Consider the following 56,268-nt stretch of genomic DNA (forward strand, 5'->3'; position numbering starts at 1 on the left):
CCGCGTGATACCGCTGCTCGACCACGCTCAGCTCCACCAGCACGGCCCCGGCCCTCCCTGCACGCGGATCAGACGCGCACAGCCAAGCCGAGGCAAGCGGTGTCAAGCATCAAGTGAAGCCACAACGTCAAGCATCAACCGAGACAAGACAAGAGCCCAGCGCAGCAGAGCTGTTCAGAGTTTCTTTACTGGATCAAGGCGGCCCGCCTACGGCGGGCCGCGCGCGCTGGCGGCCAAGGGCCGCCGCCGCTCCATGTCTTCGCCACCGCTCCGGCAGCCCCCACCCGCTCAGCGCGCAACACCGCCAGGCGGACAGCCAGACGAGGAAGCAACCCGACCACTCCGAGCACAAGGACCAGGCCGACACTGACCACGTGTGATCACGCCCCCAACCACGCGCCGTTTCAAGGCCGCATGGCCCTCAGAGCCGCAGTCCGAGCCCAGTTGGCATGGCGCGTCGGCAACGCCCAGGCCGGATCGAGGTGCGGCCCGTGACGCACTGAAGAAGCGTGGCTGAGACCGGTGCGGGGTTGCTGGAAACACACGTGACGGGTGCTCGTTCGACGCTCCCGCCGTCGTGGCTGACTTTCGGGGGCTCACGTCAGAACTGGGCTTCTGCCGACCGAACCGCAACAGTGATCCTCTCCAACTCGACAACAGGAAGCCGGGGTTGCAGCCGAACCCACATTCGGGCACGCCGACCGCCCCGGTACCATCGGCACCGGGGTCCTGATCAGGGCTTCCACGACCGGACCACCCGGAATGCTGTCCAGGCTGAGGGGTGGTCCGGTCTCTAGTTGTTGGCCGTAGCCGTGCGTCTGCCGCCCCGTGAACCGGGGCCTCGGGATCAGCTCAGGGCCTTGCCCACCTCGTAGATCGTCGGCCGATCCTCGGGAGCGGCGCTGAGCATCGCGTCGATCAGTTCGCCCAGCTCACCGGGTGCCTTCACGGGACGACGACGGCCCTTCGCCACTGCTTCCCGCTGTACGGGGCGCGGAGCGTCGTCCGAGTACTCGACCGCTCGCCAGCCGGTGGCGGAGATGAGCAGGGAGGCGCCGAGGGCGTAGATGTCGGCTTCCTGGGTCGGCTCGGCTTCGCCTGTGGCGAGGACGCTGCGGGCGATCTCCGGTGCTTCGTAGTGGACGAGGCAGCCGCGGAACGGGAAGTCGTACCTCTCGGGCACGTTGCCGCCCCGCGCAAGGGCGAGGTCGATGAGGTGCGTCCGCTCCGGTCCGATGATGAAGTGCGCGGGTTGCACGTCACCGTGTGCCCAGCCCTTGGCGTGGAGTTCGGCCAGCGCTTCGACGCATCCCAGGGCCACGCTGGTGTGCGGTGCGATGGATGAGTCCGGGCCACGGCAGGGCTCCCACAGCCGGTACAGGTCCGGGCCTTCGTGCCACGGCTGGAGGTTCCACGTCCCTTGCTCCCACTCGCCGTACGCGATGTCATCGAGGCCGAGGCGATGCAGGACGGCACCTTCGCGGGCGGGCGCGAGCGCGGTCCAGGGCTGGGCAGGCCAGTCGCTGGTGGCCTCGATCGGGTGGCCGAGCTTCACGGCGTAGTGGCCCCGGTGGCTCTCCACCTCCCAGACCGTGGAGCCCCGACGGTTGATGACCAGGTGCTGAGCCGTGGGCATGAGTGCGTCGAGCACCACGATCGGCAGTTCAGGGGTTGAGCCGGACAACGTCTCTTCTCCTTCCGGGCGAACGCGGCCGACCCCGAGTCGAGGCCGGCCGCATCACTGTTGTCGGGTTCGGGGGCTACGCCTGACCGTACGGCCGGCCGCAGTCCGAGTCGCACTGCCCGAGGTTCGTGCCGTCCACGGTCCACAGGTCGTCGAAGAGCAGGAACCCGGCCGCCTTCATGGCGCGTGCCGAGGCGGCGACATCTTCAGGATCGCGGGCCCCTCCACCCGGCATCGGGTTGTGGTGCAGGAAGCGGCCCGCGAACCGCTCGCACAGCTCGGCGTACTCCTTCGTGTGCAGGATGAGTGCGTGCAGGCCGAGGTCCACGTCGTCCGACGGGACCATGCGGACGGTGGCGGTGGCTGCGGTGACCACGAACGCGACCGCCTGGTCCGCGATCTGCGCAGCACGCTCGGGCGACTGCCCGTTGTGGCTGACCACGAAGTGGGCGAGGCTCTCGAACAGCTCCTCACCAGCCACCGCGCGACCGGTCTTCTGATCGTTCGCCGTTGCCGTCATACGAATCTCCTTGTGTGAGGCGGTGCGTGGCACTTACCGCCCGCATTGATCGTCGAGCTCGGCTCACAGACAATCGGGAAGCGGGCTTGGATGGCCGACCCCGAACGGAATTGGGGAGCCAAGGAATTGGCGCCCGTCCGGGGTCGACCGATCTACTGGCCCATGGCGAGGGCCATGCCGGTCACCAGGCCGCACGATCCGCTGATGCAGATGATGAACAGGACCCCGGCGTACCGGCCGACGGCGCGCATCACAGTCCGACCTGACTGTTGCTGTTCCTCACGGCCAGACGTGCGCTCAGCTCCTCCCGCGCGCTGAGCGTCACCACCTGGTCCGGCATGGCATCCCACTCTCTGCCGCCACGGATTGGCCTCATCTGCACTCGGCCCCCGATCTCACCCATGACGACGCCGATACGGTCCCTGACGCTGTCCTTGGCCAGTTCACCGATGCCTGGTCTGGTCTGCTGATTGCTCGCCATGCCTAGGAGCATCGCGATCGGGGACCGTCGCCAAAAGGTCAGGCTGATTACCCAACTTGGGTAACATCGCGGCAAGTAGAGAATCCGCAACGTTGCGTAGCCCTCGCAGTGTGGGAGCTTGCCCAATGCCCGACGCCGACCGGCCGCAGGAACTGCCCGCCGGGCTGCTCACCGATCCCGAGATGATCAACGCGTGCCGAGTGCGGGACTTCGCTAGAGTCTTCCGGCTGGTGAAGACCCGGGCGGGTATCTACCCGTCGATGATCGCCAGGCGATGCGACTTGACGCCTAGCCGGGTCGGCGAAGTGATCGCTGGGCAGCGGCAGTTGCTCCACATGGACGTCATCGAGCGCATCGCGGACGGCCTGCACATTCCGGGGCACATGCTCGGGCTTGCCCGCCGAGCGTGGGAAACGCCTCAAGCCCTCGTGGCCGCAGAGCGCGAGGCACCCCAAGGACCGGAGCCCGAGCAACAGACCCCCACGTCGCTGCCAGGTCCCGATGTGGACAGCATCTTGGCGCTGGCCACGCGAACGAGCCTGAACGCGGCCACACTTGAAGCCTTCCGTTCCTCCATCGAGGACTACTGGCGACGGGACGACCAGCACGGCGGCGAGGCACTGCGACCGGCCATCGTCGGCCAACTCCGCTATGTCGTCGGACTCCTGAAGGAGAGCCGACCACCATCCATCCAGAACGGTCTATACGGAATCGCAGCCGAGCTTGCACGCCTCACCGGCTGGACCTACTTCGACGCCCGCCAGTACAACCAGGCCCGCGCGTACTTCACCGAGGCCCTGCAACTGGCCAAGGAAATCGACGACCGCCAGTTCATGGCCAACGTCCTGGCCTGCATGAGCTTGCAGGGCACGTACCAGGACAAGCCCGCGGACTCTCTGGCCCTCGTGACCGCCGCCCAGGACCAGGCCCGCTCAGCACCCGCTACCACTCCACGCGTCATGTCGATGCTGTTCATGCGTGAAGCGTTCGCCCACGCCACCCTCGGCAGCCAGGCCGCCACTCACGCGGCAATCACGGAAGCTCACCGCCAGTTCGAGCAGATCCTGCCGAGCGACCCGGACCCTTCATGGGTGAGCTACTTCGACGAGCCGAAGCTCATCGTCGACACCGGCATCGCCCATGGCCGGCTGGGCGAGGCCGCGATTGCTGAACCCTTGATCGCAGATGCATTGCGCCGAGAGGACCGCACCAACCAGCGCGGCCGTGCGTTTCACGCGTTCTGGCTCGCTCGTACGCAGCTGGACCAAGGCAAGCTCGATCAGGCGTGCCACACCGCCACGCAGGCTCTGGAGCCCGCATTGGCGGTGGCCTCGGAGCGAGTGTCAGGCCATCTCAGGGAGTTCTACGCCCAGTTGGCACCGCACAGACAAGAGCCCGTAGCTCTGGCCTTCGAGGCGCGGCTACGGGAAGTCCTTCCACCGGTCAGCGGAACGCTTCATCCATGAGCAGGTACAGGAGACCGACAAGGGATCCGCTACTCACGATCTCGCGGCGGTCGATCATGCCCCGTACCTCGCTGAGAGGGATCCACTCGATGCGATCGGACTCGTTCTTCTCGGTGGGCGGTCCGACGTAGGTCGCGCCATCTGCACTAAAGACATGGTGCTGAGAGTCGGTGATCCCGTTGGCCGGCTCGGCGTAGATCAGGGGCTTGATGGGGCCGGGGCGCCAGCCGGTCTCTTCCAGGACTTCGCGGGCCGCTGCCTCCTCCGGTGACTCGCCGTCCTCGACCAGGCCCATGGGCAACTCCCAGGCCCACGAGTCCGTGATGAAGCGGTGCCGCCACATCATCAAGACCTCTTGGCGATCGTTGACTACGGCAGCCACGGCCAGATGACGAAGCTTGACGACGTGGTACTCCCACCGGCGCCCATCCGGCTGCTCCACGTCGGTCAACCACAGGTTCACCCAGGGGTTTTCGTAGATCGGACGTTCCCCGTGGATCTTCCACTGCATGGCTGTGACCCCTCTCGATCGGATTCCAGCATCGCAGAAGAGAGCAGGGGCATCATCAACTGAAGCAAAATGCGTCAGAGTGACGAAATGAGGGCGGCTGGCACTGGTGCCTGGCTGCGCCGCTCGGCGAGGTCGGGGACCCAACTGACCTCTGACCTGGGGGCATGAGGTTTGGTCAGCTCGCTGCGGGGTATGCTAATCTGTTTAGCAGAGGGTGCGAGGCCTAAGAAGCCCATTGTGGTTCACGACCGCTGGCATCCACAGAAGAGGGAGGTCCGGGTTCGAGTCCCGGCGAGTAGCTTAACTGGGAGAGCGCCCTCTTTTATCTTTACCACCCTGCTCTCTGTATCGCTGGAGCGATTTCCGCTTCCGTCAGATTGAGCGATTGGTAGTAAGTGCGGAGAAAACCAGTAAGTTTCCTCTTGCGCTGCGAGACGTGATTCAACTGTGGGTGCTCTGTTTCAAAGTCGGAAAGAGCAGCGTCCGCCCAGACCTCACGTGAAAGACTGTCTCTCAGCGCAAAATTCATTTCTTGCGAAATACGCTTCGTTACGGCGAGGGCTAGGATCAGCTCACCGTGAGAAAGGGTAACTGGAACGCCCAGCGCAACCCGAGTAGCTGGATGTTCACCGGTAACCTTTGTCCACTGAGCAAGCGCGTTGGGTGAAAGATTATTAGCTGCCGTGATGAGGCCTTGTTTGGGCTTCCCTCCCGCGTGAATCACAGCATTTCGCATCTGGCGAATCAAATGGAACTGCTCCAATGATTCTTTCGGGAGCTGCCGACCCACCTTTTGTTGGAACAATCTGTGCATCGACGAGGCATTCGAATCGGCAACCTCCTTTCGAGTTACTTGCTTTGCCTTTATCAGCATTCCGAAGCATGTTTGTACGAAATCTTCGTGAATAGCGAGTGCATAGGGGACAGCCATAGCGCTCAAGTGCTGCTCTGCATGAGAGAGCAATGTGCGAGCACTCGCCGTGGTTAGATTCATCCGTTGGATGTGGGGAACTGCCGGGAATATCTCTGGCAGCAAGCGCGCGCTGCCTTCAGTTAGACGTAGCGTGTTCTCTGCTAACCGCGAGCCAGCCAGCAATGCCATCATGGCATCACTGGCCCTAATTCTGTCTTGCTCATAAGCGCGATATTCTGGAAAATGCACAATGCTCATGCTTGTTCTCTCAGTTCATCAACCATAGATAGTCGCCCTTCCCGATGACGCCGTCAAAGTCAGGAATGCTGAGACCGTTACTGAAAACGGCGTACTCCACGCCCAGATGTCGCACCTGCGCGCTATGAGATATCTCGAATTGCATGCATCGGTGATCGGTATACAAGCTATCTGTGATGCGACTTTCAGCGTCGTAAGTCAAAAACCATTTGATGGGGCTCTCGCAAAGAACCTGCGCTAATTCGCTGTGATCCTTAGAGCTGAGCGAGTCCATGTAGAGACGATCGCCTTGTACCAAATAGGGCGGATCTACATACGCAAGTACGGTCTCTCCCAAGGACTCCAGGCTGCGAATGTGCTGCCGGCCGTCTTGTTGTGACAGAGAGACGTTGTCCCGGTAAGTGCCCAGAAACTCGATCCGCTTCGCGAGTGCTTCGCGGTTGAAGCGTGCGTCAATCTTCCATTTTCCCGCCTGGTCGTAGCCGCCAATGGGGCGAGCCCTGAGGATTCCCGACCTATTGCATCGGTTGAGGAAGAAAGTGGCGAAACCTAGATCGAGGTCTGATTTTCCAATAGGGCTTGCATATAATTTCGCAGCCTTGTGCCAACTATCGATTGTGACGTCAGCGCCACGCACCATTGATGCAAGGTCGCTGGTCGCATGGAAAACGCTACGCCAGAAGGCGGCGATTCCTGGGTCAGCGTCATTCAGATGGATGTGATCCACGCTGCCGTCGACCAACAGCTTAAGAGCCGCGCCTGCGCCCCCGCAAAATGGTTCTGCGTAGTGGGTGGACCTCGGTATTTGTGAATCAATGAGCTGCCCTATGTAGCTCGCCAAACGTGCTTTTCCGCCGGGGTAGCGGAGAGGGCTGAGATATCTCATCACTTGGGATTTTCTCCCAAGTATTGGTCCAGCTTCATGAGCATTGGAGTGTAAACCGCACTGAGAGTGGTGATGTCCAAAATCATGGGCTGTACGTCCCACTGGTGGATAAAGCTATGTAGATTCTTTACGGACAGGGCGCCATCGTTCTGCGACATCCTGCGAGCTTCGTCCAATTGCTTGTCTGCATCGGCCGGATCGATATGCCGGAGGGCGACACCGATTCGTTCGCGTAGTTTGTCTTGCCGGCGACGCCATCCTTGTCGTTCTGCTGCTTCAGTCACAGTAATGTCGATCACGGCTCTGATCATGATTGCTGCAACGTTAGGGGAGTCCTCGATTACAATCTTTTTCGCTTCGTTCAGCACCTTGGCGGTTCTAGGACTGACATTCCTCAGAATGACATTCTGGAAGACTCGCTTGTCCTTCTGGGGCGTGCTGGCGGGGGACGTCGATGGCCGCGGCGCGGCTTCCTTTTGGTCTTGGACATCTCCGCGATTTGAATTTTGGTTCTTCGGGGAGGTGTGACGAGGTTGAGGTAGGCGCTCCGAGGGCTGAGGCAAGTGATCCTTGATGGCGCCGATATAATCCGTCCGCTGTTCCTTGCTCTTTACGTGCGTAACGGAAAGGTGCGTAGCAAGGTCAGAGAAGAGCTTACGTACCGAACTATGCATAATTTCCGGGTCATAGTCGGCCAAGATGCCGCTATTTCGAAAATCGAAACCTAGTGAGTTTCGGACCTTGGGGTCCGAAAGTAGGCGTGCCAGTGTGGTGAGCCTGGTAGTGCGGACTGTTGCTATGTCCTGCAATAGGTCATTGTCGGTGCTGTACCATTCCGAAACCTGTTCAATGAATCGGAGGGCTCTAGCTGTGGGATTTTCCTTCTGGGCGAAGCGAATTTTCTGCTCGGAGGTCCACGGGACAACTCCGACACCTTCTGCTTCTCCGGTATGTCTGAGCGTAATCCAGTGATTCGCCTTTTCTCGACTCTCTGCCACTACACAGCGCATGGCGCGAGGAATGGAGTGCCGACGGGCGATGATGCCCATCTGTTGGCGGATTCGAGGGTCATCCACCAGAGATGGATCGGCTAACGCCTTTAAGGTGGCGAGCCTGCGATTGCCCTCGATGACGACTATTTTGCCTTCTTCGTGGACGACAATCGGTAATTCTGTTGGATTCAAACCCTGTTCGGCTATATCTTGCGCTAGGCGTGCTAGCTTCTCGGGATCTTTCTGGAGCAGGGCTGCGATAGCCTCACGGGTTGTTGGTGTGGGCATATCATGTCGGGGGTTTTGGTAGTCAAGGCTCAAGTCCGTCACCGAGAAGTCCCTCTGCTCCATGGTGATGATGTTCTCATTCGAACCGCACCTAGCGGTAGTGATCTCTCAAAGGTCACCGTGGGTGAAGGCGGACCGGTGGCCGAAGCTGACGGCAACGCCGGCACGCAGTCGTGCATGATCGCTATCCTGCACGATCGCAGCAGAAGGCCGCTGGCTCTCCTTGCCAGGTGCGGCCCGATCCTACGGATCAGAAGGTGGCGGGCTCCTCCCGCGTCTGTACTTCAACGGACCCATGGGTGTGGGCACGAGTACACGACCCGTCGGTGGCCCTTCACTTCCGGGAATGGCTGCCACGGCCTGAGCCTTCTACGCGTGGTGGGGCCGCGGGGTTGCTGACCGGAGTCCCGGGGAGCGGAACGGAGCCAGTGGACCCCGTGTGGACCATGGCCCCCGCTTAGCATCCGGGGCCGGTACGCTGTACCCGCTCCGTCCCTGGTGGGCGGCAGCGCAGGTGGGTTGCCCGAGCGGCCTAAGGGAACGGTCTTGAAAACCGTCGTGGCAGCGATGTCACCGTGGGTTCAAATCCCACACCCACCGCGCAGGTCAGCTTAGGTGCTGGTCAGAAGGGGTGCCCCGGTTGCCGGAGCACCCCTTTCGCGTACAGGCTGTCTCACCCTTTCTCGCCGGTATCCCAGCTTTGACCAGTGCGTATGGGCCATCTGTGGGCCAGGATCAGGGCCCCTCGTCCTCGCCCAGCGCGCGGGAGATCAGGTTGTTGGAGTGCTGCTGACCGCCCTTAAGGATCTTCGCGTAGAAGCGGTACAGCACCGCGATGCTGTGGCCGGCGCGAGCGGCGACCTCCGCCGGGTCGACCCCCGACTTGATCCAGAGGGAGACCCCCGCGTGACGTAGGGAGTACGGCACTGCCGCGAGGGCGGACTCGACCTCACCGGCAGAGAGCACGGCGCTCCGGGCTCTCTCCCAGGCATTGCAGTACTCCGTGGAGGCCACCCGCCCTCCCCGCGCCGCCCGGAACAGTCGGCCGTCATCGGCCGTGCCGTACCGGGCGATGTGCTCTCGGAGTAGGTGCACAAGAATGGGCGGGATTGGCACGGTTCGCGTCGCGCCGCGCTTGCGTCGCTTGAGGCCGCGCTTCTCGTACGACGTGCCCTCGTCTGTCCAGCCGCCACCGACTTCCGGGCGGCTTTCCCCGAGCAGTAGTTCGCCCCATTCCTTGACGGACTCCGGCGAGTTGGGCGGCAGCGTGCAGTCCGATTCTTTGAGCGCGACGATCTCACCGGGTCGCATAGCCGCGTAGTAGAGGCACCCGAAGAACGCGTGTAGGTGCTCGCCGCGGGGCCCGGAGTCGCGGACAGCCCCGAGCAAGGCACGCGCCTTGCTCGGGCCCGGCACGTACCGGAAATCAATCTCGTCGTCGCTCTCGGGAGGTGTCCAGTCCACGCGGGATAGGGGGTTCGCCGTGAGTAGCCCCTTCTCCTCAACGGTGTAGCGGAGCACGTTGCTCAGCACCATGCGCTTGCGCCTGACCGTGTTCTCGGCGGCCTTGCCCCCGTCCAGCCGGAGCGAGAGCGCGTCCAGGGCGGGACGTAGAAGGGTGGGGTCCTCTAAGTCCTTGACCTTGATGGAGTGGGCGGCAATCCACTCCAGGGCGGCGCGGATGTCCGCGGGCGGTTCCTCGGCGACGTGACGCGACACCCAAGACCCTTCCGGGCCACGAACCGCCCGGAACGCCCACTGGTAAAGGGCATCACGCAGCACAGTCGAGCGGGGCGCTCCCCGCTTGCTGGTGACGAGCGCGGGGGTCACGACAGCGAGCGATTCCGCAATGCTCGCCCGGTGCTTGGCGGCGGCTTGCGGCCATTTCATGAGGACGTACCCCGTGACGTGCTCGTACCAGGAAGGGGAGGTGCGAGCCATCAACTCGCCCGCGGGAAGCCCCGTTTCCTCGTCGAATTGCTGGTGGTCACGCAGAGCGGTCATCAACTCTGCCCGACGGCCGTCCGCTTGGGGCTTGAGCTTGAAGCTCCGGGAGTGCGGACGCTCGCCGACCCGCCAACGCAGTTCCCACGGCTTCGGGCGGCCCGCACGCTTGCGGATGGACCAGATATCGACGTCGTACGTGAGCATGTCTCTCCAAACAGAACGAGGGGCCCGCGCTCGGCGCGGGCCCCGGTGAAGCGGTCGGATTTAAGCGGCGTGCTCCTCGCACCGCTCCCACCACGCATCCAAGTCCGCGCGTTTCACGCGGAGTTGGCCGTTAGGGAGCTTGCTGAGGCGGGGGGCTTGGCCGCGGGCGCGCATGCGGTAGAAGGCGGCGCGACTCATGTCGATTTCGGCGAGTACTTCGGGGAGTTTGAGCATCTTGGGGCGTGCCACGGTGCGACTCCTTCGAGGCTTCGATCTTTCGGGAGGGTGACGGGGGTCTTCGAACATTGGGCTTGTCGGGGGCTCGCGTCTGTCCGAGGTGCGGGATTCTGCGTCACCGCGTCATCTGCGTCACTTGTACGTCTGACCTGCGGTTTCGAGTGACGCAGAGGGTCTGAGCGTGTGTCACCGGCGCGGGTGGTCTCTGTCACCGGTGACGCGGGTGACGCGGGGTGACGCAGCCACCGCCCGCCTGCGTCACCGCTGTAGCAGCAGATCAAGGGCCGTTTTGCGCCCTCGGGTGACGCAGGTGACGCAGCGTCCCTTCTCTTAGGAAAAAAGAGAGGGGTGTCTGTGGTGGTGCGCTGCGCCTCAGAGCGTGAAGAAGGAGCCGCTACGCGGCGCGATCATCAGGCGGCGTGCCGCCGAAGAGCAAGAGGAGCACGCCTCGACGTGGTGCTCTTCTTGCTTGTCCGGACGGTCGTGCGTCGCAGGTCAGAGCATCGGCTCTTGCTCGTGTGGGGGCGGGGTCGGCGGTCGGGTCATTTCGATGTAGCGGGCTGTTTTGGTGCGGCCCCAGTCGATGAGGACGCCCCGTGCGGCCAGGGTCGGCTGGAGGCGCTTGAGGCGGTCCGAGAGGACTTTGCCTGTCGTGGGCCAGCCCTTGGGCAGCGGACGGCAGTCGTCGCCCGAGTGGAGCCGGGTGAGGCAGTGGAGCCATTCGGCAGAGGTCATCCGTTCCTCTGCGCCCGCTTCGAGGTTCGCGGCGTGCTGCAGCACGGTCTGTGCGAGGAGGTCGCCTTCGATGACGTCGTCGTTGAGGTCGTCCAGGCTGGTCCGGTAGGCGTTGAGCGCTCCGAGGTCGGTGGCCGCATCGAGCTGTGCGCACAGGTGGGCGAAGTCGGCCATGCGCAGGTCGGTGGGGATGTCGGCCTCGGCTGCCCGGACTTTGACCGTGAGGTCGAGCAGGGATCCGAGGACGACGGGGAGGACTTCTTCGAACTCCCCCCACAGTTCGGCTTCGGTACGCCTCACGCGGGGGCGTTCCAGGCGCAGCGGGAGGAGGCGTTCGGCGAGGTCGGGGCGGATGACGCCGACGTCGATGCCGGTCAGGAGCAGGGGGCGGCGGTAGCGGGCGCGGACCACGTCGCCGTCGGTGTAGAGGGCGCGTTTGATGGTCTCGGCTCCGGTGACGATGCAGCACATGAGGTCGGACAGGTCCGGGGCCAGGTGGGAGAGGTTGTCCAGGGCGGTGACCCATCCGGCCGCGACGGCCGCGATCAGGTTCTCTTCGTCCTTGGGGGCGCGGCGCAGGTCGCCGCTCATCCCTTCGATGATCCTGACGAGCATCCGTCCCCCGGTGGACTTGCCCGCCCCTTGGGGGCCGGTGAGGAAGGGGGCGGGGACGGGCACGGACGGCCCGAGGCAGCCGATGAGCCAGGCCACAGCCAGGCATTCGGTCTCGGCGTTGGCGAAGTTGCACAGCCGGAGCAGGAGGTCGATGCCCTTGCCGTCGGTGTCCTTGGCGGGCAGGGGGAGTTCCCCGGTGAGCTGGGTGCGTCGCCAGCACACTTCCTGCGGGTCGGGGGTGACGATGTCCCACCCGGTGGGGTGGATGCGGATGGACTGCCCGTCGTCGCGGCCAAGGTCAAGCCACGTCGCGCCGTCGAATCCCGGCGCGACGCGGATGTGGACGGGCTGCACGTCCTGGATCATCGCCAGCGCTTCAATGAGATCCAGCGCCTCTTTGAGCGCGGTCCCGTTGAACACGCCGAGCCCGTCCTTGAAGAGGCCGACCATGAGTTCCTGCCGGTGGCTGCCCGAGGTGCCCTGTGAGCGGATCGGACGTGCCACCGGGTGGCCGTTCTTCTGCGCGAACACCGTCCCATCCGCGGTGCGGAAGTACCGGAAGTGCTCTTGCGCGTAGTCGGCGATGACCTCGCGCGCCGGAGTCTTCTCATCTTCGGACATGGCTACAGTCCCAACCTGGTCAGGGCGTTGGACCACGCGTCGGTGCAGTGCCGGGGCGATTCGCCCTTGGCCTGCGCGGCGGTGAACAGTCGCGCGATGTGGGCCTCGGTGAGGCAGCCGCACCGACCGTGGACGGACAGCACAGCGAGGAACGTCCGGTAGACGGTGGCGTGCACCGTGTCACGAGCCTCGGTGATGCGCTGCTCTGCCATGGCGATGCCGCGGTCCAGGTAAGTGGGCGTGCGGTGGCGGCACACTCCGTCACCTGCCCGTCCGGGCACGGTGATGGCATGTGGTGCGGGCCGGACCGTGGAGGGTTCCTTCACGGCCAGCGCGCGTACGACGTCCGGCAGGGCCGTGATGGTGCCGGTGCCGGGGCCGAGCCACCGCGCGTAGGCCATCGTGGACTTGACGTCGACGCCGGGGCGCACGGCGTTGGCGGATTGCATGACGCCCTGGTAGAGCCAGTGCTCACCCCTGTTGGTGCGCACGGTCCGTGTGGCGGGCAGGCTTGCACGGGCCCACACGATGGCTTCTGCGCTGTCGAGGTCGACGACGGTGAGACTGGCGCCGCCGGGGTGGTAAGCCACCGCTGCCGCGCCGCGCCAAGCCCGCGCCCACGTCGGTGCGTTGATGACGCAGGGGTCGGTGGTAGCGGCGGCCCAGCCGTGGCACGGGTGCGGGCAGGTGCAGGGGCCGGGGGACTTCATATTCGGCCGGCCGCCGCACGCGTTGTCGGCGCAGCGACGGCAGTTGCCAAACGGCACCTTCCCGGCTCGTAACGGCAGCACCGGCACGCTGGAGGCTGCCAAGGACAGAGCGGCCCGCAGGTGCTCTCCCCGAATGTCGGTGGGTTGCGTCATGCTGGAGGTCTCCAGTTCCTTGGAGGGATGCTGGTTGGTCAGGGCGGCCCGGTCTTTGGCGAGAGGGGGCCGCCCCTGGCGTTGCTAGCCGTGGAAGTGGTTGCGCTTGATCACGGCCTTGCGGATGTGGAAGGTGTTGCCGCCGCTGCGGCCGCTCGCGCCGAAGATCTGCACGGCGATCCAGCCGCCGAAGATGACGGCGGCCAGGATGATGAGCTGGTGGATGAGCGCCGCGAGCGCGGCGATGAACGTGGTGAGCAGCACGAGTCCGCCGCATACGGCACCGAACCCGATGCCCCCGAGGGCGATGTTCACCGCCGTGCGGGAGACGAGCGGCTTGGCTGCGACCGGTTCGGGCTTGGCGGGCTCGATGGCGTAGCCGGTGACGACGCGGCCGTCCGGCAGAACGATGCTTGCCACCGCCGGGCTGCTGCCCGGCTGCACTGGAACGAGGGGCACCGTGTGAGCGGGCGTGATCGGGGCGGGTCGGTGGACCTCCACAGCCGCCGTGTCGTGTCCGACCGGGAGGCGGTACGCAGTGGGTTCGTTCACTTCGCACCTCCGGCGAACGCACCGGTCACGGCGGTGACGAGCTGGTTGACGGTGTCGCTCGCGTCGGTGGCGGCGAGGTAGAAGCCGAACAGCGCAGCGACGACGGCCGCGCCGAACCCGAGCGCCTTGAAGCGCAGCAGCAGGGCGAGCCCGGCAGCGAGGAGCAGCACGAGTGGGATGGTGATGACCATGAGTCCTCCGAGGCAGGTGGTCAGCGGGTGCCCGCGCGGTAGGTGCGCGCGGCGCGGTTGTAGAGCCAGCGGCCGATGCGTATGCGCTTGCCGGTGGCGTGGCAGCGGCGGCAGTCCTTGCCGCGCTTCAGGTGTCCCTTGCGGTCGGTCTTGAAGGCGTGGCCCATGCCGTCGCACTTACGGCAGTCGCCGAACGGGCTCAGCCAGCACCGTGCGCTGTAACACAAAGTGACGGTCAGTAGGAGTGCGGTAGCGAGGACGGGAAGGCTCATCAGGGGCCTCTCAGGCGGGTTTTGAGGGTTTCCGCAGGTGGGCCGCTATGTGCTAGCGGCCTGATCAGGGGCGGTTTGGGTCGCTAGCAGGGTTGCTACCGGTAGCAGCGTCTGCCGCTACCGGTAGCAGGCTGTGAGACCTATCCGGCGTCCCGCTTCTTGTTGCGCTCCGTAATCGCGGTGGCGATGTCGTCGCGCTTGATGCCGCGCTTGTTGACCTGCCGTCCGTCGATGCGGCGGCTGATCTGGTCGGTGGCGATGCCGAACGGCTTGAGCGCTGCGGTGAGCGCTTCCGCCTTGGGCTTGGACTCCAGCTCCGCCCACGGCCCGTACGCCTCGGGGCGGAGGTCGGCGAGGCGGTCGACGATGGTCTCGGACCACACCTTGGCCTCGCCCTTGCCGAGCACCGCGGCCACGTCGTCCAGGATCGTGGCGGACACCTCTGGCGCCGGAGCCTCGCCTGCCGCGTCGCCGGACAGGGTGCCCTCGGCCTCGCGCAGCACCGCGGCACGGGTCAGGATGCGTTCGGCGTCCTGGCCGTTGGCGAGGTAGGTGCGCACGATGCCGGAGTCGTCGGACATGCCCTTGAGCAGGCCCACGCCCTTGTGGGACTTCAGCAGCTTGGACGCATCCAGACCTTCCGAGTACGAGCCCGCGCCCAGGATGGTGTCGGACACCTGGTACGCCCCGACGCGCAGCGCGAAGCGGGCCTGGTGCTGGTCGCGCAGCTCCGAGGGGCACGCCTTGTCGTCCGGTTTCTGCGTCGACGTCATCACGCTCACGCCGACCGCGGGGGCGACGCGGGCGAGGTAGACGAGCAGGGACAGGATTTCCTTGCCGTGCTCGGGGTGCTGCAAGTACTCCTGCACCTCATCCACCACGAACAGCGTGAGGGGCATGTTGAGCTTCTTGTCCCGGCTGATCTCCGGGGTGAGCTTGCCTTCCGGGCAGATGTGCAGCGGCAGTTCCGAGAGCCGGTGGTAGCGGTCCTCAACGTCCGCCTTCAGCTCGCGCAGCGAGGTCAGCAGGTGCACCACCGGGTCGAACCCGTTCTTCGGGACGATGCCGAACGCGATCCGGTGGGCGACCTTGGCGAACTTGCGCCAGTCCGGCGACGCCTTCCCGTCGAACACGTACAACCGCACGTACGGGTCCAGCGCGGCAGCGAGCGCGATCGTGCGCGCACTGAACGTCTTGCCCTGCCTCGGTACCGCGCCGACCAGCAGGGACAGCCACAGCATCGTGGCCATGACCGGGTTGCCCCGCTCGTCCACGCCCCACGGGAACGGCTTCCAGAAGTCCACCCGCGTCGCCCCCAACAGCGGGGACTTGCCGGAGGGAACGGCGAGCGGGTCGCGGTCGGCGATCCAGTACGACACCCGCCGGCCGCTGGTCTCGTCCTTGTCGAGGAAGAGCTGAGTCGGCGCGATGTCCATACCGGAGGCGAGCCGCGCGTGGGCGTTGAGAGCGTCCTCGAACGTCTTGCCGTACGGGAGGTCGACCACGACGCGCCAGCCGTCCCCGTCCCGGCCGATCGGCCGCGGGAACGCGATCGACTGATCCTTGTTCGTCAGCTTCGCCGCATCGTGGGCACGGATGACGATGTCGCTGCTCAACTTGCGCTTGCGGAACGTCACCTTGGCCATATCGATCAGCGGCCGGTCGGCCGGAGCACCGACCACACCCAGCGTGGTGGTCAGCGTCGCCATGGCCAGCAAGAGAAGCCACGACGGGGCCATGACGTACAGCGTCAACGCCGCGGCCAGGCCGAGGAATCCGGCAAGCGCAGCGGTGATGCCGCGCAGCCGCACGCGGTCGTTGCGCTGCCGGGACAGCTTCAGGTACTCGGCAGCGTCCTCGTTGGCCACGGAGGCGAGTCGCAGGCCCTTGCCTTCCGCGTCGAACACCCACCGTCCGACGGCGGTCGACCAGCGCCACGCACCGCGCGGCGAGTACCACATCACCTTCGGCGTGTAGATGCACGGCAGGCGAACCGCGTGGTAGCCGAGCACCGTCGAGTAGTGCCGTATCGCCCACTTGCGGACGGCCCTGCGCTGGTCAGGCAGCTTCACCCAGTCCGGCAAGACGGCCAGTCGGGCCTTGTCCTTGGCCTCCATCCACTCCGCGACGGACGGCGGGTAGACCTCGCGGGGCGGGTCGACCGGCTCGCCCTCGACGAGTCCATCGGCCTCGGGGTCGCCGGTGTCGGGGAGTTCTGCCTCCCACTCGCCCGGCTTCACCGTGCCTGCGGCAGGAGTCTCCGGGCTAGTGGTCGGGCTTGTGCCCTTGGTGGGCGGGAACGGCAGCACGTCGGCTGTTCGCTCGTAGGTGCCCTCCGGCTCGCCGGGGGGCGGGAACGCGGTGTTCTCGGTCACGATGTATCTGCTCCTTCACGGGAGTCGAAGGGTCCGGCCGGGCGCTGTAGGAGGTGGACGGCCGGACCCGGAAGCGATGAACGTTCAGGCGGTGGGGCGCGGCAGAGCGCGGCAGTTCGAGGAGTGGTTCTGAGCCCAGTCCTTGAGGTCGTAGCTCACGCCGACGTGGTTGAAGTAGGACGCTTCGCAGCCCCGGCAGACGGCCGCGTGGCGGTCCGGCAGAGCGCTGGTCGGCTGCGGCACGACGTCGACAGTCGCGCCCACGATGGTCAGGAACCGGAACAGCACATCGGCAGGCCAGGCGGCCGGGATGGTCTGGCTGATCACAGCGAATCTCCTTGACTGGACGGGGTGTTCAGGCAGCGGACTGTTCCTGCGGATCGGCGCAGGTCACGCACATGCCGAGCGAGGGCGGAATGCAGTAACCCGCATCGCCCTGGTGGACCCGGCACCAACGGCGGGCGCGCATCATCGCTTCGTGCGCGCGCCACATGCCCTCGCTCATCGGCCGGACCGGCCGGGCTAGGTCAACGCGGTACAGGAAGGCCACCAGCGGTCCACGCCTGCGGCGCGGACGCAGCAGCTGCGCGGCGACGTCTTGCCCACCAGGGCGCAAGTCACAGACACGCAGTTGGCGACGCGTCGCATAGCCGTCCGGAGCACAGCGCCACGGGAAAGTGGGGATACCGAACCGCTCACCTGTCGGGTCGAAGCAGTCGGCAAGCGTCAGCCGCTTCACGCGGCCACCGCCTCACGCTCCCCGTCGCCCCTGTCGGCGCGCTCTGCCTTGAGCGTGTCGCGCAGCGCACGGGCCTTGACCGGCGCGGTGCGGACCGCCTTACGGATCGCCTCAGCCGTCAGCTGAGCATCCGACCAACCAGCCGTCTTCTCACGGGCTTCAGCGAGGAGTTCGTCCGCCGTGCGCTTCGGTCGATCCGATCGGGCCGCAACGGGCACCCGACCGGTCGGCCGACGCCGACCAGGCCCGACCGGAGCCGTCGGCTCGATCGGCAGACCGAGACCGGCGAGCACGCGCTCACGAGCGACCGCTTCCGAATCGGCCGAAGCGTCGACCGGGATCGGGTCGGAGGGGGTCGATTCCCGCAGCTCAGAGGGCGACTGATTTACGGTAACCTGCTGCGTTTCTTCCTGTTTTGCGACAACGGTCGACGACGCGCCGAACATGGCCGCCAACGCAGCATCCGCACCGTGCGCAACCCGCTCACGCTGGATATCCAGCAACCGCATGCCGAGCGAGTGGTCACCCAACCCAACCTTGCGGGCCAGCTCCCACGACGTGCGCTCCGAGGCACCCCGAACCTTCTCATCAGGGTGGTTCGCAGCCACGGCACGGTGATACGCCAACTCCCGCACCACGGCAGCGGCGCGCGCTTCCGCCTCGGCATCCCGGCCGTCGGTGTGAACCACGATGCGGCGAGCCAGGAACGCCATGCCCTCAGCCGACACGCACATGCCCATCGGGGTCACCGCGTAAATCACGGTCCGCCCGGGGTCGCCCCCGGCCATGGCAGCCATCGCAGACGCAGCAGCAGGCAGGGCCCACAGCCCAATCCGGATGACGCGCGGCGAGGGCTGCCCCAGCATGGTCAACCCCAGCAGCACCAGGGCCAGAACAGCGGTCGCACCCTCACCGGCCGCAACCGCACCCAGCGCAGTTCCCTCGCCGTACGCACGACTGATGTTGCTGAACGTCCCAATGCCACCGGCCACGCCGGTGGCGAGCATGGGTACGAACGCCGTAGCCAAAACGGCTTTCTGTGCCTTCGTCAACGGCCTGCGTGTCTGCGTCATGCCCCCACCCCCGACACGCTCCCCGCGTCGGACTGGTTGGCGTGGTCCCTCCGCGCAGCAAGCACCTTGCGTCGAGCCCGCCGGATACGACGCGCGTCCAGCTCCGTCGCCGGACGATCGAGCGTGATGATCTGCGCGTCCAGCAATTCGACTTCCGCCGTGATGACGGGCATCTCCAGCTCGATCGCATCCAGCTGTGCGGCCGACGGTTCGCGGTCAAACTCCGCGGCGGTAACAACCGCCTGAACAGCACCGATGTACTCCATGGGTCGTGTTCCTCTCAGCGTGGAACGGCCCGAACAGCGGCTCCCGGGGTGCCACCCGGGAGCCGCGCGCCGTTGAAGTCGGAAGATCCGGCTCCCCTGAGCGCTGCTCGTACGAGACGAGCAGCGGAGGCAACCGGCGCGGCGCTATCCGCCACGAGTCGGTGGAAGGTGACCGGTTGGCCGCGGCACTCCGATGTGCTCGCGGACCGGGGATGGAACGGCGCGCCGCCGTGCCGGTCGATCACGGCCGCGCCTATCGCTTTCGTCGACTCATTTCCGCTCCTTCAGGTCGCTGATCAGGGGATACGCACTGCAAGGGGGACCGTGCCCCCACTCTCCGGCCGTTGCTCGCGGTCACCGGGCCACCTCGCCAGTAGGGCCGAAGCCCCGTTCCCCTGGCCTTTAGCGGGATTGCAGCGTCCCCGCCCTGCGCATTCGTGCGGTCGTGGTGAGCCCTTCTGCGTCCCGTGTACGAACACGTCGGGATCGGGCAGCTCCCCTGGTCAAAGGACCAAGGAAGCGAAGCGACCTAGGCCGCTTGCCGCCAATTTGAAAGCTACCTAGGTCGCTTGTGGCTCGTCAAGCGCTCACGCGGCCTGATTGCAAACGACCTAGGTCAAGTACGCTTTCGGTGTGGACTCACAGCCGAAGAGGAAGCCCAACGCCCGCGAAATCGCCGCCCGGATCAGAGACGAGATCGCCGCAGGGACGTTCGGTCCTGGGGATCGCCTCCCTGGTGCCCGGGCTTACGCCAAGAAGCTCGGCGTGGCGCTGATGACCGTGCAGAACGCCTACGCGCAGCTCCAGGAAGAGGGGCTGGTGGAAGGCGTCTCGGGGAGCGGCACCTACGTCCGCGACCCCGCCCCAGGTGAGCAGGGCCCCCGCGAGGCTGCCCAGCGCCTGACCGACCTGCAAGCCGAGGTCGCGCGCGTCTCGACCGAACTCGTCGGCCTTGTCGAGCGTGTCAAGCAGCTTGAGGCGGTCGTGGGCCCCACCGAGGGGGAGCCCGGCGCCTAGCGTCTCTCGCGGTGCGTTCGCCATCATGCTCTTAGCGTGTCCCGGCGAGCGCTCCGTGAGTACGTACTCCCGCCGCCCCTGCACCGAACTAATCCGAACTTTGGCTGCTTAACGGGGTGTTGGCGGGTCGTTAGCGGCTGCAAGACTGGCTGCATGGCTGAACTGAACGGAAAACCCGTCACCCTCGACGAACTCCAGAGCCTCGCCCTCACGAACTATGGGCACTTCACGTCGATGCGCATGGAAGACGGCACCATCCGGGGCCTATCGCTTCACCTGGACCGATTGGTGCGGGACTGCCGAATCGTCTTCGGTGTCGAGTTGGACCGCGATCAGACGCAGAGCTACATCCGTAAGGCAGCCGAGGGCGTCACCGGTGCCGCTGGTCTTCGCGTCACAGTCTTTGATCCCGCTATCGACATGGGACGACCCAGCGACGCCAAGTCCCCTCACGTTCTGGTGAACTTGCGGCCGGCGGGAGCCATGCCCCCGCCCCCGCTCACCGCCAAGTCCTTCACCTTCACTCGTGACAGTGCCGCGGTGAAGCACATCGGCCTCCACTCGCAGCTCCGGATTCGGCGTGACGCACAACTCGCCGGATTCGACGATGCAGTGTTCGTCGAACCGGACGGCCGTGTCTCCGAGGGGGGCACGTGGAATCTCGGTTTCGTCGCCCAAGACGGGACAGTCATTTGGCCGGACGCCCCCGTGCTCCCCGGTACGACGATGCTCCTGCTTCAGAGCCTTGACGCTCCAAAGCAGGTCACTGCCCCGGTCCAGCTTGCCGACGTCCCGAACATGGCCGCCGCATTCGCCACGAACACGTCGATCGGCGTGCGCTCCGTGAGCGCGCTCGACGACGTGCAGTTCCCGCAGGACCACCCTGTGCTCGACGCACTGCGTTTCGGCTACGCCGGGATTCCCGGCGACCGCCTGTAGACGCGTGCCGCCGCCCCTCTCCGGAGCGGCGATTCACGTGAGGTAGCCCATGCCACTCGTTACGAAATGGACCGGACGTGAAGTTAAGGCACTGCGTGAAGCCGTACGCATGAGCCTCATGGAGTTCTCCGAGAAGCTCGGGGTGTCCGATCGCATCGTCTCTCGGTGGGAGGCAGACGGCGAGCAAGCCACCCTGCGCATGGTGAATCAAGCGGCCTTGGACACCCTGCTCGCCAAGGCCGACCAGGATGCTCAGGGGCGCTTCGTCGGCATCCTTGCGGAGGACGACATCCCTACCCAAGCGGTTATCGAACCCGACGAAGAACAGACGAGCAGCGGCGACTACGTGAAGCATTCCGGTGACGGGAAGCACATGGCACATGTTCCGGAAGGGATCTTCCTGTCGGGGGAGGACGACGATCCGGTGTGGGTGGATGAATTCCACATCGACACCTTCCCGACGACCAACGCCGACTACGCGCGGTTCTGCGCCGCCACCCGGCATCCGGTGCCTGAGCACTGGCAGAACGGCCGGTGTCCGCGTGAGCTGTACGACCATCCCGTTGTACACGTGACCTGGCGAGACGCGAACGCGTACGCGACGTGGGCGGGGAAGTCGCTGCCGACAGCCGAACAGTGGGAGAAGGCGGCGAGAGGCACCTCCGGCCGTACCTTCCCGTGGGGCGACCAGAAGACGGCCGCAAAGTGCAACGTCCGAGAGACCGGGGTGGAGCTTACGACGTCCGTCTCTCGATACCACAGCGGCGTTTCGCCGTACGGGGTCTATGACATGGTGGGCAACGTGTGGGAATGGCTCGCGACGCCGACTACGCCAGGGCGGTACGAACTTCGCGGGAGCGCCTTCACGAGCCCTCTGTTCCGGGGAGCGCCCGCCGTTTCCAACGACGCCAACGACACGATGCATGACGACGACACAGGCTTCCGATGTGTGGCGACGCCTGAACAGATGACGCCCCGCAAGGGGTGAGGGCCACCGACGGAATTCATCTTCCTGCGGTTCTAGGGATACAGGCCGTGACGGATCCCGCCCGCGGCAACCGGGCATCGGCCGAGAGCGTCCCAGCGGACATGACGACCACCAGCACACCGCCCCCCTTAAGCCCGCCGGACTGGCCACACTGCGCAGGCGGTGCGGACCCGATCAGCGACCCGGTTGGCTGCCGCGGTCGTCGGGTAGAGCCGTCCGGCGAGTGCCTGGCTCACCTCAGGAACGCGGATAGGGCCACCTACCTCAGCGCACTGACGCCTGGCAGCGACGTCGACCACCGCGGCACCCCCATCTCACAGAGTCTGCTGCGGCAACTCCTGGACGCGCTCCGTGATCCCGCTAGCGGACAACCCCGCGTTGGCGTCGCCTGGTTCGACGAAGCGAGGTTCTCCGGCGGCGCCTGGTTCGGCAGTGTGAGGTTCGCCGCCGAAGCCCGGTTCGGCAGGGCGAAGTTCTCCGACGGCGCCTGGTTCGACGAAGCGACGTTCTCCGGCGTCGCCTGGTTCGACGAAGCGACGTTCTCCGGCGACGCCTGGTTCGGCAGGGCGAAGTTCTCCGACGTCGCCAGATTCATCAGTGTGAGGTTCGCCGCCGAAGCCCGGTTCGACGGGGTGACGTTCTCCGGCGACGCCTGGTTCGGCAAGGTGAGGTTCGCCGCCGAAGCCCAGTTCGAGGGGGTGACGTTTTCCGCCGACGCCCGGTTCGATTGGGCGAGGTTCGCCGCCCACGCCTGTTTCGAATGGGCGACGTTCGAGAAAACTGGGCAGCTGGGCCCCCTGGTCTGCCAGGGAACCCTCGTCCTGTCCAGAGCACGGTTCGCCAGCCCCGTGACACTTGAGGCGGCAGCAGCCCGCCTCGAGTGCCAGCGAACGCGGTGGGACTCCACGGCCGCCCTGCGGCTGAGATACGCCAGTGTCGACCTGAGCGACGCGGTCTTCGAGTATCCGCTGAGCGTCACCGCTCGGCCCGCACCCTTCCCCCATCCGAGCGGCCGAGGCCTGCCAGAGGGGGAGCTGATTGGCAACGATTCGGGGGTGCGCATGGAGTCCCTGCAGGGAGCAGACGCGGCGCACCTGGTGCTCCACGACGTGGACCTCAGCGGCTGCCTGCTGTCCGGAACGGTGCACCTGGACCAGCTGCGGCTGGAAGGTGAATGCCCGCTTGCGCCCATCCCTGCTGGTCTGCGGCGGCGTGGGCTGCTTCCGGTGCGCTGGACCGCACGGCGGACGCTGGCCGAGGAACAGCACTGGCGCCATATGCAGGGGCTGTCCGGCTGGACAGAGGCGCCGTACGGGGTGGAGGTGGTGGGTCCGGCGGGACTGGCGCCGGTGTACCGGCAGCTGCGGAAGTCCTTCGAGGACAGCAAGAACGAGCCGGACGCGGCGGACTTCTATTACGGCGAGATGGAGATGCGCCGCCACGATCGCAAACGGCCCCGCGCCGAGCGGGCACTGTTGGCCGTGTACTGGGCGGTGTCCGGGTACGGTCTGCGGGCTACCCGCGCACTGGGCTGGCTGCTCGGTGCCATGGCTGGCACGGTGCTGGTCATGATGCTGTGGGGGCTACCGCTGGACGACCCGAAACCCGCCACCACCGGACGGCTGGCCGGACAGGACATCTCACTGACCACCGACAAGCCCGACCCGGTCAACCCTTCCGGCCCGCTCCGCACCCGGCTCACTCCCGAGCGATGGGAGAAGTCCCTGCGGACCGTGGTGAACTCGGTCGTCTTCCGCTCTTCCGGCCAGGACCTCTCCACTGCCGGTATCTACACCGAGATGGCCTCCCGGCTGGCCGAACCCGTGCTGCTCGGCCTCGCCGTGCTCGCCATCCGTGGGCGGGTCAAGCGGTAGCCGTCACTCCAGCATTTCGTCACCCCGAAGTTCCCCATATCGCCGGTGAGCCGGTGACGGCAAGGGCCCTTTTCCGGGGCCCATGGGCCATGTGTGGGCCAGACACCCCTGACGGGAGCCGAAACGGCACCTGACCAGGGCGTTCGTGCCGCACGCTTGACGCTCTTGAAAACCGTCGTGGCAGCGATGTCACCGTGGGTTCAAATCCCACACCCACCGCATATGGCACATAAGGCCAGGTGAGAAGGGGTGCCCGGAGCGTCCGGGTACCCCTTCCGTATTCGAACTGTCTCACGGTTTCTCGCCTGTGCCCCGGGTCTGACCAGGGTGTGTGGCCCAGGTGTGGCCCAGGACTAAGCGGCCCCGGGGAAGTCCGGGCGGCGAACGCGGCCGCTCCCGCTCCGGTACCGTTCGCCCCGGCACGGGCCACGGCGAGGGAAGGAACGCGGCGAGCGCCACGGAGTGTGGATCGTGGGCGGCTTCCCGGATGCGGCGGTGGTGCAGCCTGGTCACCTCTGCTCATTGCCTGCCGCGTCGAGCGACCGAAGGCGGTGCACCGTGGCGCCGCAGCCTGGGTGGATTCGCGCCGAAGACGGCGGCGAGTTCGGGGATCGTGGGCCGGGCGCCCGGGTCGGGCCGGAGGCAGCCGTCGATGGCCGCAGCAAGGTCGCGCGGCAGGCGTCGGCGGGACGCTATCGGCGGCGCAGTTCCTTCGAGCTGGGGATACCAATCGTCCCGGCCGCTCGGTTCGCCGCCGCCACCGGTCCCGTCCACGGTCTCGCCACTGTCGAACGGCACATCGCCGGTGGCGACCTCGTACAAGGTGACGCCGATGCCCCACACGTCGGCGGCGGCCGACAGCGGGCCGCCGCGCGCCTGCTCGGGAGCGAGATAGCAGAAGGTGCCCACGCCGGGAGGGGCGATGCCGGGCGGGCGCGCAACGCTGAGGTCGAGCACTTTGGCGTGCCCGCAGTCGACGACGACGTTGGAGGGCTTGAGGTCCAGGTGCAGCAGACCCTGCCCATGGAGGTAGTGGATCGCGGAACACATGTGCACGCCGAGGAGGGCCACGTCCTCGGCGGCCGTTCGGCGCCGCAACCGGTGGATGAGGTGGGACAGCGTTTCGCCGGTCAGCGTTTCCAGCACGACGAGCGGTTCGGGCGACTCGAAATTCTCGTAGGCGCGCACCAGGTGCGGATGGGTGAAGGCCCGGAGCCAGTCGCCCTCCCGCAGCAGCCGATCCCGTAGCCGATCCTCGTGACGTCGGTCGGGGCGCACCACTTTCACCACGCATCGGCAGCCGCGTTCCTCGCTCCAGCTGTCGTAGAGGTCGAGCCACCCGGTCCGGGCGAGGTGCGCAAGCACCTCGTAACCGGGCGCGGGTCTCGTTCCGGGCGCCAGGGGCGGCGGAGCCGGTCGTGCTGTGGCGTGGCTCATGAGAGCACCTTCCTCGCGGGTGGGGAGCCAGCGGGCACGGTGCCGGTTGCTCCGATCAGCCGGTGAAGCCGGGCGTAGGTCCCCCCGCGTACGAGCAGGTCTTCATGTGTGCCGCGCTCGACGACCCGGCCGTGGTCCAGCACCACGATCCATGTCGCGTCGCGGACCGTGAGCAGATTGTGCGAGATGACGATGGTGGTCCGACCGGACATCAGCCTGCGCAGGGGTTCCATGATCCGCCAACCCGACTGGGCGTCCAGACCGGTGGTCGGCTCGTCGAGGAGCAGTACGGGCGCGTCCCTGATCATCGCGCGGGCGATCGCGAGGCGCTGGCGCTGCCCGCCGGAGAGCGTCCGACCGCGCTGGCCCACCAGGGTGTCGTAACCCTCCGGAAGGAGCCGGATGAAGTCGTGCGCGTCGGCGGCGCGGGCCGCTGCGACGATGTCCGCGTCTGTCGCCTCCGGGCGGCCGTAGGCGATGTTTTCGCGCACGGTGCCGTGAAAGACGAGGGTCTCCTGCAGTACCACCGCGACGTTCTCGCGCAGTTCGGACAGCCGGAGGTCCTTCAGATCGGTGCCGTCGAGGCGGACCGCCCCATGCTCCGGGTCGTAGAAGCGCAGTTGCAGCTTCGCGACCGTGGACTTGCCGGCACCACTCGCCCCGACCACCGCCAGCGTCCCGCCGGACTCCACTCGGAACGACACGTCGGACAGCGCCCACCGGGACGTGCCGGGATAGCGGAAGGAGACGCCGTCGAACTCCACCTCCCCGCGGGCACGCCCGATCCGCCGGGCGTCGGCGGCTTCGAGGACCTGGGGGCGCTGGTCGAGCAACTCGATGATCCGCTCGGCGGAGGCGGACGCCGCGTAGAAGGTGTTGGTGAGGTGGGACAGGTCGCGGATGGGGCTGTATAGCTTGCTCAGCAACGCCAGGAAGACCAGCAGCCCGCCCAGCGTGAGCTGCCCCTGCGCCAGTTTCCAGGTGCCCAGCGCCATCACGGCCAGCGCCCCGGTCAGCTCGATGATGTCGACGATCGGCCCGTAGACCGCGCGGATCCGCGCCGAAGCCAGCGCCGCGCGGAACCTGCCCACGTTCTCGCGCTCGAACCGGCCCTCCTCCCACTCCTGCCGGTTGTACGCCTGGACCAGGGCGGTGTTGCCGAGCGACTCCTCTGCGATCGCACTGATCGAACCGCTGCGCCGTCTGCGCTCCCGTGACACGGCCTTGATCAGCCGGGAGAAACGCCGGGCCGAGCACCAGAACAGCGGCACGATGACGAGTGCGAGGAGAGTCAGATCCCACCGCAGGTAGAACAGCAGGCCGAGGAAGACGCCCAGGCGGACGACGTGATAGAGGCCGTTCGCCACCCCTGAGAGGAGGAACGTCTCGACCGCGTCGACGTCGCCGGTGACACGGGACAGCACGTCCCCCAGGCGCCGTCGTTCGAAAAACCCGAGCGAGAGTCCCTGGACATGCCGGAACACATCCAACCGGAGTGTCAGCAGGAACCGCTCGCTGACCCAGGTGGAGAGCACATCGTCGGCGAATCCCAGAATGCCGGAGCAGACGATGAGGCCCATGTATGCAAGGGCGATCCAGAGGAAGGGGCCCAGATCACGCGGGACGAGGACGTCGTCCACCACGACCTTGAAAAGCCAGATCTCGGCCGCGTCGATGACAGGTCCGATCATGCTGAAGCCGAGCAGGGGAACGAGCCAGCGCCGACCACCGCGTGTATAGGGCCAAAAACGCCGGAACACCTCACGCGGGGCGACCGGAGGCGCGGCGGCGACAACCGCATCGTGGTCATCGGTCACTGAGAGCAGCCGCCGCAGAACCGAGACACGCGCCATGGCATCCTCATGGATCATGGGTTGAGCGGGCCGGGAACCGGGGCTCCGGCCCGCTCAGCCGTTGTCTGCGGTCACTTGTGACCATGGGTGGTGGTACGGCGACGACGACGGCGCTTGCCGGTGGAGTCGGCGCGGCTTGACGTCGACGGCTTGTCCTTCTTGCCGCGACGGTGCTTCGCGGGACTGAGATGACTGAAGATCATGAGCTTCCCTCCTGCAATGTGATTTCAATCCAGATACGTCTCAGAGCGGCCGTTGGATGGCGCTCCGGGGAAATTTCTTGCGCGCTCCTCATATCCGCAGGCCAGGGCGGTGGGAGCTGCGCCGCGGCCCGGACGAACGCGAGCGCGGCGAGCAGCGGCCGGGCACGGATCCGGTCGCCGAGGAAGCCGACCGCGACGGCGGACCGTCGGCCGGCCGACTGGCGACGACGTCGCACGTCTCGTCAAGGCCATCACCGCCGGCCGCTGACCGCGCCTAACGCGGGGGCCCGTCAGCGGTGCGCTACAGCCAACCGGAGTGACATCTTCCTTGTAAGCCTGACGGTGGTACGCACCAGTCGTCGCTGGCCGATAGGCCATACGGCAGCACCAGGTCGATCACGTCCGACGGCACCTCGCAAAACCCCACCTGACCCTGGATAACCGCTCGACCTGGCACGAGTCTGGCACGCCCTCCGGCACTACAGCCTCGCACCTCCATCCGCACCGCTACCTCCCGCCCCGAATCGGCGACTAGCGTTGCCAAGTCAGGCAACACTCGCGAGTAAGACGGCCACGAGCCCGGGTCCGGCCGCGCGACGCGGCGGTGCGCGCCGGGCAGAGGCCCGCCGACGCCCGGCACAGTCGACCACCGCAGTCCGATGCCGAGGCTGGCGACCGAGCCCGACCCACCACCAGCAAACGGGGCGGTCAAGGGGGGCTGACGAGGGAAGTCGGCATCCGTTCGCCACTCACCATCAGGGATGGCCTGCGGATATGAGCGGCCGTCACGCTGGGCGCCGCACGGGTTGTCGCAACCGTTCGTGCAGCAGCAGCAGCAGCAGCAGCGGCGGCGGCCTCGGCCGAGCGGCCCAGCCACGGAGCAGGTTCAGCCGGTTGCCGCCATCGGGAGGCCTGGTACCTGCCAGCACCACAGTATTGGCGCGTGTCCGATTTGCGGCATAAGGCTCAGCTCTCCGAGGCATCGCCAGGAAGGCAGGAACGTACGTGAAAATCTCATTCAGGCGGGAAGGGGGTTCCCGAACCGGAGCGATCCGTCGGTGGCTCTTGTCGATGCTGCTGGCGCCCCTGCTGGCCCTGACACCCACGCTCGCGTACGCCCAGGGCGCATGGCTGACGGTGCCTCACCTGAACACCGCCCGCTCCGGCTTGGCGGCGGCGACCGCGCCCTGTCCTTCGGGCCTTGCGGGGCTGCGGGGGACCTGCGTGTACGCGTTCGGCGGCTCCGACGGCACCGGCGTGGTGAGCACGGTGGAGGCGTACAGCCCGGTCACGAACATGTGGGTGACCTTGCCCTCGATGAACACTGCCCGCTCCGGCTTGGCGGGGGCGACCGCGCCCTGTCCTTCGGGCGTTGCGGGGCTGCGGGGGACCTGCGTGTACGCGTTCGGCGGCTCCGACGACGCCGGCCCCGCGAACCAGCTGAGCACGGTGGAGGCGTACAGCCCGGCCACGAACATGTGGGTGACCCTGCCCTCGATGAACTCCACCCGGGACACGCTGGCTGGGGCGACCGCGCCCTGCCCCCCGGGTGTCGCCGGGCTGAGGGGGACCTGCGTGTACGCCGTAGGCGGCGGCAACCGCAGGGCCGGTTTCATTCAGCTGAGCACGGTGGAGGCGTACAGTCCGGCCACGAACATGTGGGTGACCCTGCCCTCGATGCCCACCGCCCGCAACTCTCTGGCCGGAGCGGCCGCGCCCTGCCCGAACGCGGTCGTGGGACGGAACGAGACCTGCGTGTACGCCTACGGCGGTTTTCCCGGCGGCGGCGCCCCCGATGATCTGCATCGCACGGTGGAGGCGTACGTTCCCACCCCCAATGTCTGGGCGACGTTGCCGTTGATGCCCACTGCCCGCTCCGGCCTGGCAGGCGCGGCCGCACCGTGCCCCAAGGCCGCGAGGCAGATCTGCGTGTACGCGTTCGGCGGCGTTCGTACCAGCGATGCCCTACGCACGGTGGAGGCCTACAGCCCCACGGCCAATGTCTGGGCGACGCTGCCCTCGATGCCCACCGCGCGCTTCAACCTGGCAGGGGTCGCCGCGCCGTGCCCCGATAGCTTGCACCGCACATGCGTCTACGCCATCGGCGGTAGCAACGGCGGAGCCCTCCCCCTGGACACGGTGGAGGCCTTCGACATCGAAGACTGACCGGTCCGGTTCCCGAAGGCGGCGTACTGCTCCGCACGGGACGCCGGGCCGACGGAACCCGGGTGACGTTCCGAAGGGGTGCCTCTCAGTGAGAGGCACCCCTTCCGCGTTCAGCCGCACCACACTGCTTCCGTGGCAGGCGCTCGCCCTTCAGGCGATAGGCCTGCCGCTGCCCTGCCCGTGTTCTGCGAAGCCCTGATCGATGAGGTCGTTCATCCTGGCCTTTTCGCCATCCAGGACCTTCGCGTAGTAGCGCTGTAGGACAGCGATGCGCGCCCGCACTCTGGTCGAGATCATCGCCGGACGGCGTCGATCATCCTTTCCTCGCGCGCATCAAGGACACAGACGCCAGTCGCGCCACAGAGGAGACCAGCCCTGGAATGAGGAACCATGCCGGCAGATTCTCCGCCGGCATTCCTACGGAGAGGGCCGCTACGGACAGCACCAGGTGCGCCGCTGCCACGATGAGTCTCGCGCTCGCGTTCGGCGGGGCTTCCGTCGCCTTCTGGTTCTGCTGTCCGTTCTGGATGGTCGTCTGGCTGCTGGCCCTGCCTCTTGGCCTGGCGGGCCTGGTCCGGGGCGTCGTCGAGAACCGCGCTGCGTCGCAGCACGGTGCGAGTCGGGTTCAGACGCTGATCGGTCTGGGGCTTGCTTCCCTGGGGACGGCCGCGGCGGTCGCGTACATGATCTTTGTGATCACGCACCCGGACCTGCTGATTCAGGACTAGGCGCGTGAACCTGCGCCGGCGGCCGGTTCGAAGCCCGCGAGCATCTGCTCGAGTGCATGCTGGTCCGGGCCGACGAAGGGGTCCGCGCCCGGGGCCTCGGTGAGGGTGTCGAGCATCTGCGGGGTCAGGCCCGGTGCGGGCGGCAGGTGGGTGCAGAGGACCAGGTCCGGGGCCATCGTCCGCAGGGGCTGGAGTGTGGCGAGGTATTTGTCCCTGTCGACCGCGTGCACCCAGGGGCTGTCGACCGTCGCCCACAGCAGTTGCCCGCCGCGCAGGTCCTCGGCGGGTACGGCGCCGACGTCGTCGGCGACGGCAAGTTCCGCGCTGGGCATCGGCGCGCCGAAGCAGTCGGAGCTGAAGCACGTCGCCGTTCGGTCGTCGTAGAAACCGACGGTGGCGGGGTTGTCGAACAGCGGCGGCCGGAACGCCCTGAGGACGCGGTCGCCGACGTCCAGGGTCTGGCCCGGGTTGACCAGGCAGACGCGGTCGAGGGGCAGAGGCCGTTCGGTGGACATGATGCCCGCGCCGATGAAGGTGGTCACCACGCGTGCCTTGGGTGCCGCGGCGAGCAGGTCGAACAGCCCGCCGGTGTGGTCGCGGTCGGGGTGCGTGAGCCAGATCCAGCGGACGTCGACCGGGTCGAGGACCGAGCCGAGGGTGTTGAGGAAGTCCCGGTCGGCGAGCGAGAGGCCGGTGTCGACGACCACGGGCTCGAGGGCGTGCAGGACGAAGGCGTTGACCGGTAGGAAGCCGATTCCGGGCACTTCGAGATAGTCACTGAGGACGGTGGTGTCACGTCCTGCCTTGTGAATGCTCATGGTGAGTCTCCGTGAGTCCCCCAGGGGACGGGGGCGGGACCGCGGCCGTCCAGAGAGCCGCGGCCGCGATCAGCCCCGCGACCCGCTCGCGGGTGCACAGGACCCCGGAGTCGCGGTGCCCATGTATCCAGAGTGTGCCCGTGAGGATGCCCACGCACCCGGGACCCCGGTCAGTGGCGGCGTCCCGACGTGAGCCGGTCGGCCGAGGCGATCGTCGCGCGGGCCTCCCGTTCCGTCAGGCCCGCGTGGACCGCCGCTTCGGTGAGGGCGTCCGCGAGTTCGTCGCCGAAGCCGTTCTCGTATGCGCGGCAGGCCGCCCAGAACAGCCGGGTGTTGCGCTGGCCCTCGTGCGCAGCGAGGACGAACTGGACCAGGCCCTGGCCCTGCGGCGGGCGCGACGCGGCGGCCTGGGTGTGGTGGGGGCGTACGGGGGGTGTCACAAGGCGCAGGAGTGCGCGGGGGCAGGGCGCGGGGGACAGCTCCGCCGTGCCGGGTGCGAGGCGGTACGCGCCGTGGGCGCTGACCGAGCCGGGGCCGACGAGATAGCCGCCGGCGCCGCGGACGTCGATTCCGGGGGCGAGCCGGCTCGCGGAGTTCGGGACGACCACGTCGGGCGGGCCGGTCAGCCAGAGGTGGCGGCCGCCGCTCGGGGTGAGGACGGTGACCGTCTCCGGGATGGTGAACAGATGGCGCAGGGCCAGATCCTGGAGCGCGGCGACGGAGTCGGTCGAGGACTTGGTGTCGAGGTCGATGCCGATCAGATGGTGCGGCGGCCTGCCGCAGGCGATGCCGTAGCCGGTGGCCCAGGGGGCGGCGGCGAAGAGGGCCCGTACGCCGGCCGGGTCGGTGGTGGCGTCGTGGACACCATGGCCGGGGAGGCCGCATTCGCCGCGGCACAGGACCGGCTCGGCCTCTCCCCGGTGCGGGGAGCGCAGGGCGGGGAGCTTGGTGGGGGACAAGGGGATGACGGGGAGCCCGCGCTCGGCGGCGGAGAGAGCGTGGGCGAGGGCCAGGGTGGCGTTCTGCCGGTCGGTGGTGGCCATGGCTCTATGTTCGTACAGGTGTTCGAAGAAAGGAAGGGGGAAAGATTGGCCGAAAATATGCCGTAACGCTTCCCTCCTTGCCCTGTCCGGGTTGTGCGGTGTTAAGGGGGCTGAGCTGGGGTTCTGTCGGCGCGGAGGGGGTTTATCGACATGTCATCACGCTTGAGGGGGAATTGGGGCCTCCGGGGTGGTTCGCCAGGGATTCGGTGGGCAACTTGATCTCGCGATGTCGTGACCACGATCCCGGGCGGTCGGCCAACTGCCTTGGAACAAGCCGTAGTTCTGCAGTTCGGTTCCAGTTCCAGTTCCTGGAGGAAATGACATGGCAAGCATCCGTACCGCCCGCGCTCTCGCCGCCGTCGCTGCCCTGCCCCTCGCTGCCGCCCTGTTCTCGGGTGTCGCCCAGGCTGACAACGGCGCGTTCGCGGACGACGGATCGAACGCGACGGTGGCCTCGATCGTCGGCAGTGGCGTCGCCGGCGACAACTGGGGCAATTCGACCACCACCCAGCAGGTGGCGAGCGGCGCCGGAGCGTCCAACCAGAACAACACCGCAAGCGTGAACGGCTCGGGCTTCACGGCGATCGACCAGTCCAGCGCGGTGGTGAACTTCACGAATCTGTGGTGAGGACCGGCCCCCGACGGGGGGTTGGACCGAGGGTGAACGACGGCCTGCGCGACGGTACTTCGGTGCCGTTGCGCAGGCTGTTGTGCGTACCGCGAGCACGCTGTTGTGCGTGCCGCGCAGGCTGTGACGCGTACAGGGGCATGGGCGAGTCCCGGCACTGCACCTGCGCCGACCTTGACAGCGGACGCGCATCTGACGGACAGTCAGAAACCCTGATCCGTACGCCCGGGAGGCGGCCGCCGTGCACCTCGCCCCGACGGAGCGGCAGCAGCAGCTGCGCGCCGAACTTCGCTCGTACTTCCGAGATCTGATGCCGGACGGGCCGCCGCCCGCCGACGACGAGGCGGGCCGGCGGCTGCTGCTGCGACGCATCGGGGCGGACGGGATGCTCGGTCTCGGCTGGCCCGTGGAGTACGGAGGCCAGGGGCGGGGCCCCGACGAGCAGTTCGTCTTCTTCGACGAGGCGTACCGCGTCGGTGCGCCCGTCTCGATGGTCACCCTGAACACCGTCGGTCCGACCCTGATGAAGTACGGAACCGAGCAGCAGAAGTCCTTCTTCCTGCCGCGCATCCTCAGTGGCGACCTCGTCTTCGCGATCGGCTACAGCGAGCCGGAGGCCGGTACCGACCTTGCCTCGCTGCGTACGCGTGCCGTGCGGGACGGCGGCTTCTGGGTCGTCGGCGGGCAGAAGATCTTCACCAGCAACGGCCAGAACGCCGACTGGATCTGGCTCGCGTGCCGTACGGATCCGCAGGCGCCCAAACACAAGGGCATCTCGATCGTCCTGGTCCCGACGGACGCGCCGGGCTTCTCGTGGACGCCGATCGAGACGGTGGGCGGGCTGACCACGACGTCGACGTACTACGACGGGATACGGGTGCCCGCCGCGAACCTCGTCGGCGAGGAGAACGGCGGCTGGGGGCTGATCACCAACCAGCTCAACCACGAGCGGGTCGCCCTCGCGGCGATCGGAATGCAGGCCGCGGACTTCTACGCGGCGGCGCTGGAGCGGGCGCGAACACCCGATCCGGTGACGGGCGAGCGCCGGATTGACGCGTCGTGGGTCCAGTCCAGAGCGGCCGAAGTACATGCCCGGCTGGCGGCAACGCGCCTGCTCAACTGGCGTTTGGTGGGGGATGTGGGGGCGGGCCGACTGGCACCCGGCGATGCGAGCGGCGTGAAGTTCGCGGGAACCGAATCAGCGGTCGAGGTGTATCGAATGTGCCAGGAAATCACGGGGGAGGCGGGGCTGATCCGGGCCGGATCGCCCGGCTCGCTCGACATCGGAGCTCTGGGGGACGGGGAGCTGGAGCGGATGAACAGAGCGGCGCAGATCAACACCTTCGGGGGCGGGGTGAGCGAGGTGCAGCGGGAGATCGTCGCGACGATGCGACTCGGCATGAAGAGGGGGAAGCGGTGACGGACCTGTATGAGCGGTTGAAGGCGTACGAGGGGCGGGCGACCGCCGCCTCCCCGGGCGTCGGCAAGGACCTGGTCAACGAGCCGATGATCAGGCACTGGTGCGAGGCCATGGGGGACACCAACCCCGCCTACAGCGGACCGGACGCCATAGCGCCGCCGACGATGCTGCAGGCCTGGACGATGGGCGGTCTCTCCGGGCATTCGGAGCGGTCGGCGGCGCATGACGAGCTGTTCGGCCTGCTCGACGAGGCGGGATACACCTCGATCGTGGCGACCGACTGCGAGCAGGAGTATCTGCGGCCGCTGAGGCCGGGGGACCGGATCACCTTCGACGGGCTGATCGAGTCGGTGTCGGAGCTCAAGACGACGAAGCTGGGGACGGGCCACTTCGTCACGACACGGATGGACGTCAGGGCCGACGGTGAACTGGCCGGGACGCATCGCTTCCGGATCCTCAAGTACGCACCGGCCCGGCGGAAACCGAAGGCCGCGGCCAGGCGCCCACGGCCGGTGATCAACAGGGACAACGCCGGATTCTGGGAGGGGGTGGCCGAGCACAAGCTGCTCATCCAGCGGTGCGGCGGGTGCGGGGCACTGCGCTTCCCCTGGCTGCCGGGATGCGGTGCGTGCGGCTCGGCGGAGTGGGACACGGTCGAGGCGAGCGGCGCAGGGACGGTCTACTCGTACGTGGTGATGCACCATCCGCCGTTCCCGGCCTTCGCCCCTCCCTATGCGGTCGGGCTGATCGAGCTCGCGGAAGGTGTCCGCATGGTCAGCAATGTGGTCGGCGTGCCGTACGACAAGGTGCGGATCGGGATGCCCGTGCGGCTCGATTTCCTGCGGGTGGACGAGGAGTTGGAGCTACCGGTCTTCAGCTGCTCGGACGGGGACGGGGGTGCCGGCTGATGGACTTCACGCCCACCGAGGAGCAGACGGCCGCGCGGGACCTGGCGGCGCGGATCTTCGGCGATCTCTCCACGCATGAGCGGCTGGCCTCCGCCGGAACCGGTACGGACGCGGAGCTGTGGAAGGCGCTGTGTGCGGCCGGCCTTCCCGGGGCCGCCGAGGACATAGGTCTGCTCGGTCTTGTGCTGCTCCTGGAGGAGCAGGGGCGGACCACGGCGCAGGTGCCCTTCGCCGCGACGTGTGTGTACGGAGTGCTGGCGGTGGCCGCGCACGGCACGGACGAGCAGCGGGCCCGGCTGCTGCCCGCGCTGCGCGACGGCACGGCGGTGGCGACCGGGGCGTTCCCGGCCCGCGGCGGCATACGGGTATCTGCGCCGGGCCGGCTGAGCGGTTCACTGCCGTTCCTGCCATGGCTCCGGGACGCCACCCATGTGCTGGTCCCGGACGCCGACCGGGCGCTGTGGCTCGTACAGACCGCCGAGGCGGAGGTGACGGACGTGGAGACCACGGCGCCCTGGGCGGCGGGGCGGCTCGTCCTGTGCGGGACCCCGGGCGAGCAGCTGGGCCGGCCAGGTGCGTACGAGTCCGTGCTCGCCCTGGGCCGTACCGCCTTCGCCGGGCTCCAGGCTGGGGTGTGCGCGGGCTCGCTCGCCCGGGCCGTCGAACACACCACGACCCGCGAGCAGTTCGGGCGTCCGCTCTCCACCAACCAGGGCGTGCTGCTGCGCGCCGCCGACGCCCATATGGACACCGAAGCGATACGGGTCACGGCCTACGAAGCCGCCTGGCGCCAAGACGAAGGGCTGGACGCGGCCGCCGAGGTGCTGACCGCCGCATGGTGGGCCTCCGAGGCCGGCAAGCGCGTCGTCCACGCCGGGCAGCATCTGCACGGCGGGACCGGTGCCGACCTGGACCATCCCGTCCACCGGCACTTCCTGTGGGGCCGCCAGCTGGACGCCTACCTCGGCTGTGGTCCCGAACTCCTCGCTGAACTCGGCCAGTTGCTCGCAAAGGAGCCAGTACGTGAAAGCCGGTGACGAACTCCCGCCGCTCACCATCCCCATCACCCGCACCCTGATCGTCGCCGGGGCCGTGGCCTCCCGCGACTACCAGGACGTGCATCACGACACGGAGCTCGCGAAGGAGAAGGGATCCCCGGACATCTTCATGAACATCCTGACGACCAACGGCCTGGTCGGGCGGTACATCACCGACTGCCTCGGGGAGCACGCCGAGCTCCGCAAGGTCGCCATCCGGCTCGGCGCACCCAACTACCCCGGAGACACGATGGTGTTGAGCGGCACGGTCACCTCCGTCGAGGACGGCACCGCCGAAGTGCGGGTGGTCGGCGCCAACGGCATGGGGAACCACGTCACCGGCACGGTGACCGTGAGCCTCGCACAGAGCCCAGAGGGCGCCGTATGAGCATCCGCGGCCGGGACACGCTCGGCGGCCGGGCGGCCGTCGTCGGCATAGGGGCGACCGAGTTCTCCAAGGACTCCGGCCGCAGCGAACTGAAGCTGGCCGTCGAGGCGGTGCACGCCGCCCTCGACGACGCGGGCCTCTCCCCCGCCGACGTCGACGGCCTCGTCACCTTCACCATGGACACCAGCCCGGAGATCACCGTCGCCCAGGCGGCCGGCATCGGGGAGCTGTCCTTCTTCTCCCGTATCCACTACGGCGGCGGCGCGGCCTGCGCCACCGTGCAGCAGGCCGCTCTCGCCGTCGCCTCCGGGATCGCCGAAGTCGTCGTCTGCTACCGGGCGTTCAACGAGCGGTCCGGCCGGCGCTTCGGTTCCGGGGTGCAGCACCGCGAGCCGTCCGCCGAGGGCACGGCACTCGGCTGGAACCTCCCGTTCGGGCTGCTCACCCCGGCATCCTGGGTCGCCATGGCAGCGCAGCGCTATCTGCATACGTACGGGCTGACGCCCGACGCGTTCGGACATGTGGCCGTCACCGACCGACGTCACGCGGCGAACAACCCCGCCGCGTACTTCTACGGGAAGCCGATCACCCTCGCCGAGCATGCAGCATCCCGCTGGATCGTCGAGCCGTTGCGTCTCCTGGACTGCTGCCAGGAGACCGACGGCGGCCAGGCGATCGTCGTCACCAGCGCCGAGCGCGCCCGCGATCTGCCGCAGCCGCCGGCGGTGATCGTCGCGGCCGCGCAGGGTGCGGGCCGGGCTCAGGAGCAGATGACCAGCTTCTACCGGGACGATCTCACCGGTCTGCCGGAGATGGGCGTCGTCGCCCGACAGCTGTGGGCGACCTCCGGGCTCACTCCCGGAGACATCGACGTCGGCATCATCTATGACCATTTCACCCCTTTCGTCCTGATGCAGCTGGAGGAGTTCGGGTTCTGCAAGCCGGGCGAGGCCGCGGAGTTCGTGGCCGCGGACGTGCTGCCGCTCAACACCCATGGCGGGCAACTGGGCGAGGCGTATCTGCACGGGATGAACGGCATCGCGGAGGCGGTCAGACAGATCCGCGGCACCTCGGTCAACCAGATACCCGGCGCGTCCAGGACACTGGTCACCGCGGGCACCGGCGTCCCCACCTCCGGGCTCATCCTGGGGGCGGACGGCTGACGGAAGCCGCGCGGGCGGCCATCGCACCGGGGCGGGACCGCCGACGGGCGACCGATGCACCGCAAAGAAGCCGCAGCGGCCCGTATCCGACCCTGAGGGTGTCCTCCACCTTCAGGAGGTGGGGTCAGCACCACCCGTACAACCTGAGGCGGACACCGCTTCGGGACCTGGGGCCGATCCGCGACAGTAGTGCCCGCTCCTAGCGTGGACCTATGACCACGCCAGTCTGCACAAGCGCTTCGAAGGCCGCCGCGCCGGTGGCTTCGTACACGCCGAACGCGCGCTATGCGACCTACTCATCGTTTTCGTCGTACGTACGGGCGCGGGGGCCCGTGCTGCTGCGAACCGCCCGCTCGCTCACCGCGAACCCGAGCGACGCCGAGGACCTGCTGCAGACCGCGCTCACGAAGACATATGTCGCGTGGGACCGGATCGAGGACCACCGGGCACTCGACGGCTATGTCCGCCGCGCGCTGCTCAACACCCGCACCTCGCAGTGGCGCAAGCGCAAGGTCGACGAGTTCGCGTGCGAGGAGCTGCCCGAGCCGGAGACCGTGCCCGCGCCCGATCCCGCCGAGCAGCAGGTGCTGCACGACGCGATGTGGCGAGCCGTGATGAAGCTGCCGGACCGGCAGCGGGCGATGGTCGTGCTGCGTTACTACGAGGATCTCAGCGAGGCCCAGACGGCCGAGGTGCTCGGGGTTTCGGTCGGCACGGTCAAGAGCGCGGTGTCGCGGGCGCTCGGCAAGCTCCGCGAGGACCCGGAGCTGTCGCCCGTACGCTGAGCGGCCCCGGGCCGTACTGCCTGCTCAACCCCTTCTGCCCCTCCTGATGCCCCAGCCCCTGCTGTTTCCGCACTGATCTTCCGGCGCCGATTGATTACCTCCGGGTAGTGACATACCGCGCGGTACGTGAGCAGAATCTTCCCACCCTTACTGCCACGTAGCGCTAGCGCCCACCGGGAGGACGCCGTGCTGAGCACCATGCAGGACGTACCGCTGACTGTGACCCGCATCCTTCAGCATGGGATGACGATCCACGGAAAGTCGCAGATCACCACCTGGACGGGAGAGGCCGAGCCGCAGCGCCGCAGCTTCGCGGAAGTCGGCGAGCGGGCCACCCGACTGGCCAACGCCTTGCGCGACGAGCTCGGGATCGACGGCGACCAGCGCGTCGCCACCCTCATGTGGAACAACGCCGAGCACGTCGAGGCGTACTTCGCGATCCCCGCCATGGGTGCCGTACTGCACACCCTCAACCTCCGCCTCCCCGCCGAGCAACTGGTGTGGATCGTCAACCACGCCGCCGACCGGGCCGTCATCGTCAACGGCTCCCTGCTGCCGCTGCTCGCGCCGCTCCTGCCGCATCTGCCGACGATCGAGCACATCGTCGTCTCCGGCCCCGGCGACCGATCGCTCCTCGAAGGCGCCCAGGCGCAGGTGCACGAGTACGAGGAGCTGATCGCCGGCCGCCCGAGCACGTACGACTGGCCGGAGCTGGACGAGCGCAGCGCCGCCGCCATGTGTTACACCTCCGGCACCACCGGCGACCCCAAGGGTGTCGTCTACTCCCACCGCTCCATCTATCTGCACTCCATGCAGGTCAACATGACCGAGTCGATGGGGCTGACGGACCGGGACACCACGCTCGTGGTGGTCCCGCAGTTCCACGTCAACGCCTGGGGCCTGCCGCACGCCACGTTCATGACCGGCATCAACATGCTGATGCCCGACCGCTTTCTGCAGCCCGCGCCGCTCGCCGAGATGATCGAGCGCGAGAAGCCCTCGCACGCCGCGGCCGTCCCCACCATCTGGCAGGGGCTGCTCGCCGAGGTCACCGCCAACCCCCGGGACCTGAGCTCCATGAAGCAGGTCACCATCGGCGGTGCGGCCTGCCCGCCGGCCCTGATGGAGGCGTACGACAAGCTCGGTGTGCGGCTCTGCCACGCCTGGGGCATGACGGAGACCTCCCCGCTCGGCACGATGGCCCACCCGCCGGCGGGCCTCAGCGCGGAGGAGGAGTGGCCGTACCGCGTCTCCCAGGGCCGTTTCCCGGCGGGCGTCGAGGGCCGGCTGGTCGGCCCGGGCGGCGACATCCTGCCCTGGGACGGCACCTCGGCCGGTGAGCTGGAGGTGCGCGGCACCTGGATCGCGGGCGCGTACTACGGCGGCGCGGGCGGCGAGGACTTCAGGCCCGAGGACAAGTTCAGCGAGGACGGCTGGCTGAAGACCGGCGACGTCGGCGTGATCAGCGCCGACGGCTTCCTGACGCTGACCGACCGGGCGAAGGACGTCATCAAGTCCGGCGGCGAGTGGATCTCCAGCGTCGACCTGGAGAACGCGCTGATGGCACATCCGGCGGTCGCCGAGGCGGCGGTCGTCGCGGTCCCGGACGCCAAGTGGGGCGAGCGGCCGCTGGCGACGGTGGTGCTCAAGGAGGGGGCGAGCCCGGGCTACGAGACGCTGAAGGCTTTCCTCGCCGAGAAGATCGCGAAGTGGCAGGTGCCTGAGCGCTGGGCGGTGATCCCGGCCGTTCCGAAGACGAGCGTCGGCAAGTTCGACAAGAAGGTGATCCGCAGGCAGTACGCGGACGGCGAGCTGGACGTGACGGAGCTGTAGCTCGGAGCTGCAGGACGTGTACGGAAGGGGCGGCGGCCACAACCGCCGCCCATTTCGCGCTAGTTCGTACCGATCTTCGCCAGCAGGTCGACGATGCGCGCCTGCACCTCGCTGCTCGTGGAGCGTTCCGCCAGGAAGAGCACCGTCTCCCCCGACGAGAGCCGCGGCAGCTCCGCGCGGTCCAGGCCCGCCGAGGTGTAGACGACCAGCGGGGTGCGGTTCAGCTGGCCGTTCGCACGCAGCCAGTCGATGATCCCGGCCCTGCGGCGTCGTACCTGCATCAGGTCCATCACCACCAGGTTCGGCCGCATCTGAGTCGCGAGCGTGACCGCGTCGGTGTCCGCCCCGGCGCGCGCGACCTGCATACCGCGGCGCTCCAGCGTCGCCGACAGCGCGAGCGCGATCTCCTCGTGCTCCTCGATCAACAGCACGCGCGAGGGGTGCTGTTCGCTGTCGCGCGGGGCCAGCGCCTTGAGCAGTACGGCAGGATCCGCGCCGTAGGCGGCCTCCCGCGTCGCCTGCCCCAGACCGGCCGTCACCAGCACCGGAACCTCCGCCGCCACCGCGGCCTGGCGCAGCGACTGCAGCGCGGTCCTGGTGATCGGGCCGGTCAGCGGGTCGACGAAGAGCGCCGCCGGGAAGGCCGCGATCTGCGCGTCGACCTCCTCACGCGAGTGGACGACCACCGGGCGATAGCCGCGGTCGCTCAGCGCCTGCTGGGTGGAGACGTCGGGCGCGGGCCAGACAAGGAGACGGCGCGGGTTGTCCAGCGGCTCCGGGGGCAGTTCGTCGTCGACGGGCTGCGGCTGCGGCTGGTTGGCCACCTCGACCGCGCCGCCCGGGCCGTCCAGCGGCTCGGGGCCCTCAGCGCCCTCGTCGGGGGCGCCGATTGCGTACGCCCGGCCCTCGGCCCGCTCGGCGGGCATCAGCGAACCGGTCTGCGCCACAGCTTGTGGGGCGGACTGCGGGTGCGGACGGGCGGACGGTTCGGAACGCTCGCCGCCCGGCGGCGTGGATAGCTTCCGGCGCCGCCCGGAGCCGAGTGTCTGGTTCTGCTTCTCGGCGATCTGCTGCGAGAACGGCACGCCCTGCCCGAGCGTGCGCACGCTGAAGGCCCGTCCCTGCGAGGCGTCGGCCGGAACCGGAGCCTCGGCGGGCAGCGGCTGCGCGGCCCGCGGCGCGGCGGGTTCGGCGGCGGGCACCGGCACCGGCAGCGATACGGAACCGGTCGCCTGAACCGTCTCGCCGGCGTTGAGCGCGGGGTTCTGCAGGGACGCGGCCTCGCCGGCCGTCGCCGTGTGAGGTCCGGTCGGGTCCCCGGCGGCGAGCGCCGCGAGACCGCTGCCCGCGGTGCCGTTCTCCGCCCAGTCCGCCTGCACATCGGACGACGGCTGAGACGTCTCGGCGGGCAGCGGCTGAGCCTCCTTGCGGGCCCGGCGGCGGCCCGTCGGCTCCGGGTGCTGCTGCGGCGGCGTGTGGTGCTGGGTGCCCGGTTCGGTGCGTACGGCGTCGTGCCGGCCCGGCAGCGAGGCGTCGGCCTCACCCGCCGTCGGCGGAATCCGGTCGGCCTCGGCCGGGGGCAGCGCGAACGCCGTGCGTCCGGCCTCCACCTCGGCCGGCGCGGTCGCCAGCGCCCGCCTGGCGCGTCGACCCGCGGCCGGAGCAGGAGCAGGGGCCGCGCTCGGGGCGGACGGCAGCTCGGGCAGCCCGCCTTCCGGACGCCGCGCGCGCCGCCCCGACGGACCTGTGCCATGCGCGTCGACGGGAACGCCCTGCGGCGGCACCGTCTCACCCAGCGCCGCGCGCCCGGTCGATGCCGCGCCCTCCGCGGCCGTCACCACCGAACCCTCGGCGGGCCGCGGGCCCGCTCCCGCGGCGACCGCGACAGCCTCCTCGGCAGGGCTCGGCCGCCCGCGCCGCCGCCCGGTCCCGCCGTTCCCTCCGTTCCCGGAATTCCCCTCGCCTGAATCCTGGGCCGGGATCAGCTCCTGCTGCGGCTCTCCCGCATGGCCCCGGCGCCGACCCGTCGGCTGCGCGGCCACCGGGTCCTCCATGGCCACGGGGCTCTCCAGGAACGCATCCGTCGAGGCCCGCCGCGCGCGCCGCCGCCCGCCCCCGCCGCTCGAGGCGGGGGAGCCGGTCTGCTGCTCGGGCAGGGCAAGCGCACCGGGACCGCCCGCCGGGGGAGCCGTCACCGTCCCCGAGCCCTCGCCGAGCGGCACCTCCAGGACGTACGCGCTGCCGCTCATCCCCGGCACCTCGTGCGTCTGCAGTACTCCGCCGTGCGCCCGTACGATCCCGCGCACGATCGGCTCGTGCACCGGGTCTCCCCCGGCGTACGGCCCGCGCACCTCGATCCGTACGACATCACCGCGCTGCGCCGCCGCGACCACGACCGTCGAGTCCACATACCCGCCGCCCGGGACCACCCGGGCCTTGCCGGTCGAGTCGACTCCGGCCACGTCCGCGACCAGATGCGCGAGCGCCGTCGCCAGACGTCCCCCGTCCACCTCGGCCTCTATCGGCGGCGCGTGCACCGCGAACTGCGCCCGCCCGGGACCGATCAGCTCGATCGCACCCTCGACACCCGCCGCCACGACGCCGTCGAGCAGCACCTTTGCCTTACGAAGTTCCTCGGCGCCCGTGTCGAGCCGCTGATAACCCAGGACATTGTCGACAAGTGTCGTCATCCGGGCATATCCGGCGGCCAGATGGTGCAGGATCTGGTTGGCCTCGGGCCACAGCTGCCCGGCCGGATCGGCGGCCAGCGTGCCCAGTTCGGCGCGCAGTTCCTCCAGCGGGCCGCGCAGCGACTCACCCAGGACGGCGGTCAGCTGGGCATGCCTGGCGGCCAGCTCCTCGTACCGGTCCGTCCGCTCCTCGATCTCGGCGGCGTACCGCTCCGACTTGTCCGCGAGCTCCGCCGACAGCCGCTCGGTCGTTGCCGCGAGCTCAGCCGACAGCCGCTCGGTCGTCTCCACGATTTCGGCCGTCAGGCGCTCAGTTGTCTCCGTGAGCTCGGCCGTGTGCTGCTCGGCCTGCTCCTCGTACGGACGCCGGTCGGTGAAGGTCATCACGGCGCCGACGAGCTGGTCGCCGTCCCGTACCGGCGCGGTCGTCAGATCGACGGCCACCTTCGAGCCGTCCTTCGCCCACAGCGCCTGCCCGCGCACCCGGTGCTTGCGACCGGACTTGAGGGTGTCCGCGAGCGGCGACTCCTCGTACGGGAAGGGCTCGCCGTCCGCGCGCGAGTGCAGGATCAGCGGATGCAGCTCCTGGCCGCCGAGGTCGCTCGCCCGGAACCCGAGGATCTGCGCGGCGGCCGGATTGACCAGCACGACCCGCCCGTCGGTGTCCGTCCCGACGACACCCTCGGACGCGGCCCGCAGGATCATCTCGGTCTGCCGCTGCGAACGCGCCAGCTCCGCCTCGGTGTCCACGGTGCCCGACAGATCCCGTACGACGAGCATCAGCAGCTCGTCTCCGGTGTAGCTGCTGCCGTACGAGTCGTACGCCTCGCGCCCGTCCTCAAGGCTCGCGCTGGTGACCTCGACCGGGAACTCACTGCCGTCCGTGCGCCGCGCGATCATCCGGGCGGGCTTGGTGCGCCCCCGGTCGTCGGCCGCCTCGGGCCGTCGCATGGAGCCCGGGATCAGCCGGGAGTCGAAGGAAGGCAGCAGATCGAGCAGCCCGCGTCCGACGAGTGCGGTGCCGGCGCTCTCGAAGAGTTCGAGGGCGATGGTGTTGGCGTTGACGACTGTGCCGTTGCAGTTCACGAGCACGAGCCCGTCGGGGAGCGCGTCGAGTATGGCTGCGAGGCGAGCAGCGCCTCGGGATGGCCTGCTGCTCACGACGACGGTTCCTCCCTGACCTACTGCATCTTGCGGACGGCCGGTCCCATCTTGCCTCTCGGGCCTCAGCCTGTCACTGGAGGGAGTCTAAAGGCAGCGGATGCGCGGGGGGCGGCGGATGAGGGGGAGCTCTCACCAAGGTTGTGTGCACATGGCGTACGCCCTGGGCCTATGACCTGGTGTTCGGCAGTACGGGCTGCATGCTCTGCCAGCGCGAGATTTCGCAGCCGTTGGTCCGGTTGAAGGTGGCGTCCACATCCCGCCCCCGCCAGGTTCCGGTGATGTGCGCGGTCTCGGAACCGCCCATCTGCTGCGTACACATCTGGTCCTGCGGCACTGGCGCGAACGGGTCCTGACCCTCGCGCGCGAACTCGTCCAGCCGGTCGCAGGCAGCCTGCGCCGAGGGGTGGTCCCCGCCGGTCGGCCCGCACTCCAGCTCGTACATCCCGTCGGTCCGCGCGGTGTCGGAGACGGTCACGGTCAGCTGGTCGTCGGCCGGCGAGGACAGCAGCGGCAGGGGCACCGCCACCGGCACCGGCAGCGGAAGCGGCAGGGGCGACGCCCCGGCGGCGGGCACGGCGGCGACCAGCGCGGCGACGGACGCGGTTGCGGTGAGGACGATGCAGCGCAGCATGGGAACTCCTGGAGCTGGAGAGTCACGGTTCCGTCCGGGGCGCGGGGCGCCCCGGCATCTCTAACGCTCCGTGCGCCGCGGCGTTGCGCAACCGCAGAAGCGCTTTGCTCTGTGGCCCGCGTGCCTAGTACCGTGGACAGCGATTGGTGACACCCCGCGTGGCTGTGTCATCATCTGCACGCACCATTCGCGCTCGCGCGGGTGGGCTGGAGGCGTCGCCTAGTCCGGTCTATGGCGCCGCACTGCTAATGCGGTTTGGGTCTTAAAGCCCATCGAGGGTTCAAATCCCTCCGCCTCCGCCAGTTGATCACCGAAGCCCCGTCCTGATGGCCGGGGCTTCGGTCGTTTCGTGCGGGCGTTTTTGTGGCGCTTCTGCGGTGTTTTCGCAGGTCAGGCGAGGTGTGCTTAACGGATTTCACCTGACGGCGCAGGTCATGTAATGTTGTTCCCGCAACGCCGACCAGGCAGAAAAGCCCGGGCGGTGACACCAGCGGCCAAGGCCGCGGGCAAGCACTCGTAGCTTAACGGATAGAGCATCTGACTACGGATCAGAAGGTTGCAGGTTCGAATCCTGCCGAGTGCACACAGCTGAGAGGCCCCCCGGAGAAATCCGGGGGGCCTCTTGCGTTGCGAGATGTGCCCGGGCGCTGGACGTTTGTAGCGTGCGGGAACTCGCGATCATCGAGGCGCCGTCCGTCCTCGGGCTGCGGCCGTCCGGAGTCGAGGCGCTGCCACAGGCGCTGCTCGGCGCTGGGCTGGTGGAGGGACTCGGGGCCGTCAGGGGCGGGCGGGTCGAGGCCACCGCGTACGAGACGAGGCGTGACCCGGAGAGCGGGGTGCTCAATCCGGGTGGCATCGCGCGGTACTCCGGCAGGCTCGCCGACGCCGTGGGTGGCGTCCTCGACCGTGGGCTGTTTCCCCTCGTCCTCGGTGGGGACTGCAGCATCCTGCTCGGGAATCTGCTCGCGCTCAGACGACGCGGGCAGTACGGACTGCTGTTCCTCGACGGGCACACCGACTTCTACCAGCCGGCCGCGGAGCCGACCGGTGAGGTGGCGTCGATGGAGCTCGCGCTTGCGACGGGCCGGGGGCCGCGGGTGCTCGCCGACCTTGAAGGGCTTGGGCCGTTGGTGCGGGACGAGGATGTCGTCGCCCTCGGGTTCCGGGATGCCGGGGAGTCGGCGGATGCCGGGATGCAGGCGCTGCCGCTGCAGTTGTGCGCCGTCGACCTCGACGGGGTGCGGGCGGTGGGGGCCGCTGCGGCGGCGCGGCAGGCCGTGGGGCGGCTCGGGGAGTACTGGGTGCACCTCGACGTCGATGTGCTGGACGACGCGGTGATGCCCGCCGTCGACTACCGGCTTCCCGGCGGGCTGAGCTGGACCGAGCTGGAGAGTGTGCTGCGGACGGCGCTGGGGGACGAGCGGGCCGTCGGGTTCGATGTGACGATCTTCAATCCCCGTCTCGATCCTGACGGGAGCATCGCCGCGCGGCTCGTCGAGTGTCTGCGCCGGGGGCTGTCGGTACGGACCGGCCAGAGCTGAGCCGGGGTTGGGCCGCGGGGACCGAGCCGGGGCCGAGCCGGGCGCCGCCGGTGTCCGTGCGCTCCGGTAACGTCCCCGTTTTCGGCCGGAGGTGTGTGTATGGCGTGGCGCTGCGCAGGGCTCAGCTGGCCGCGAGGGACCCGGATTCCCGTGCTGGGCTGGGAGGGCGGACGGGTCAGTCCGCTCACCGCCGGGAAAGAGCTCGGGTTCCGGGCCGAGGGCGAGCGGCGGTGTGTCGGGGCGCGGGGGAATCCCTGTCCGCTCGGGGCCGTCGTGGTGGGGCGGGCCACGCAGGGGCGGTGTGCGGAGTGCGCGCGGCTGGACCGGGCGCACTCGGTGGCTGCCGACACCATCGCCGACGACCCCAGGACGTACCGCGTGTATCTCGCCTGGTTCGGGCCGGGGATGGTCAAGGTCGGCATCACGGCCGAGACGCGCGGGCCCGCGCGCCTGCTCGAGCAGGGGGCCGTCGTCTTCAGCTGGCTGGGCCGCGGGCCGCTGATGGCCGCGCGGCGGACGGAGGAGCTGCTGCGCAGTGCGCTGGGGGTGCCGGACCGGATTCCGTACGCGGACAAGCGCGCCGTGCGGGCCGCGCTGCCCGGGGCGGCGGAGCGGGCCGCGGAGATCGAGGAGCTGCACCGGCGCGCGGTGGGGCTCGCCGGGTGGGCCGAGTCGCTGGAAAGGATGGACTTCGAGGCGGTCGACCATGCGGAGGTGTTCGGGCTCGACGGGCTGCCCGCCGCGACCGGGATCGTGCGCGAGCTGGTGGACGGCGGCGTCGTCGCCGGGCGCCTGGTGGCCGCCGCCGGGCCCGATCTGCATCTGCGGACCGCGGAGGACGGTCTTGTCGTGCTCGATACGCGTCTGATGACCGGGTGGTCGCTCATCGGCGCCGGGTCGGGGGAGGGCGTGACGGTGCCCCTGCTCGACGTGGCCGGCGGAGCCGTTCAGGACGGGCTCTTCTGACCGGATGGTCAAGTGTTGGATCCCCTTTGGATCCCTTACTGCAATGAGGCTGGACACCTCCCTGGCCGGGAACGGAGGGTGGGCGTCATGAGCATTCAGAGCATCAGGCCTGTCGCAGCGCATGAACCGCCCTACTACACAGTGGTCTTCACCTCCGTCCGTCCTGACCGGCCCGAGGGGTACGGCGAGACCGCCGAGCGGATGAAGGAACTGGTGCAGGAGGTGCCCGGGTTCCTCGGGTACGAGTCGGCCAAGACTCCCGGCGGGCTCGGGATCACCGTCGGCTACTTCAGGGACGAAGAATCCATCGCCGCCTGGCAGCGGAATCTGGAGCACCAGGCCGCGCAGAAGCGCGGACGTGCCGAGTGGTACGACAGCTACAGCGTGCATATCGGCAAGGTGGAGCGGAGTTACGACTTTGAGCGAGGCTAGCGAGGCTGGTGTGGCCGGCGAGGGCAGCGAGGCCGAGGACGTACGCCGGTTCTGGCAGCGGCTCGGACTTCCCGGGCTCGTCGACGTACACACGCACTTCATGCCCGAGCAGGTCCTCAAGAAGGTGTGGGCGTACTTCGATGCCGTAGGACCGCTGACCGGCACGGAGTGGCCGATCGCCTACCGGCACGAGGAAGAGGAACGCGTCGCGCTGCTGCGGGAGTTCGGGGTGCGCTCCTTCACCTCGATGCTCTATCCGCACAAGGCGGGCATGGCGGCCTGGCTGAACGGCTGGGCCGCCGACTTCGCGGAGCGCACCCCCGGCTGTCTGCACACCGCCACCCTCTTCCCGGAGGACGGCGTCGAGCGGTACGTACGGGATGCGGTCGAGCGCGGGGCGCGGGTCTTCAAGGCGCACCTCCAGGTGGGGGCGTACGACCCCAATGACGCGCTGCTCGACCCCGTATGGGGACTGCTCGCCGAGGCGGGGATGCCGGTGGTGATGCACTGCGGGTCCGGGCCCGTGCCGGGCAAGCACACCGGGCCCGAGCCGGTGGGGCGCCTGCTCGCGCGGCATCCGCGGCTGCGGCTGGTCGTCGCCCACATGGGGATGCCGGAGTACACCGACTTCCTCGATCTTGCGGAGCGGTACCAGGAAGTCCGGCTGGACACGACGATGGCGTTCACGGACTTCAGTGAGAGCCTCAGCCCCTTCCCGGTCGTGGAGCGGGCCCGGCTGCTCGCGCTGGCGGACCGGGTGCTGCTGGGGACGGACTTCCCGAACATTCCGTATCCGTACGTCCATCAGCTCGAGGCGCTGGAGCGGCTGGAGCTCGGCGACGACTGGCTGCGCGCGGTGTGTCACGACAACGGCGCAGTGTTGTTCGGGCTTCGCTAGCGTTCTCACCCGGAGATCTCACCCAGCTCTCACCCAGCGTTTTCTCAGGGAATTCACAGCAAAGGGCAAGGACCCTCTCAGGGCGGGGCCGCAGGGTGACGAGCATGACCGCGACCTCGCCCCACGGGCGTACCGAAATGCTCAGGCCCGACGGCAGCCCCGTCCGGGTGCTCGTCGTGGACGACGAGGCGGCGCTGAGCGAGCTGCTGTCGATGGCCCTGCGCTACGAGGGCTGGGAGGTCCGCAGCGCCGGGGACGGCGCGGGCGCGGTGCGTTCCGCGCGCGACTTCCGGCCCGACGCGGTGGTGCTCGACGTGATGCTGCCCGACATGGACGGGCTCGCCGTGCTGGGGCGGTTGCGGCGCGAACAGCCCGAGGTGCCGGTGCTCTTCCTCACCGCACGGGACGCGGTCGAGGACCGGATCGCCGGGCTGACGGCGGGCGGCGACGACTATGTCACCAAGCCGTTCTCGCTGGAGGAGGTGGTGGCCAGGCTGCGGGGTCTGATCCGCAGGTCGGGGGCCGCCACCGTACGCAGCGAATCCCTGCTGGCCGTCGGGGACTTGACCCTCGACGAGGACAGCCACGAGGTCAGCCGGGGCGGCGAGTCCATTCATCTGACGGCGACCGAGTTCGAGCTGCTGCGCTTTTTGATGCGCAATCCGCGGCGGGTGCTCAGCAAGGCGCAGATCCTCGACCGGGTGTGGTCGTACGACTTCGGCGGGCAGGCCAATGTCGTCGAGCTGTATGTCTCGTATCTGCGGAAGAAGATCGATGCGGGGCGGCCGCCGATGATTCACACCCGGCGCGGGGCCGGTTATCTGATCAAGCCGGGTGAGTAGTGCGCAGCGCCCGCGGGGACGGCGGCGCAGATGGTCGCTGCGGACGCGGCTCGTGGTCTCGGCGGTGGCGCTGATCGCGGTGGTGTCGGCGGTGATCGGCACGGTCACGACGATCGCCTACCGCACCTATCTGTACGGGCAGTTGGACACCCAGCTGGGCACCGTCGGCATGCGTGCCTCCGGCCCGCCGGGACCGATCGAGGACCGGCCGCTCGCCGGCATGCCGTCCGAGAGGGAGCCGCTCGGTTTCGTCACCGGCGCCGGTACGCCGGTGGGCACGGTCGGGGCGCAGCTTGCCACCAGCGGCAAGGTTGTCCTGGCCGTGGCGAGCATCGAACCGAAGACGGACGCGCTGGGGCCGCGCCAGAGCCCGCTCACCGAGGCACAGTCCAAGGCCCTGGCCCAAGTCCCGCGCGACGGCCGTCCGCACACCCAGGGGCTGCCGGGCCGGGGCGACTACCGGGTCGAGTACGTCACCGGGGTCCGCGGCTCCTACCTCGTCGGTGTCCCGCTGAGCGACGTACAGGACGCGCTGGGCACGCTGGTGCTTGTCGAGGTCTCTGTCACCGGCGCCGGGCTGATCGCCGCCGGGATCGCGGGCGCCGCCCTGGTCGGGGTCGCGCTTCGGCCGCTGCGGCGGGTCGCCGCGACCGCGACCCGGGTCTCCGAACTGCCGCTGCACAGCGGTGAGGTGGCCCTGCACGAGCGGGTCCCGGACGCCGAGGCCGATCCGCAGACCGAGGTCGGTCAGGTCGGCGCTGCGCTCAACCGGATGCTGGGGCATGTCGGTTCGGCGCTCGCGGTGCGGCAGGAGAGCGAGACGCGGGTGCGGCAGTTCGTCGCGGACGCCAGCCATGAGCTGCGGACGCCGCTGGCGTCGATCCGCGGCTATGCCGAGCTGACCCGGCGCGGCCGCGAGGACGTCGGCGCGGACACCCGGCACGCACTGGGGCGGATCGAGGCCGAGGCGACCCGGATGACGGGCCTGGTGGAGGATCTGCTGCTGCTCGCGCGTCTCGATGCCGGACGCCCGCTCTCGTACGAGAGCACTGATCTCTCGCCGCTCGTCGTGGACGCGGTGGGTGATGCGCAGGCGGCGGGACACGACCACAAGTGGCGTCTGGAGCTACCGGTCGAACCGGCGACGGTGCTGGGCGACAGCGCCCGGCTCCACCAGGTGCTGGTCAATCTGCTCGCGAACGCCCGTACCCACACACCATCCGGCACGACCGTCACCGCGCGCGTGCGATGCGGCGGCCCGAACGTCGTGCTCGAGGTCGAGGACGACGGTCCGGGGATTCCGCAGGACCTGCTGCCGCACATCTTCGAACGGTTCGCGCGCGGCGATGCGTCGAGGTCCCGGAACGCCGGAAGCACAGGGCTCGGGCTGGCGATCGTGCACGCGGTGGTCGCCGCGCACGCAGGCACGGTGGGCGTGCGGTCCGAACCGGGGCGCACGGTCTTCTCCGTGGGAATGCCGGCCGCGTACACGGCACGGGACGACTCACAGACGGCCCACAGGCACATCACACAGGCGTGACAGCGCGGCCGCCGAGTGTCGTGTCATGCGAACCGATACCCCAAGGGGGACTCTTCCGGCCCGGGAGCATCTGCTCGCCCACACGGCCGGCCGGCCCGTACTCGACGTCGTGATCCCGGTCTACAACGAGGAGAACGACCTCGAACGGTGTGTGCGCAGGCTGCACGACCACCTCGCACGCACCTTCCCGTACGGCTTCCGGATCACCATCGCCGACAACGCGAGCACCGACAGCACGCCCCAGGTGGCGGTCCGGCTCGCCCACTCGATCGCCGAGGTGGAGGCGTACCGGCTGGAGGAGAAGGGCCGGGGCCGGGCGCTGCGCACCGTGTGGTCGCACTCCGACGCTCCCGTACTCGCCTATATGGACGTGGATCTGTCCACCGACCTCAACGCACTGCTGCCGCTGGTCGCACCGCTGATCTCCGGGCACTCGGATCTCGCGATCGGGTCGCGGCTCGCGCGCTCGTCGCGCGTGGTGCGCGGGCCGAAGCGGGAGTTCATCTCGCGGGCCTACAACCTGATTCTGCGCGGATCGCTCGCAGCACGGTTCTCCGACGCCCAGTGCGGATTCAAGGCGATACGGCGTGAGGTCGCCGAGCGCCTGCTGCCGATGGTCGAGGACACCGGCTGGTTCTTCGACACCGAGCTGCTGGTGCTGGCCGAGCGCGCCGGGCTGCGGATCCACGAGGTGCCGGTGGACTGGGTCGACGACCCGGACTCGACGGTGCACATCGTGAGCACGGCGACCGAGGACCTCAAGGGCGTCTGGCGGGTGGGGCGGGCACTGGCGGTCGGCGCGCTGCCGCTGGACCGACTTGCGCGGCCCTTCGGGGACGATCCGCGCGACCGGCAGCTGAGCGGGGTCCCGGGCGGTCTCGCCCGGCAGCTGGTCGGCTTCTGTGTGGTCGGTGCGCTCTCCACGCTGCTGTATCTGCTGCTGTATTCGCTCTTCAGGGCGGGGGCCGGGCCGCAGATCGCCAATGCGGGCGCGCTGTTGCTGTCCGCCGTCGCGAACACGGCAGCGAACCGGCGGCTCACCTTCGGGATCCGTGGCCGGGAGCTCGCCGTACGCCATCAGGCGCAGGGCCTGGTCGTGTTCGGCATCGGGCTCGCGCTGACGAGCGGCTCGCTGGCGGCACTGTCGGCGGCCGCCGGACATCCGTCGCACGCCACCGAGCTCACGGTCCTGATCGCGGCGAACCTCGCGGCGACGATGCTGCGCTTCCTGCTCTTCCGGGCGTGGGTCTTCCCGGACCGGCGCGACGACGAGGTCGCTGCCGACGAGCCCGCTGCCGACGAGCCCGCTGCCGACGCGTGCGCCGACTCCGAACTTCCGTACAGCGTAAGGAACTCACGATGACGACGACTCTTCCGCACGACGGGCTCGCAGTGGCGGACAGCCCAGGCCATGCCCGCACCCGCAGCGCCCCGGGCACCCGGATCTGGCGCGGCCGGGCCGACGACGCCGCCTGGGTCCGGCCCGCCTTCCTCGGACTTCTGCTTCTCACCGCGCTGCTCTACCTCTACAACCTGAGCGCGTCCGGCTACGCCAACTCCTTCTACTCCGCCGCCGCCCAGGCGGGCAGCGAGAGCTGGAAGGCCTTCTTCTTCGGCTCGTCCGACGCGGCGAATTCCATCACCGTCGACAAGCCCCCGGCCGCGCTCTGGCCGATGGCTCTGTCGGTACGGCTCTTCGGGCTCGGCTCCTGGCAGATCCTCGTTCCCGAGGTGCTGATGGGGGTCGCGACGGTGGGTGTGCTGTACGGCGCCGTACGCCGGCGCTTCTCCCCCGCCGCGGGCCTGATCGCGGGCGCGGCGATGGCCGTGACACCCGTCGCCGCGCTGATGTTCCGCTTCAACAACCCGGACGCGCTGCTCGCGCTGCTGATGACGGTGACGGTGTACTGCGTGCTGCGCGCCCTCGAAGGCGCGCGCACGAAGTGGCTGGTCTGGGCAGGTGTGGCGGTCGGTTTCGCCTTCCTGACGAAGACGCTGCAGGCGTTTTTGATCCTGCCGCCGCTGGCTCTGGTGTACGCGGTGTGCGCACCGACGACCCTGCGGCGGCGGCTCGGCCAGCTCGCCCTGGCCGGACTCGCGATGGTCGTCGCGGGCGGCTGGTGGGTGGCGATCGTCGAGCTGTGGCCCGCGTCCTCGCGTCCGTACATCGGCGGCTCGCAGAACAACAGCTTCCTGGAGCTGACCTTCGGCTACAACGGCCTCGGCCGGATCAACGGCAATGAGACCGGCAGCGTCGGAGGCGGTGGCGGGGGCCGTGGTGGCGGCGGCTGGGGCGAGACCGGCATCGACCGGATGTTCGGCGGGAGCATCGGCGGCCAGATCGCCTGGCTGCTGCCCGCCGCGCTGCTCCTGCTCGTCGCGGGGCTCGTTGTCACCTGGCGGGCCAAGCGCACGGACACCGCGCGGGCCGCGTTCCTCGTCTGGGGCAGCTCACTGCTGATGACCGCGGGGATCTTCAGCTTCATGGCGGGGATCTTCCACGAGTACTACACGGTGGCGCTGGCGCCGTACCTCGCCGCGCTCGTCGGCATGGGCGCGACGGTGCTGTGGGAGGAGCGGCGTTCGGTCCTCGCGTCGGCGGCGCTGGGCGGCACGGTCGCGGTGACGGCGTACTGGTCGTACACGCTGCTCGGCCGGAGCACGGCCTATCTGCCGTGGCTGCGGTGGGCGGTGCTGATCGGTGGTCTGGCGGCCGCGGCCGGGCTGCTGCTCGCGAGCCGCGTCGGGCGTCAACTGGCCCTGGGGGCGGCGGCTGTGGGGCTCGCGGCCTCGTTGGCCGGGCCCGTCGCGTACACGCTGACGACCGTGAACGAGGGCCACGCGGGCTCGATCGTGACGGCGGGACCGGCGGTGGCGGGCGGCCGCGGCGGCCCGGGCGGTGGTGGTCCAGGTGGCCGTCTCGGCGGTGACGGTGCGCGGATGCTGCCTCCGGGCCAGCAGGGTGGCGCCGTGCCGGGTGGCGGTACGGGGCAGCCCCCGACCGGCGGTCAGACGGGCCAGGGCCAGGGGCAGGGCCGGGCGCAGGGACAGATGCCCGGAGGCATCCCCGGTGCCGGGCAGGGCGGCCAGGCCGGACAAGGCCAGGGCGGTATGGGACGCGGCGGCATGGGCGGCCTCCTCAGCGGCGCGAACGTCAACGCCAAGGTCGAGGCCAAGCTGAAGCAGAACGCCGGCGACTACACCTGGGCCGCTGCGGCCATCGGCTCCCAGAACGCCGCCAGCTATCAGCTCGCCACCGAGAAGCCGGTCATGGCGATCGGCGGCTTCAACGGCAGCGACCCGTCGCCGAGCCTGGCGCAGTTCAAGCAGTACGTCGCGGACGGGAAGATCCACTACTTCATCGCCGGTGGTCAGGGCGGCGGGCCCGGCGGCAGTGGAAGCTCCGGGATCACCACCTGGGTGGAGTCCACCTTCACCAAGGTCACGGTGGACGGCACGACCCTCTACGACCTGACCGACCAGAAATAACCCTATACGGCGTATAGGAAATCCTTGTACGGTGTACGGGATCACATCCCGTACACCGTACAAGGAGCGTGTATGACGGCAACGACTGCCGAGACGGACCTGGCCACCACCGGCCGCCACCCGCAGCGCTGGCTGATCCTCGGCGTCATCTGCCTCGCCCAGCTCACCGTGCTGCTCGACAACACCGTCCTCAGCGTCGCGATCCCCTCCCTCACCCGGGAGCTCGACGCCTCCACGGCCGACATCCAGTGGATGATCAACGCCTACTCGCTGGTCCAGTCGGGACTGCTGCTCACCGCGGGCAACGCCTCCGACCGCTACGGCCGCAAGAAAATGCTGGTCGCGGGACTCGCGCTGTTCGGACTCGGCTCGCTGGCCGCCGGACTCGCGCAGTCCGCGACCCAGCTGATCGCCGCGCGCGCGGGCATGGGCGTCGGCGGCGCGCTGCTGATGACGACGACCCTCGCGGTCGTCGTCCAGATCTTCGACGACGCCGAACGCGTCAAGGCCATCGGCCTCTGGTCCACCGTCAACTCCCTCGGCTTCGCGGCGGGTCCGCTGATCGGCGGGGTCATGCTCGACCACTTCTGGTGGGGTGCGATCTTCCTGGTGAACATCCCGGTGGCGGTGATCGGTCTTTTCGCGGTCGTCGCACTCGTACCGGAGTCCAAAAACCCGCAGGGCGACCGGCCCGACCTGCTCGGTGCGCTGCTCTCCACGGTCGGCATGACGGCCGTCGTGTACGCGATCATCTCCGGGCCCGGGCACGGCTGGACGTCCGGACAGGTCCTCGCCTCAGGGGCGGTGGGACTTCTCGTCCTCTCCGTCTTCGTCCTCTGGGAGCTGCGCATCCCGTATCCCATGCTGGACATGCACTTCTTCCGCAACCAGCGCTTCATCGGGGCGGTCGCGGGAGCGATCCTCGTCGCCTTCGGCATGGGCGGCTCGCTCTTCCTGCTCACCCAGCATCTCCAGTTCGTGCTGGGGTACGGGCCGCTGGACGCCGGTCTGCGTACGGCGCCGCTCGCGCTCACCGTCATCGCCCTCAACCTGACCGGCGTGGGCGCGCGGCTGCTGCCGAAGCTCGGCACTCCCGGAACCATCGCCGCCGGAATGACGCTGGTGGCGGCCGGTCTCGCGGCGATCGCGGTGCTCGGCGGCGACGGGTACGGGGGGATGCTGCTCGGGCTCGTCGTGATGGGCGGGGGTGTCGCACTCTCCATGCCCGCGATGGCCAACGCCATCATGAGCGCGATTCCGCCGGAGAAGGCGGGGGTCGGCGCGGGCGTGAACGGCACCCTCGCGGAATTCGGCAACGGGCTCGGGGTCGCCGTCCTGGGCGCCGTACTGAACTCCCGCTTCGCCGCGCTCGTGCCGACGGTCGTGGGCGCCGCCTCCCTCCCGGCAGCCCTCGCCGCGGCGGACGGCCCCGCGGAACGCGTCCGCATCTGCGACGCCTTCGCCTCGGGCCTCCAGACGAGTCAGCTGGTCGGCGCGGCCGCCGTACTCGCCGGCGGGCTGCTCGCCGCGATGCTGCTGCGGCGGGCCGAGCGGGAAGACTCACCCAGGGCAGCGGCATAGCATCGGAGTCGGGGGGCGAACCGAGGAGGATGCGCGATGGTGAGTGCGGCCGACCGCGCGAAAGGTCCCGCGCGGACCAGCGTGTGGCTGGACGGCAAGGCTGACCGGGACCGCGGCCGCAAGTCGGGCACCCGCGACCAGCCGGCCGGTCTCGACCGCGACAAGATCATCGAAGCGACGGTCAGGCTCCTCGACACCGAGGGCGCGTCCAAGTTCTCGATGCGCCGCCTGGCCGCGGAGCTGAACGTCACGGCGATGTCGGTCTACTGGTACGTGGACACCAAGGACGACCTGCTGGAGCTCGCGCTCGACTCGGTCTTCGGCACGCTGCCACTGCCGGACGTGGGCGCGGCGGCGGAGTGGCGCGAGCAGCTGCGCGAACTGGCCACGGGGTACCGGGCGTTGCTGGTCCGCCACCCGTGGGTGTCACCGCTGATCGGTACGTTCCTGAACATCGGCCCGAACTCGATGGCGTTCTCGCTGGCCGTCCAGCAGGTGATGCGCAACACGGGCCTGCCGCCGCACGGGCAGATGGGCGGGCTTTCGGCGGTGTTCCAGTTCGTGTACGGGTTCGGAA

At 68.7% G+C, this 56,268-nt stretch carries 52 protein-coding genes, 3 tRNA genes and 1 pseudogene (1 of these 56 only partly in view); 29 read left to right on the top strand and 27 right to left on the bottom strand.

Features of this window, described 5'->3' with window-relative positions; all coding sequences use genetic code 11:
• Positions 1-847: 847 nt before the first annotated feature.
• The 3 genes from ABZS64_RS17960 to ABZS64_RS17970 form a co-directional block, all read right to left on the bottom strand.
• Positions 848-1,684, bottom strand: a complete 837-nt coding sequence (locus tag ABZS64_RS17960; protein ID WP_355830023.1) for a protein kinase — start codon at positions 1,682-1,684, stop codon at positions 848-850.
• Between the two features lie 76 nt (positions 1,685-1,760).
• On the bottom strand, positions 1,761-2,204 hold the full coding sequence (locus ABZS64_RS17965) for a hypothetical protein (protein ID WP_355830026.1): 444 nt from the start codon (positions 2,202-2,204) through the stop codon (positions 1,761-1,763).
• 250 nt (positions 2,205-2,454) lie between these two features.
• On the bottom strand, positions 2,455-2,697 hold the full coding sequence (locus ABZS64_RS17970) for a hypothetical protein (RefSeq protein ID WP_355830029.1): 243 nt from the start codon (positions 2,695-2,697) through the stop codon (positions 2,455-2,457).
• A 113-nt stretch (positions 2,698-2,810) separates the two neighbouring features.
• On the opposite strand from ABZS64_RS17970, the gene ABZS64_RS17975 reads away from it, so the two are divergent.
• Positions 2,811-4,151, top strand: coding sequence for a helix-turn-helix transcriptional regulator (locus ABZS64_RS17975; RefSeq protein WP_355830032.1), 1,341 nt, complete (start codon positions 2,811-2,813; stop codon positions 4,149-4,151).
• Here the strand turns inward: ABZS64_RS17975 and ABZS64_RS17980 are convergent.
• From ABZS64_RS17980 to ABZS64_RS17995, 4 genes are all read right to left on the bottom strand, one after another.
• Positions 4,129-4,662 (bottom strand): NUDIX hydrolase, encoded by a 534-nt coding sequence (locus tag ABZS64_RS17980; RefSeq protein ID WP_355830035.1) that lies wholly within the window; start codon positions 4,660-4,662, stop codon positions 4,129-4,131. The genes ABZS64_RS17975 and ABZS64_RS17980 overlap by 23 nt on opposite strands.
• A gap of 328 nt (positions 4,663-4,990) precedes the next feature.
• Positions 4,991-5,833 carry a hypothetical protein gene (locus tag ABZS64_RS17985; RefSeq protein WP_355830038.1) on the bottom strand — a complete coding sequence of 281 codons (843 nt, stop codon included), beginning with the start codon at positions 5,831-5,833 and terminating at the stop codon, positions 4,991-4,993.
• A 10-nt stretch (positions 5,834-5,843) separates the two neighbouring features.
• Positions 5,844-6,719 (bottom strand): DNA adenine methylase, encoded by an 876-nt coding sequence (locus ABZS64_RS17990; protein WP_355830040.1) that lies wholly within the window; start codon positions 6,717-6,719, stop codon positions 5,844-5,846.
• Positions 6,719-8,062: a hypothetical protein gene (locus tag ABZS64_RS17995; protein WP_355830043.1), complete on the bottom strand. Its 1,344-nt coding sequence runs from the start codon at positions 8,060-8,062 to the stop codon at positions 6,719-6,721. The genes ABZS64_RS17990 and ABZS64_RS17995 overlap by 1 nt, the downstream gene beginning before the upstream one ends.
• A 450-nt stretch (positions 8,063-8,512) precedes the next feature.
• Between ABZS64_RS17995 and ABZS64_RS18000 the strand changes: the two genes are divergently transcribed.
• A tRNA-Ser gene (locus tag ABZS64_RS18000) sits at positions 8,513-8,599 on the top strand.
• A gap of 135 nt (positions 8,600-8,734) precedes the next feature.
• On the opposite strand, the gene ABZS64_RS18005 is transcribed toward ABZS64_RS18000, so the two are convergent.
• The 12 genes from ABZS64_RS18005 to ABZS64_RS18060 form a co-directional block, all read right to left on the bottom strand.
• Positions 8,735-10,150, bottom strand: coding sequence for a tyrosine-type recombinase/integrase (locus ABZS64_RS18005; RefSeq protein ID WP_355830046.1), 1,416 nt, complete (start codon positions 10,148-10,150; stop codon positions 8,735-8,737).
• Between the two features lie 60 nt (positions 10,151-10,210).
• Positions 10,211-10,399, bottom strand: coding sequence for a helix-turn-helix domain-containing protein (locus ABZS64_RS18010; RefSeq protein WP_355830049.1), 189 nt, complete (start codon positions 10,397-10,399; stop codon positions 10,211-10,213).
• Between the two features lie 483 nt (positions 10,400-10,882).
• Positions 10,883-12,358, bottom strand: a complete 1,476-nt coding sequence (locus tag ABZS64_RS18015; RefSeq protein WP_355830052.1) for an ATP-binding protein — start codon at positions 12,356-12,358, stop codon at positions 10,883-10,885.
• Between the two features lie 2 nt (positions 12,359-12,360).
• Entirely contained in the window at positions 12,361-13,221 is an 861-nt protein-coding gene (locus ABZS64_RS18020) for a DNA primase (RefSeq protein ID WP_355830055.1), read from the bottom strand.
• An 84-nt stretch (positions 13,222-13,305) separates the two neighbouring features.
• Entirely contained in the window at positions 13,306-13,773 is a 468-nt protein-coding gene (locus ABZS64_RS18025) for a hypothetical protein (protein ID WP_355830057.1), read from the bottom strand.
• A complete protein-coding gene (locus ABZS64_RS18030) occupies positions 13,770-13,964 on the bottom strand; it encodes a hypothetical protein (RefSeq protein WP_355830060.1) in 195 nt (64 codons plus the stop codon). Before ABZS64_RS18030 ends, ABZS64_RS18025 begins: the two co-directional genes overlap by 4 nt.
• A gap of 20 nt (positions 13,965-13,984) precedes the next feature.
• Positions 13,985-14,236, bottom strand: a complete 252-nt coding sequence (locus ABZS64_RS18035) for a hypothetical protein (RefSeq protein WP_355830063.1) — start codon at positions 14,234-14,236, stop codon at positions 13,985-13,987.
• Positions 14,237-14,376: 140 nt separating this feature from the next.
• Positions 14,377-16,611 (bottom strand): cell division protein FtsK, encoded by a 2,235-nt coding sequence (locus ABZS64_RS18040; protein WP_355830064.1) that lies wholly within the window; start codon positions 16,609-16,611, stop codon positions 14,377-14,379.
• Between the two features lie 84 nt (positions 16,612-16,695).
• On the bottom strand, positions 16,696-16,938 hold the full coding sequence (locus ABZS64_RS18045; RefSeq protein ID WP_355830067.1) for a hypothetical protein: 243 nt from the start codon (positions 16,936-16,938) through the stop codon (positions 16,696-16,698).
• Positions 16,939-16,966: 28 nt separating this feature from the next.
• Positions 16,967-17,350, bottom strand: coding sequence for an RRQRL motif-containing zinc-binding protein (locus tag ABZS64_RS18050; RefSeq protein ID WP_355830070.1), 384 nt, complete (start codon positions 17,348-17,350; stop codon positions 16,967-16,969).
• Positions 17,347-18,423, bottom strand: a complete 1,077-nt coding sequence (locus ABZS64_RS18055; protein WP_355830073.1) for a conjugal transfer protein — start codon at positions 18,421-18,423, stop codon at positions 17,347-17,349. The genes ABZS64_RS18050 and ABZS64_RS18055 overlap by 4 nt, the downstream gene beginning before the upstream one ends.
• A complete protein-coding gene (locus ABZS64_RS18060) occupies positions 18,420-18,689 on the bottom strand; it encodes a DUF6284 family protein (protein ID WP_355830075.1) in 270 nt (89 codons plus the stop codon). The genes ABZS64_RS18055 and ABZS64_RS18060 overlap by 4 nt, the downstream gene beginning before the upstream one ends.
• A 633-nt stretch (positions 18,690-19,322) precedes the next feature.
• Between ABZS64_RS18060 and ABZS64_RS18065 the strand changes: the two genes are divergently transcribed.
• From ABZS64_RS18065 to ABZS64_RS18080, 4 genes are all read left to right on the top strand, one after another.
• A complete protein-coding gene (locus tag ABZS64_RS18065; RefSeq protein WP_355830078.1) occupies positions 19,323-19,706 on the top strand; it encodes a winged helix-turn-helix domain-containing protein in 384 nt (127 codons plus the stop codon).
• Between the two features lie 153 nt (positions 19,707-19,859).
• Entirely contained in the window at positions 19,860-20,645 is a 786-nt protein-coding gene (locus ABZS64_RS18070) for an aminotransferase class IV family protein (RefSeq protein ID WP_355830081.1), read from the top strand.
• A gap of 109 nt (positions 20,646-20,754) precedes the next feature.
• On the top strand, positions 20,755-21,633 hold the full coding sequence (locus tag ABZS64_RS18075) for an SUMF1/EgtB/PvdO family nonheme iron enzyme (protein ID WP_355830084.1): 879 nt from the start codon (positions 20,755-20,757) through the stop codon (positions 21,631-21,633).
• 101 nt (positions 21,634-21,734) lie between these two features.
• Positions 21,735-23,507, top strand: coding sequence for a pentapeptide repeat-containing protein (locus tag ABZS64_RS18080; RefSeq protein WP_355830367.1), 1,773 nt, complete (start codon positions 21,735-21,737; stop codon positions 23,505-23,507).
• Positions 23,508-24,026: 519 nt separating this feature from the next.
• On the opposite strand, the gene ABZS64_RS18085 is transcribed toward ABZS64_RS18080, so the two are convergent.
• The 3 genes from ABZS64_RS18085 to ABZS64_RS18095 are packed head-to-tail and all read right to left on the bottom strand — an operon-like array spanning position 24,027 to position 27,000.
• Complete coding sequence (locus ABZS64_RS18085) at positions 24,027-24,944, bottom strand: serine/threonine-protein kinase (RefSeq protein WP_355830087.1); 918 nt, start codon at positions 24,942-24,944, stop codon at positions 24,027-24,029.
• Positions 24,941-26,815 (bottom strand): ABC transporter ATP-binding protein, encoded by a 1,875-nt coding sequence (locus ABZS64_RS18090; protein WP_355830089.1) that lies wholly within the window; start codon positions 26,813-26,815, stop codon positions 24,941-24,943. Before ABZS64_RS18090 ends, ABZS64_RS18085 begins: the two co-directional genes overlap by 4 nt.
• A gap of 53 nt (positions 26,816-26,868) precedes the next feature.
• Complete coding sequence (locus ABZS64_RS18095) at positions 26,869-27,000, bottom strand: hypothetical protein (RefSeq protein WP_355830092.1); 132 nt, start codon at positions 26,998-27,000, stop codon at positions 26,869-26,871.
• 1,071 nt (positions 27,001-28,071) lie between these two features.
• On the opposite strand from ABZS64_RS18095, the pseudogene ABZS64_RS18100 reads away from it, so the two are divergent.
• Positions 28,072-28,452 (top strand): annotated as a pseudogene (locus ABZS64_RS18100) (kelch repeat-containing protein); the annotation flags it as partial.
• Positions 28,453-28,497: 45 nt separating this feature from the next.
• A complete protein-coding gene (locus tag ABZS64_RS18105) occupies positions 28,498-29,166 on the top strand; it encodes a hypothetical protein (protein WP_355830370.1) in 669 nt (222 codons plus the stop codon).
• 150 nt (positions 29,167-29,316) lie between these two features.
• On the opposite strand, the gene ABZS64_RS18110 is transcribed toward ABZS64_RS18105, so the two are convergent.
• Positions 29,317-29,463 carry a hypothetical protein gene (locus tag ABZS64_RS18110; protein ID WP_355830094.1) on the bottom strand — a complete coding sequence of 49 codons (147 nt, stop codon included), beginning with the start codon at positions 29,461-29,463 and terminating at the stop codon, positions 29,317-29,319.
• A gap of 167 nt (positions 29,464-29,630) precedes the next feature.
• Here ABZS64_RS18110 and ABZS64_RS18115 point away from each other — a divergent pair, with 167 nt between their 5' ends.
• On the top strand, positions 29,631-29,894 hold the full coding sequence (locus ABZS64_RS18115) for a hypothetical protein (protein ID WP_355830097.1): 264 nt from the start codon (positions 29,631-29,633) through the stop codon (positions 29,892-29,894).
• Here ABZS64_RS18115 and ABZS64_RS18120 read toward each other — a convergent pair.
• The gene (locus ABZS64_RS18120) at positions 29,891-30,712 is read right to left on the bottom strand and encodes an MBL fold metallo-hydrolase (protein ID WP_355830099.1); all 822 of its coding nucleotides are present in this window, start codon (positions 30,710-30,712) and stop codon (positions 29,891-29,893) included. The two genes, ABZS64_RS18115 and ABZS64_RS18120, sit on opposite strands and share 4 nt — an antisense overlap.
• Before the next feature lie 170 nt (positions 30,713-30,882).
• Complete coding sequence (locus tag ABZS64_RS18125) at positions 30,883-31,755, bottom strand: bifunctional DNA primase/polymerase (protein ID WP_355830102.1); 873 nt, start codon at positions 31,753-31,755, stop codon at positions 30,883-30,885.
• A gap of 322 nt (positions 31,756-32,077) precedes the next feature.
• On the opposite strand from ABZS64_RS18125, the gene ABZS64_RS18130 reads away from it, so the two are divergent.
• From ABZS64_RS18130 to ABZS64_RS18165, 8 genes are all read left to right on the top strand, one after another.
• Positions 32,078-32,383 carry a hypothetical protein gene (locus ABZS64_RS18130; protein ID WP_355830105.1) on the top strand — a complete coding sequence of 102 codons (306 nt, stop codon included), beginning with the start codon at positions 32,078-32,080 and terminating at the stop codon, positions 32,381-32,383.
• 241 nt (positions 32,384-32,624) lie between these two features.
• A complete protein-coding gene (locus ABZS64_RS18135; RefSeq protein WP_355830107.1) occupies positions 32,625-33,803 on the top strand; it encodes an acyl-CoA dehydrogenase family protein in 1,179 nt (392 codons plus the stop codon).
• The gene (locus ABZS64_RS18140; RefSeq protein WP_355830110.1) at positions 33,800-34,711 is read left to right on the top strand and encodes an OB-fold domain-containing protein; all 912 of its coding nucleotides are present in this window, start codon (positions 33,800-33,802) and stop codon (positions 34,709-34,711) included. The genes ABZS64_RS18135 and ABZS64_RS18140 overlap by 4 nt, the downstream gene beginning before the upstream one ends.
• Entirely contained in the window at positions 34,711-35,748 is a 1,038-nt protein-coding gene (locus ABZS64_RS18145; protein WP_355830113.1) for an acyl-CoA dehydrogenase family protein, read from the top strand. Before ABZS64_RS18140 ends, ABZS64_RS18145 begins: the two co-directional genes overlap by 1 nt.
• Entirely contained in the window at positions 35,735-36,136 is a 402-nt protein-coding gene (locus ABZS64_RS18150; protein WP_355830115.1) for a MaoC family dehydratase, read from the top strand. Before ABZS64_RS18145 ends, ABZS64_RS18150 begins: the two co-directional genes overlap by 14 nt.
• The gene (locus tag ABZS64_RS18155) at positions 36,133-37,299 is read left to right on the top strand and encodes a lipid-transfer protein (protein WP_355830118.1); all 1,167 of its coding nucleotides are present in this window, start codon (positions 36,133-36,135) and stop codon (positions 37,297-37,299) included. Before ABZS64_RS18150 ends, ABZS64_RS18155 begins: the two co-directional genes overlap by 4 nt.
• 212 nt (positions 37,300-37,511) lie before the next feature.
• Positions 37,512-38,084, top strand: coding sequence for a SigE family RNA polymerase sigma factor (locus ABZS64_RS18160; protein WP_355830121.1), 573 nt, complete (start codon positions 37,512-37,514; stop codon positions 38,082-38,084).
• Positions 38,085-38,270: 186 nt separating this feature from the next.
• Positions 38,271-39,917 (top strand): long-chain fatty acid--CoA ligase, encoded by a 1,647-nt coding sequence (locus tag ABZS64_RS18165; RefSeq protein ID WP_355830124.1) that lies wholly within the window; start codon positions 38,271-38,273, stop codon positions 39,915-39,917.
• Positions 39,918-39,976: 59 nt separating this feature from the next.
• Here the strand turns inward: ABZS64_RS18165 and ABZS64_RS18170 are convergent, their stop codons facing one another.
• Positions 39,977-43,768, bottom strand: coding sequence for a PAS domain-containing protein (locus ABZS64_RS18170; protein ID WP_355830127.1), 3,792 nt, complete (start codon positions 43,766-43,768; stop codon positions 39,977-39,979).
• Positions 43,769-43,937: 169 nt separating this feature from the next.
• Positions 43,938-44,402, bottom strand: a complete 465-nt coding sequence (locus ABZS64_RS18175; RefSeq protein ID WP_355830130.1) for an SSI family serine proteinase inhibitor — start codon at positions 44,400-44,402, stop codon at positions 43,938-43,940.
• A gap of 208 nt (positions 44,403-44,610) precedes the next feature.
• On the opposite strand from ABZS64_RS18175, the gene ABZS64_RS18180 reads away from it, so the two are divergent.
• The 12 genes from ABZS64_RS18180 to ABZS64_RS18235 all read left to right on the top strand — a co-directional run.
• A tRNA-Ser gene (locus tag ABZS64_RS18180) sits at positions 44,611-44,704 on the top strand.
• A 208-nt stretch (positions 44,705-44,912) separates the two neighbouring features.
• A tRNA-Arg gene (locus ABZS64_RS18185) sits at positions 44,913-44,985 on the top strand.
• 79 nt (positions 44,986-45,064) lie between these two features.
• Positions 45,065-45,943, top strand: a complete 879-nt coding sequence (locus tag ABZS64_RS18190; RefSeq protein WP_355830133.1) for an arginase family protein — start codon at positions 45,065-45,067, stop codon at positions 45,941-45,943.
• Between the two features lie 99 nt (positions 45,944-46,042).
• A complete protein-coding gene (locus tag ABZS64_RS18195; protein WP_355830136.1) occupies positions 46,043-46,909 on the top strand; it encodes a DUF2797 domain-containing protein in 867 nt (288 codons plus the stop codon).
• 87 nt (positions 46,910-46,996) lie between these two features.
• Entirely contained in the window at positions 46,997-47,341 is a 345-nt protein-coding gene (locus ABZS64_RS18200) for an antibiotic biosynthesis monooxygenase (protein ID WP_355830138.1), read from the top strand.
• Entirely contained in the window at positions 47,328-48,239 is a 912-nt protein-coding gene (locus ABZS64_RS18205) for an amidohydrolase family protein (RefSeq protein WP_355830140.1), read from the top strand. Before ABZS64_RS18200 ends, ABZS64_RS18205 begins: the two co-directional genes overlap by 14 nt.
• A 104-nt stretch (positions 48,240-48,343) precedes the next feature.
• Positions 48,344-49,081, top strand: coding sequence for a response regulator transcription factor (locus tag ABZS64_RS18210; protein ID WP_355830143.1), 738 nt, complete (start codon positions 48,344-48,346; stop codon positions 49,079-49,081).
• Complete coding sequence (locus tag ABZS64_RS18215) at positions 49,074-50,621, top strand: HAMP domain-containing sensor histidine kinase (RefSeq protein WP_355830146.1); 1,548 nt, start codon at positions 49,074-49,076, stop codon at positions 50,619-50,621. The genes ABZS64_RS18210 and ABZS64_RS18215 overlap by 8 nt, the downstream gene beginning before the upstream one ends.
• A gap of 25 nt (positions 50,622-50,646) precedes the next feature.
• A complete protein-coding gene (locus ABZS64_RS18220; RefSeq protein WP_355830149.1) occupies positions 50,647-51,984 on the top strand; it encodes a glycosyltransferase in 1,338 nt (445 codons plus the stop codon).
• Positions 51,981-54,110 carry a glycosyltransferase family 39 protein gene (locus tag ABZS64_RS18225; protein WP_355830150.1) on the top strand — a complete coding sequence of 710 codons (2,130 nt, stop codon included), beginning with the start codon at positions 51,981-51,983 and terminating at the stop codon, positions 54,108-54,110. Before ABZS64_RS18220 ends, ABZS64_RS18225 begins: the two co-directional genes overlap by 4 nt.
• 72 nt (positions 54,111-54,182) lie before the next feature.
• Positions 54,183-55,691 carry an MFS transporter gene (locus tag ABZS64_RS18230; RefSeq protein ID WP_355830153.1) on the top strand — a complete coding sequence of 503 codons (1,509 nt, stop codon included), beginning with the start codon at positions 54,183-54,185 and terminating at the stop codon, positions 55,689-55,691.
• Between the two features lie 36 nt (positions 55,692-55,727).
• On the top strand, positions 55,728-56,268 hold the 5' portion of the coding sequence (locus ABZS64_RS18235) for a TetR/AcrR family transcriptional regulator (protein ID WP_355830156.1). Its footprint extends 239 nt past the window's final position; the window shows 541 of its 780 coding nt (coding positions 1-541); it begins with the start codon at positions 55,728-55,730; its stop codon lies off the right edge, out of view.

Source organism: Streptomyces sp. NPDC005408 (genome assembly GCF_040606445.1).
Classification (GTDB): Bacteria; Actinomycetota; Actinomycetes; order Streptomycetales; family Streptomycetaceae; genus Streptomyces.

What these genes read in the sequence shown, in the direction of transcription:
- ABZS64_RS18035 (WP_355830063.1), bottom strand. Translation starts at nt 14,236, where the DNA reads ATGAGCCTTCCCGTCCTCGCTACCGCACTCCTACTGACCGTCACTTTG.
- ABZS64_RS18195 (WP_355830136.1), top strand. Translation starts at nt 46,043, where the DNA reads ATGGCGTGGCGCTGCGCAGGGCTCAGCTGGCCGCGAGGGACCCGGATT.
- ABZS64_RS18200 (WP_355830138.1), top strand. Translation starts at nt 46,997, where the DNA reads ATGAGCATTCAGAGCATCAGGCCTGTCGCAGCGCATGAACCGCCCTAC.
- ABZS64_RS18080 (WP_355830367.1), top strand. Translation starts at nt 21,735, where the DNA reads ATGACGACCACCAGCACACCGCCCCCCTTAAGCCCGCCGGACTGGCCA.
- ABZS64_RS18145 (WP_355830113.1), top strand. Translation starts at nt 34,711, where the DNA reads ATGGACTTCACGCCCACCGAGGAGCAGACGGCCGCGCGGGACCTGGCG.
- ABZS64_RS18225 (WP_355830150.1), top strand. Translation starts at nt 51,981, where the DNA reads ATGACGACGACTCTTCCGCACGACGGGCTCGCAGTGGCGGACAGCCCA.
- ABZS64_RS18155 (WP_355830118.1), top strand. Translation starts at nt 36,133, where the DNA reads ATGAGCATCCGCGGCCGGGACACGCTCGGCGGCCGGGCGGCCGTCGTC.
- ABZS64_RS17965 (WP_355830026.1), bottom strand. Translation starts at nt 2,204, where the DNA reads ATGACGGCAACGGCGAACGATCAGAAGACCGGTCGCGCGGTGGCTGGT.
- ABZS64_RS18005 (WP_355830046.1), bottom strand. Translation starts at nt 10,150, where the DNA reads ATGCTCACGTACGACGTCGATATCTGGTCCATCCGCAAGCGTGCGGGC.
- ABZS64_RS18015 (WP_355830052.1), bottom strand. Translation starts at nt 12,358, where the DNA reads ATGTCCGAAGATGAGAAGACTCCGGCGCGCGAGGTCATCGCCGACTAC.
- ABZS64_RS17990 (WP_355830040.1), bottom strand. Translation starts at nt 6,719, where the DNA reads ATGAGATATCTCAGCCCTCTCCGCTACCCCGGCGGAAAAGCACGTTTG.
- ABZS64_RS18085 (WP_355830087.1), bottom strand. Translation starts at nt 24,944, where the DNA reads ATGAGCCACGCCACAGCACGACCGGCTCCGCCGCCCCTGGCGCCCGGA.
- ABZS64_RS18160 (WP_355830121.1), top strand. Translation starts at nt 37,512, where the DNA reads ATGACCACGCCAGTCTGCACAAGCGCTTCGAAGGCCGCCGCGCCGGTG.
- ABZS64_RS17985 (WP_355830038.1), bottom strand. Translation starts at nt 5,833, where the DNA reads ATGAGCATTGTGCATTTTCCAGAATATCGCGCTTATGAGCAAGACAGA.
- ABZS64_RS18130 (WP_355830105.1), top strand. Translation starts at nt 32,078, where the DNA reads ATGGCAAGCATCCGTACCGCCCGCGCTCTCGCCGCCGTCGCTGCCCTG.
- ABZS64_RS18030 (WP_355830060.1), bottom strand. Translation starts at nt 13,964, where the DNA reads ATGGTCATCACCATCCCACTCGTGCTGCTCCTCGCTGCCGGGCTCGCC.
- ABZS64_RS18075 (WP_355830084.1), top strand. Translation starts at nt 20,755, where the DNA reads ATGAGCCTCATGGAGTTCTCCGAGAAGCTCGGGGTGTCCGATCGCATC.
- ABZS64_RS18070 (WP_355830081.1), top strand. Translation starts at nt 19,860, where the DNA reads ATGGCTGAACTGAACGGAAAACCCGTCACCCTCGACGAACTCCAGAGC.
- ABZS64_RS18210 (WP_355830143.1), top strand. Translation starts at nt 48,344, where the DNA reads ATGACCGCGACCTCGCCCCACGGGCGTACCGAAATGCTCAGGCCCGAC.
- ABZS64_RS18230 (WP_355830153.1), top strand. Translation starts at nt 54,183, where the DNA reads ATGACGGCAACGACTGCCGAGACGGACCTGGCCACCACCGGCCGCCAC.
- ABZS64_RS18060 (WP_355830075.1), bottom strand. Translation starts at nt 18,689, where the DNA reads ATGGAGTACATCGGTGCTGTTCAGGCGGTTGTTACCGCCGCGGAGTTT.
- ABZS64_RS17980 (WP_355830035.1), bottom strand. Translation starts at nt 4,662, where the DNA reads ATGCAGTGGAAGATCCACGGGGAACGTCCGATCTACGAAAACCCCTGG.
- ABZS64_RS17975 (WP_355830032.1), top strand. Translation starts at nt 2,811, where the DNA reads ATGCCCGACGCCGACCGGCCGCAGGAACTGCCCGCCGGGCTGCTCACC.
- ABZS64_RS18120 (WP_355830099.1), bottom strand. Translation starts at nt 30,712, where the DNA reads ATGAGCATTCACAAGGCAGGACGTGACACCACCGTCCTCAGTGACTAT.
- ABZS64_RS18110 (WP_355830094.1), bottom strand. Translation starts at nt 29,463, where the DNA reads ATGATCTCGACCAGAGTGCGGGCGCGCATCGCTGTCCTACAGCGCTAC.
- ABZS64_RS18220 (WP_355830149.1), top strand. Translation starts at nt 50,647, where the DNA reads ATGCGAACCGATACCCCAAGGGGGACTCTTCCGGCCCGGGAGCATCTG.
- ABZS64_RS18095 (WP_355830092.1), bottom strand. Translation starts at nt 27,000, where the DNA reads ATGATCTTCAGTCATCTCAGTCCCGCGAAGCACCGTCGCGGCAAGAAG.
- ABZS64_RS18020 (WP_355830055.1), bottom strand. Translation starts at nt 13,221, where the DNA reads ATGACGCAACCCACCGACATTCGGGGAGAGCACCTGCGGGCCGCTCTG.
- ABZS64_RS18115 (WP_355830097.1), top strand. Translation starts at nt 29,631, where the DNA reads ATGAGTCTCGCGCTCGCGTTCGGCGGGGCTTCCGTCGCCTTCTGGTTC.
- ABZS64_RS17970 (WP_355830029.1), bottom strand. Translation starts at nt 2,697, where the DNA reads ATGCTCCTAGGCATGGCGAGCAATCAGCAGACCAGACCAGGCATCGGT.
- ABZS64_RS18105 (WP_355830370.1), top strand. Translation starts at nt 28,498, where the DNA reads ATGAACTCCACCCGGGACACGCTGGCTGGGGCGACCGCGCCCTGCCCC.
- ABZS64_RS17995 (WP_355830043.1), bottom strand. Translation starts at nt 8,062, where the DNA reads ATGGAGCAGAGGGACTTCTCGGTGACGGACTTGAGCCTTGACTACCAA.
- ABZS64_RS18090 (WP_355830089.1), bottom strand. Translation starts at nt 26,815, where the DNA reads ATGATCCATGAGGATGCCATGGCGCGTGTCTCGGTTCTGCGGCGGCTG.
- ABZS64_RS18125 (WP_355830102.1), bottom strand. Translation starts at nt 31,755, where the DNA reads ATGGCCACCACCGACCGGCAGAACGCCACCCTGGCCCTCGCCCACGCT.
- ABZS64_RS18055 (WP_355830073.1), bottom strand. Translation starts at nt 18,423, where the DNA reads ATGACGCAGACACGCAGGCCGTTGACGAAGGCACAGAAAGCCGTTTTG.
- ABZS64_RS18175 (WP_355830130.1), bottom strand. Translation starts at nt 44,402, where the DNA reads ATGCTGCGCTGCATCGTCCTCACCGCAACCGCGTCCGTCGCCGCGCTG.